The organism is Falsiphaeobacter marinintestinus (assembly GCF_007923355.1).
Lineage (GTDB): Bacteria > Pseudomonadota > Alphaproteobacteria > Rhodobacterales > Rhodobacteraceae > Phaeobacter_A > Phaeobacter_A marinintestinus.
In genome coordinates this window covers 1-55,345 of the sequence record NZ_VOGO01000002.1, presented here as the reverse complement: position 1 = coordinate 55,345, position 55,345 = coordinate 1, and the positions used below count along the sequence as shown (strand labels likewise).

Sequence of the window (55,345 nt, the reverse complement as noted above, 5' to 3'; positions counted from 1 at the left end):
TGCCGGTGCTGTTGGCCGTGTTTGTCATGTCGATGACAAGGCCAGCGGTCGCATTGCTGTACAGGATGCTGTTGCTGCCGGTGCCACCAAAATACTGGTCTGCGCCATCGCCGCCATAGAACAGATCGTTCCCGGCACCCCCATCAACAATATCATCGCCGGACCCGTCGTGAATGATGTCTGCGCCATCTTCGCCCAGGATGGTCTGCCCGCCGGACCAGATCTTTTCGCCGTCGGCATCGATAAAGCTGGCATCGATCAGATCGCTGCCCGAGGTGCCGTTGATCGTTGCCCCGGCGAAATCGAGGCTGGCAAATATGAAACTGCTGCTGGTCAGGCTGGCCACATCTGCCTGAACCAACCCATCGATGCGGACTTCGTTGCCGTTATAGGACACTTTGACAAAGCCTTGCCCAACGCCGCCGCCGTTGACGTGTTCGGCAATCACAAGGCCTGCTTCGCTGAGCGAGGTGACGCCCCACAGGGACAGGTCAAGCTGGTCAACGCCCAGTTCGAAATCCATGATGCGGTCTTGTGCGCCATCGCCGTCTATCAGCTGGAACACGTCGCCGCCGCTTCCACCGTACAGGCGCTGGGTGCCCGCGCCGTCGGTGATCACATCGTCGCCATCTTCGCCGTGGATGTTCGAGACGCCTGCCCCGGCGATAATGATGTCCGCGAAATCGGAGCCGTGCACCGCCTTGATGTCGGTATAGGCGTCGCCCGCTGCGATGCCGGTGCTGTTGGCAGTATCGGACAGGTCAATGGTCAGACCGATGGCTGACCCGGTATAAAGCACGCTGTCGCTGCCGGTGCCGCCAAAGTATTGGTCGGCCCCGCCGCCACTGAAAAACATGTCTGATCCGCTGCCGCCATGAACCTCGTCTGCGCCAGCGCCATCGTGAATGATGTCATTGCCGCCTTCGCCAAGAATGATCTGGCCCTTGTCGGTGATCATATCGCCATCGAGATCGACATAAGCCGCATCGATGACATCTGCGTTGCCGGACCCGTCGACAACCACTGGCGGCGTATCTGCGATCCAGTCGTCCAGATCGACGCCCCAAAGGATGGCATAGTCATCTTCGCCGTACTGGATGATGGTGTTCCCCAGAAACTCAAAAAGGAGGATCCCGGTATAGGGCGGATCGGGATTGACGATCACGCCGTCGATTTCGACAAAATCCTCATCGGACGCAAAGCCGAAAATCCAGGCGAGGCCGTCGCCATCCAAAAGTGAAAATGTGTCAGAGTTTTCGGTGCCGACAAAAATGGCCGGAAGGCCAGAGAACGAAAATGCCATTGTAATTCCCCCACGGAATAGCGGCAGCATTGCTGCCATTTATTTAAATTTTTCACGTCACCGAGTTAAAAATCGTCACTTGAATTGAGGCAGATCGTGTTACCAAAAATACGGCAAACGTAGTGTTAACTATTGGGTATGGATGCGCGTGAGTCCAGAATTAACGAAATATTAACCTTTCGTTCTGTTGCGGGCGGGCGCGTTTCTCTTGTCGGGGGTCGGTTTTATAGCCGATGTGTTGCCGTTCAGGGGTGGCACATGGGCAAGGAAAACGGTCAGCTGTCCTGGGTGCTATGCTAAGTCGTGCATCCTTGATCCAGCGGTTCCGGTGGTCCGGGACCGGACAGAGGAAAAGGCGGTAAGCTTTGGTGTTGTCGCAAGCTGACAACCCGCCCGAGGGCAAAAGAGGCCAAGTGGGTGCAGACCACCGGAACCGGTCAGGGATGGAACACGATTCTGAGGCTGTATGGCCCACTTGAGCCGTGGTTCGACAAGACATGGCACCTGGGTGAGATCACTTGGGTGTCTGGCCCTACGACCGTTCCACCATAATCAATCCCAGTTTGCGCGCGGCATCGACGGACAGGGTGCTGGAATCCAACCCCTGTTTTTTCTGATAGTCGCGGATGGCGGACTGGGTGGCTGAGGACATCTGCCCGCTGATCGGGCCCGAATAGTAACCCCGTGCCTTGAGCGCGCGCTGCACGCTCATGATGAAATCGGGTGTCATCACGTCCGGGCACGGGATTTCGAACCGGGTTTCCTGACGCTCTTGCACGATCTTCTGAATGGTCTGGGTTTCATGCGTGGCGGGGGTTTTCACCGTACCATCGGCATAAAGTTCGGCGGGCTTCACCATGACCTGTTCGGTCACGGTTTCGATGACGGCGGGGGTTATGGTCTTGTCCCAGCAGACGTCGGACACCGTGGCGTCCGTCTGTGCGGTCTCGTCCTCGGACAGATCCTCGGGGAGCAACACGGGTGGCTCACATGCGCCCAGGCCAACAACGGCCAACATGCACAAAACGGTGCGAAAAACTGACATCGGGGCGGACTGGGCCTTTTCAGGTGCGGGTCGCGCGTTGATAGCCGAGATCAGAGTACCCGCCTAGGGGGAAGCCGCAGCCGTTTGGCCCCCTGTTGCGCTGGCGAGTCAGTCAGTTGCGGATCTCTGCCGGTCCGGGCCGGTCTGGTGGCGTGTCCCCGGCCAGCAGCAGGTCAAGCATCGGCGAGATATCTTCGATCTGTTCTGCGATCACATGGGTGACGGAATGGGCGCGCTGCAGCCGCCCGGTGACCCGCAACAACCGGCCCGAGATCACCGCGCGGCGGAAGCGTTCATACATCTTGCGCCAGACAATCACATTGACCACGCCGGTCTCGTCCTCAAGCGTGACAAAGATCACGCCCTTGGCGGTGCCGGGGCGCTGGCGCAGGATCACCAGCCCCGCCACCGTGATCAATGCGCCCTCAGGCGGATCGCCCAGACAGGCGGCCGGCAGGCAGGACGGCGGGCGCGGCCAGTCGGGGCCCGAACGGGTGGGCGTGCGGATTGGGGTGCGGGCAGGAGCATCATGCATAAGAACAAAGATAGAACATATGCGATAGAAGTCCATCCCTGCCGAAATGGGCTGGAATCCCCCGCCCCCCTCGTCTAGGGAATCCCGGGACGTTTTCAGAGGAACCTGCGCGATGGCAAAGATCACCTATATCGAGCACAACGGCACCGAACATGTCGTGGAGGTCGCCAATGGGCTGACCGTCATGGAAGGCGCGCGTGACAACAACATTCCGGGCATCGAAGCCGATTGCGGCGGCGCCTGTGCCTGTTCGACCTGCCATGTCTATGTGGACCCTGCCTGGGTCGACAAGATCCCGGGTAAGGAAGACATGGAAGAAGACATGCTGGACTTTGCCTATGAGCCCGACCCCGACCGGTCGCGCCTGACCTGCCAGATCAAGGTGACTGACGATCTGAACGGTCTGGTTGTGCAACTGCCCGAAAAACAGATTTGATGGCGTCGGCGGCACCGCGCCGCCCGTTGCGCTTGTCCGCCGGGTTCGCCCGCGGCGCCGGGCTGGCGTTTGGTCTGTGGCTGGCCGGTGCCTGTGGCGTCGTCAGCGCAGCACAAACGGGTCAGATCAAAAACGCGCGTTTTGACGATCCGACGGATCGCTATGCCCATGGTGTTTTGGGCGATGAGATCGAATGGGGCCGGTTGATCATCGGTTCACAAGAGTCGGGTGGAAAACGGTGGACCACGGAAATCCCGCTCCCCACAGATCATGTCTTTGAAGATCTTGAGCCTCGTCTGATCGATCTGACACTGGACGGCCACCCGGATGCGGTCATGGTGGTTGAGACCGATATGGCCCGAGGGGCCGCGCTTGCGCTTTACAATGCATCCGGAAAGATCGCCGAGACGCCGCATATCGGGCAGTCGAACCGCTGGCTTGCGCCTTTGGGCGCGGCGGATCTGGATGGCGACGGATATGTCGAGCTGGCCTATATCGACCGTCCGCATCTGGCCAAGACCTTGCGGATCTGGCGGTATCGCGATGGTGAACTGACGCCGGTGGCCGACAAGGCGGGGCTGACCAATCATCGGATCGGACAGGATTTCATCTCGGGCGGGATTCGCGATTGCGGCGATGGGCCTGAAATCGTGACGGCAGATGCGCAGTGGCAGCGGATCATGGTGTCGACCCTTTCGGCGGGACAGATCGTGACCCGCGATATTGGCCCGTTCCGGGGGCGTCAAAGCCTCGCGGATGCGGTGGCCTGCCGGTAGAGGCTTTATTTCGGCGTCAGGGTCAGCGGTAGCCGGGCAAAGTTGCGCAGGTTCAGGTTGGGGCCGATGCCGAGATCGGTGTTCGCCAACCGGATATCGCTGAACGTCTGCAACAGTCGTGTGACGGTTTCCACTGCCTCAAGCCGTGCCAGTTGCAAGCCGGCACAGACATGCGGGCCGCTGCCGAAGGACAGGTGGTGGATTTTGCCCCGGTCGATCGAGAATGCATTCGGGTCGGTGAACAGATCAGGATCGCGCCCCGCAGCGCCGAGGAAGATCAGTACCAAATCCCCTTTTGCGATTGTCTGCCCGGCCAGATCTGTGGTCTGGGTCGCGATCCGTCCAAGGAACTGCACAGGCGGGCGGTGGCGCAGGCTTTCTTCGACGGCCTCAGCGATCAGGGTCGGGTCAGCCCGCAGCCGGGTTTGCACATCGGGTGACGTGGCCAGTTGATAGGCCAGATGGGTCAGCAACACGGTCGTGGTTTCGTTCCCGGCGTTCAACAGCAGGATGGTATTGGCGAGGAGTTCATCAAAGCTGAGCCGGTCGCCGTCTTCTTCTGCAGCCACCAGTGCCGATAGCAGGTCGTCGCGCGGGCTGTGCCGGCGGTCTTCGACGAGGTCAGCAAGATAGGCCCGGAAGGTGGTGATTGCCGTGAGCCCGTTGGTCAGCTGTTCATCGGTGATCCTGGCGTAGAAGTTCAGGGCCACGAAAGAGAACGCATCGCACCATGCCTTGACCTGTTCGCGATCTTTGGCCGGGATGCCGACGATTTCGGAGATCACGAGGACAGGAAGCGGTACGGCAAAATCGTGGAGAAATTCGATGTCACCGCTGTCCCGCGCCGAGGCGGTCAAAGCATCGATGCGATCACAGATCATGCCGGAATAGCTGGCGATGGCGGTTTTGCCGAAGGCCTTGGCCACCAGACGGCGCAGACGCGTGTGCTGAGGGTCGTCGCGCTGCAGCATCAAAAGTTCGACCATGTCGAAAAGCGGTGTCAATTCTGGCTGCGGAAACCGCGCCCGGCCAAGCGGGACACGATTGGAGGAAAACACCGTGGGCGTTTGAAAGACATGGCGCACATCATCGGCCCGGGTGACGATCCACGCGTTGAGCGGTTCGTTCCAGACGACGGGTGTTGCGGTGCGCAGCGTGTCGTAGACGGCATAGGGGTCAGTTAGATAATCCTGATCAAACAGGGGCTTGAACAGGGCTGGGAGTCTGTCCGGTAGGGTCATGGAAACTCCTTTAACTGTTGCTGACCACGTGATCGCCGCCGATGTCGCCGATGGATTGGAACAGGCCGGCCGTGTTGCTGACGCCGAACTTCTTCAGCAGCCGGGCGCGGTGGACTTCGACCGTGCGATAGCTGAGCTGCAGGATCCGGGCGATTTCCTTGCTGGTTTTGCCTTCGCCCAGCAGTGAGAACACTTCGCGTTCCCGCCGCGTCATGGCCTGATAGGGGCGCGTGTCGGCAAGGTCGGCAAAGCTCCAAACGGCGCGACGCAGCGGGTCATCGGGCGTGAAGGTGTGGCCGCGCACCCGGCACCAGAACAGATCGCCGTTCGAGCGCATCATCACCCGTTCATCCCAGTACTGTCCGCTGTCGCGCAGGGTGTTGACGCCCCGGTTGCGGATATTCACGTATTCTTCCTGGCTGGGATAGAGAATCGCAAAGGTCGCGTCCTGCAATTCTTCGCGGGTATAGCCGAACATCTGGGCAAAGGTCGGGTTGCAATCGCGAATCACGCGGCTTTCCGTCACCACCAGCCCGACAGGCGCGAAGGTAAAGGCCAGCTCGGACAGGGTGCGGGTTTCGAAACAGTCGTCAATGGACAAGGCCATGGAGCGGTGGATCCGTTGCTGCGTCGTTGACGCGCACCATAGAAAGCCCGCCGGAAAGAGGCAATTGCTTTGGGTGCGGTCTTAACCCCCGGCCAGACGGGTCAATATCGCGGGCAGGCTGGCGGGGTCGATGCGGGGCGGTTTGGCCCAGGGCGCGTTTGAAAGGATCAGTCCGGCACCGAAGAGGATCAGGAGGAGTGCGGGTATCGCAGCTTCGACAAGGCGGCCATTGGCGGATGCGCCCAGACCGATGCCAAGGCCGCCCAGCGCCGAGACGACGCCCATGGCGAAAATCGCGTGGCGCGCGGTGCCGCGTTCGCCGAAACCGATTTGCAGGTCTGGATTGCGGCGGGACAGATCATCGACAAGGGCCGAGGCGAGACTATGAAAGGCTGCGAAATCATCCGTCGTCGCTGCGCCGGTTACGGGCAGGTTGGCGTTGATGCGATGCCGGGTTTTGCCCTGCGTGAGGTCCAGCCGCCAGATCATTCGGCCATGGGCCCGATAGCTGGTGAACCCCAGATCGGTCAGATCGTCCAGCGTCAGATCCCAGTCCGGCCCCGACAGGTGCCCGTCCTGCAGAGTATACCTCTGTTCAGGGCGGACCGGCGCGGGGCGGAACCGGAAGGTGGTCATCTGACTATCATCCGCCGAGCGCGCGCCAGCCGATGTCGCGACGGCAGAACCCGTCGGGCCAGTCGATGGTGTCGATCATGGCATAGGCGCGGTCACGGGCCTCTTGCAAGGTGGCCCCGCGTGCGGTGGCGTTCAGAACCCTGCCGCCGGTAGCGATAACCTGACCGGTGCTTTCCGAGGTTCCGGCGTGAAAGCACATCTCGAAACTTGTCTCAGGAAGCGCCTCCAGCCCGTTGATCACGCTGCCTTTTTCGTATGATCCCGGATATCCTTTGGCCGCCATGACAACAGTAACTGCGTGATCATCGGCCCAATTCACCTGTGCGTCTGCCAAACGCCCTTCGGCGGCGGCGTGCATCAGATCCATTGCCTGCGCGCCCAGCCGCATCATCAGCACCTGACATTCAGGGTCGCCAAAGCGAACGTTGTATTCGACCAGCCGGGGCTGACCGTCCTTGATCATCAGACCGACATAGAGCACGCCCTGATAGGGTGTCCCCCGGCGGGCCATTTCGTCGACCGTGGGCTGCACGATCTGGTCCAGCGCGATCTGCGCGATCTCGTCGGTCAGAACCGGCGCGGGAGAATACGCGCCCATGCCGCCCGTGTTGGGGCCGGTATCGCCTTCGCCGACGCGCTTGTGGTCTTGTGCGGTGCCGATAGGCAGCACGGTTTCCCCATCACACAGCACGAAGAACGACGCCTCTTCGCCCTCCATGAATTCTTCGATAACCACCTCGGCCCCGGCCCCGCCAAACGCGCCGCCAAACATGTCGTCGATGGCGTCCAGCGCGGTCTGCTCGTCCATCGCCACGATCACGCCCTTGCCTGCCGCCAGTCCGTCGGCCTTGACCACGATCGGCGCGCCCTGTTCGCGAACATAAGCTTTAGCGGAATCGGCATCGGTGAAATGGCCATAGGCGGCTGTCGGGGCGTTGGCCGCATCACAGATTTCCTTGGTGAAGCTTTTGGACGCTTCCAGTTTTGCCGCCGCCGCAGAGGGGCCAAAGACCAGCATCCCTGCTTCGCGCAAGCGGTCTGCGACACCGGCGGCCAAAGGTGCTTCGGGGCCCACGATGATAAAATCGATCGAGTTGTCATGGGCGAAACTGACCACCGCGCCGCCGTTTTCGATATCAAGCGCTGCGCATTCGGCAATCTGGGCGATCCCGGCATTGCCCGGCGCCACGATCAGCTTGTCACATTTCGGGTTCTGCAGCACGGCCCAGGCCAGACTGTGTTCGCGTCCACCGCTGCCGAGGATGAGAATGTTCATAAGGTCCGCTCCGATCTGCTTGGCCTTGAGGTTGCGGCGTTCTAAGCTGGCAAGCGCAGCAGAACAAGGCCACCCAATGTCCGACCTGATCGATGATCCCATTCCGGGGCAAAATATGCCCGAATATACCGTCTCTGAAATCTCGGGCGAGGTGAAGAAAACGCTCGAAAGCCAGTTCGGGCGTATTCGGGTCAAGGGTGAGGTCGGGCGCGTGTTCACGGCGCGCTCAGGGCATCTGTATTATGACGTCAAGGATGATCGAAACGTGTTGGCCTGCACCACGTGGAAGGGGCAGGTTTCGGGGCTTTCGGTGGTGCCTGAAGAAGGGTTGGAAGTCGTCGTGACCGGGCGGCTGACCGCCTTTGGTGCGCAATCGAAATACAACATGAACGTCGATGAGGTCGCGGTTGCCGGGCAAGGCGCGCTGATGGCGTTGCTGGAAAAACGCAAGAAACTGCTGGCCGCCGAAGGCCTGTTTGATGCGTCGCGCAAACAGAAGCTGCCGTTCCTCCCACAGATCATCGGGGTCGTGACCTCGCCCTCGGGCGCTGTGATCAAGGACATCCTTCACCGGTTGCGCGACCGGTTCCCGCGCAAGGTTCTGATCTGGCCGGTGGCCGTGCAGGGGGCCAATTGTGCCCCCGAGGTGGCGCGCGCCATCGACGGGTTCAACCAGTTGACACCAGGCGGCGCCCTGCCCCGGCCCGACCTGATCATCGTGGCGCGCGGCGGCGGATCGGTCGAAGACCTCTGGGGCTTTAACGAAGAAATCGTCGCCCGCGCGACAGCGGCGTCACAGATCCCGCTGATTTCGGCGGTGGGTCATGAAACCGACACCACGCTGATCGATTTCGTCTCGGACATGCGCGCACCGACACCGACGGCCGCCGCCGAACTGGCCGTGCCCGTGCGGCTGGAGCTTTTGGCCTGGGCCGACAGCATGGGCGCCCGGCTCAGCCGCGCGGCCACGCAGGCGGTCACCCAGCGCCGCCAGCGCCTTGGCGATCTGGCCCGCGCCCTGCCCCGTGCCGACAGCCTGCTGGACAGCCCGCGCCAGCGGCTGGATCAGGCCACGGATCGTCTGCCAAACGCGCTGATCCGCGGTGTGCAGACCCGTCGCCTGCACCTGTCGGAAACCTCTGCTCCATTGCGCCCGGCGACGCTGGCCCGGCGGCTGACAAGTGAAACCAATGCGCTGGCCCGGACATCACGCCGCCTGACCCCGGCGCTGACCCGGCTGATCTCTGCCCGGCGCGAACGCTTTGAAAACCGGGCCGACCGCCTGTCACCGGATCGCCTGCAGGCCGACCTGAAACGCAAAAGCGCCGAACTTGACCGCCTTACACACCGGTTTGCAACCGCTGGCCGAACTCAGGTCGATCGCCTGAAAGCGCAGATTGCCGGACAAGACAGGCTGCTTGCCTCGCTTGGCTACGAAGCGACGCTGGAGCGTGGTTTTGCCGTGGTCCGGGCCGAAGGCGACGTTGTTACCACCAAGGCTGCGGCGTCAAAAGCCACCGCCCTGGAGATTCAGTTCCGTGATGGGCGCCTGACGGTGGGTGGCAAACCGGCACGCAAATCCGCGCCGGCGAAAGACGCGCCGGATCAGGGGTCACTGTTCTGATCCAAAGTCGGGTTCAGGGCCGGATGTAAGCGTACCCCTGCTCTTGCAGTTCGATCAGGCGCACGACGCCTGAGGGCACCATGTCGGCCTCTGACACAAGGGTGATTTCTTTCCCGGCCTTTTCGCTCATCTTGCGATGGGTGTTGCCACAGGCCGAGAAAGACAGGTTCTCCATTTCCAGCGACATTGTGGAAATCCGATCCTCGACCGGACTTTTTCCGGGGATGAACATGTTCAGCCCGGGACCATAGGCCACAAGCTCGATCATTACGCTATCGCCTTGGGAGGTATAATATTTCTCAACATTTGCGGCGTTGTTCAGCGCCATGTTCATGACCTTGGGATCATTCTCGTCCACATGAATCGCAACGTGGTGCATCGCGCCTTCTGCAACGGCGCAAAGTGGCATCGTGGCCAGCATGGCGGCCATCAAACTCTGTTTCAGCATGGTGTCTCCTCCCCGAGTACATCGCCATGCTATTCACAAATCAGAATTTGTACAGGCCATTCCTCGGGGCCATGGGTCATCGCAATCCGGCAACGGCTCCCGACCCTGCTTCTTTCTTGTTTCAAATACCCAAATTCCGACGGCCTGCCCGAACCGCAAAGATCACCGATCACACGCCAACGTCCGGCCCATAACAAATCATCTCTTCGTCGATATCTTCGGCTTCGTACAGTTGAGTTGCTTCGGGATCATCCTCGAACCGAGCTGTAAGGCCCCCCGGTCCTTCGCTGAATCGCCAGCATTGTGGGTCTGGCCGGTCATCATAGACGAAACAGATCAGCCCGCTGTCTTCGTACCAGGTGCCGTATTTGCAGTCGCCATCCAGAAAAGACCAAATCACCCGCCGGTTCTTCAGATACCGCTCAACCCCATAGGCAACGCCGTCAAAGCCGTAGAACAGCGTCTTGCCCCGGGTATAGGCGTCAAATGCTTCGGCTGACATCTGGGTATCCGCCATGACAGAGGTGGCAACAAGGCTCAGGGGAATCAAAAAGCGGCGGATCATACGATCAGTCTGCCAGATCAGGGCGCATCTTGCCACTCACGCTGGCGCCATCGGGCTGCACGCGGATCCATGATCTGTCGCCACAGCGGCGGGATCAGCGCGATCATGCACATGACCGGCATCGAACGCGGCAAAACCGGCATGGTGTCGCCGTCCAGCTTCAGCGCCGGAAAACAGCGCCCGGGATGCAGATGGTGATCAGAATGGCGTGGCGCGTTCAGCAACATCGCGGATGAATACCACTGCGGCGCATTCCACGAATGCTGCGGCCCAACCGGTTCGACCCGCCCGTCTGCACGTCGCGCACGCCGCAGCCCGTAATGCTGCACATAATCGGCCAGCAGCAGTTGCATCTGTGCATAGGCTGCCACCAACACAAAAACCACGACCCCGCGCACCCCCGCCAGCATCGCCGCAATCGCCAAAGCGCCAGCCGCCCCACAGCAATATCCGACATAGGGGTGTTGCCAGCCTGCCCGCCCTGCCCGAACCCGTGTTTCAGCCGCCAGCCCGGCCCGAAACGACCCGATCCAGGCCCGTGGCCAGAACCGGTAGAACCCTTCGCCCGGCCGGGGAGAGTTCGGATCCTGCTGTGTCGCCACATGCACGTGATGCACCCTCAGATGCGCCGAGGCATGATGCCCGAACAACATCGAGGTATAAATCGCGCGCCCCAACATCCGCAGCCGCCGCCCGGGGCGGTGGATCAGCTCATGCGCATTGGGATGCGAGATCTGGCCCAGGAACAACCCCAGCGCCAGGGCCAAGGCAATCGCCTGGGGCAGCGTCAACAGGGGTGAGGCTGCAATGGCCCACACCCCCAGCGGCAGAATGATGAAATGCGCGCCCCCCAGCGCCACCGAAAGGCGCGTGCCGGAAACCTCGGCGCGGGCCTCATCCAGTTCGGGCACGTCCACATCGGTCCAGCGATCCAGCACCATAACAACCAGCGTGACCATGGCCAGCGCGGCATAGGACAACAGACCGCCCCAAAGGCTCGCCCCCGCGATCAACAAAGCCGGGGACAGGGTCGCGATTGCAAACCAGAACATCGCGCGAAATCCTCCTTTGGCGTTACGTCACGCGGATGAGCGGACCCTGTGCTGCTGGCGCGACGGTGTCAAATACGCAATGCTGCAGTTCCGCGCGGTTATGCGCCAAATCAAGGGGGCCCTGATGTTGCAAACCGTTCTGCCAATTGCCGCAGGTCTTTGCGCGCTGGCCTATCTGCCCTTGTCGCCGCGCACGGAAACCCTGATCCGCTCGGCGATCAAGACAGCGTCTGTCGCACTGCTGGCGTTGGCAGCGGGCCTTGCTCAGGCACCGATCCTCCTGACCCTTGCTCTGGCCCTGTGTGCACTGGGGGACTGGCTGTTGTCGCGCCCCGGTGACCGGGCATTCATGGCCGGGATCGGCGCCTTTGCTGCGGGTCATCTGGCCTATGTCGCCCTGTTCCTGACCCGCCCCGACATGGATCCATCGCATCTGTCCGCAAACCCGCAGCTTTGGATTGCGCTGGCACTGGTTGTGCTGGGCGTGATCATGGCAAGCCGAATTGCCCCGCGCGCCAAAGATCTGCGCGGCGCGGTGCTGGCCTATATCCCGATCATCCTGTCGATGGGGTTTGTCGCGCTCACCCTGCCGCTGGGCACACTTGTGCTGCCTGCGGCGCTGGCCTTCGTTGCATCCGACACAGTTCTGGCCACGGAAAAGTTCCTGCTGGCCGATGATCATCCCGCCCGGCGCTGGACGCCCTATGCAGTCTGGCCGCTCTACTGGCTTGCACAGGCAGGGTTCTGGATGGCGTTCAGCTGATGCGCGCCACCTCGCCCTTTGCAACCCGGGCCAATCCACATTAGGTGGAAGGGACCCTTTGGCGGAGATCTCAATGGCGTTTTTCACAAAACTCAAAGACCGGCTGTTCAAATCCTCATCGAAACTCGAAGAGGGGCTGGATGCGATCATCGAGGATGGCGGCGAAGAAGAGGCGGTAACAGCGGCCCCGCCCCCCGATCCCGAACCCGTTCCACAGCCCGAGCCCGAACCTCAGCCCATTCCCGAACCGGCCCCGATCCCGGCCCCGGCTGATCCGACACCTGTCGCACCGCCGCCCGAAGAGCCCGCACCACCCAGCGAAGTGCCGCCCGTCAATCCCGGCCTGATCGGACGCCTGTTCCGACGCGGCAATGGCGAAACCGTCCTGCGCCGCACTCTGGACGATGACATGCTCGAACAGCTTGAAGAACTGTTGATTTCGGCCGACATGGGCGTTGACACCGCGCTGCGTGTCACCGCGAACATGGCCGAGGGCCGCTTTGGCAAGAAACTGTCCACCGGCGAAATCAAGCAATTACTTGCCTCGGAAATCGCCCGCGTGATGGACCCTGTCGCCCGCCCGCTGCCGATCTATCCCAAACGCCCGCAAGTGGTCCTGGTCGTGGGCGTCAACGGCTCGGGCAAGACCACGACCATCGGCAAGCTGGCCAGCCAGTTCAAAGCGGCGGGTAAAAAAGTGGTCATCGCCGCCGGCGACACGTTCCGCGCCGCCGCTGTCGAACAGCTGCAGGTCTGGGGTGACCGCGCCGGCGTGCCGGTGCTGACCGCCCCCGAAGGATCGGACCCGGCCAGCCTTGCCTATGACGCCATGACCCGTGCCCAGGAAGACGGCGCAGATCTGCTGCTGATCGACACCGCAGGCCGTTTGCAAAATCGCGCCGACCTGATGGAGGAACTGGCCAAGATCGTCCGCGTGATCCGCAAAAAGGATGAAACCGCGCCGCATAACACGCTGCTGGTGCTTGATGCCACAACCGGGCAAAACGCGCTCAGCCAGGTTGAAACCTTCCGCAAGATCTCCGACGTTTCAGGTCTGATCATGACCAAGCTTGACGGCACAGCCAAAGGTGGCGTGCTGGTGGCTCTGGCCGATAAATTCGGCCTGCCGATCCACGCCATTGGGGTTGGCGAACAGATCGACGACTTGTCCCCGTTTGACCCCGAGGAATTCGCCGCCGCCCTGACCGGGCTCGAGGCGGCCTGATCGCCTTGCCCCCTTCCAGCTTCTTTCTTGTGAAAAGTACCCTCGGGGGGGCTGCCGCAGGCAGTGGGGGGCAGACGCCCCCCCGCTCCGCGTGCATTACAGGATGAGCGCCTGGCTGGTTTCGCTGGAAGGCACTGCTGACGGCCATTCGCTGGCACTGGTTCTGGCGCTTATGGCCGCCTTCCTGCATGCGGTGTTCGGGGCCCTGCAAAAGGGCCGGTATGATCCCTGGCTGACCCGGGGCGCGATTGATGCGTCTTATGCCACCATGGCCCTGCCCTTTGCGCTGTTCGTCGTGCCCTGGCCCGAACCGCATATGTGGCCGATCTTCGCCGGCGCCTGGGTCATTCACGTCGCGTATAAAGTGCTGCAGGCGATGGCGTATACCAAGGGCGCCTATACCGTGGTGTATCCGGTGGTGCGCGGCACCGGGCCGCTGTTTGCCGTCGTTGGCGCCTATCTGCTGTTCAACGAGACCTTTACGCTTGTGCAGTGGGTGGGCGTCGGGGTGTTGCTGGCGGGGATATTTGGCCTCGCGCTGTATAACCTGGCCTATCTGGAAACCGAGCGGGACACACTGGCCGTCGCGCTTGGGCTTGCCGTGGTAACCGGCTTGTTCGTTGCGCTGTACACAACCTATGACGCATACGGGATCCGCGCCACGGCTGATCCATTCACCTTTCTGGCGTGGTTCTTTCTGATCGACGGCCTGGCGATTCCGCCCTTTGCATATCTGCGCTGGCGCTCCATGATTGACCGTCCCCGTCCCGGCCCGCTGATGGTGCGCGGCGTGATCGGCGGGGTCATCGCCTTTCTCAGCTTTGGCGCGATCATGCTGGCAACCCGGCTGGACAAGGTCGGCGAGGCCGCAGTTCTGCGCGAGACATCAACGGTGTTTGCCGCCCTGATTGGCTGGCTGGTGTTGAAAGAAACGGTTGGACCGCGCCGAATTGCACTTATGTCCTTGATCGCGCTTGGCGCAGTGATAGTTGAATTGGGCGGCTGAACAGGAAGGCAAGACAAGACACCATGACAGAGCAGAACGCTGAGCATAAAACCGTCAACCCGATCCTGCGGCAGGTTCTTGAACTGGGCCCGCCAATCGCGTTTTTCGTGATGTACCTGAAGCTGCGCGATCAGACATTCGACTGGGGTGGCACCGAGTACTCGGGATTTATCGTTTCAACCATTCTGTTCGTTCCGATCATGCTGGCTGCGATGGCGATCCTGTGGCACCTGACCGGCAAGCTCAGCCGCATGCAGATCTTCACCGCATTCATGGTGATTTTCTTTGGCGGCCTGACCGCGTGGTTCAATGACGAGCGGTTCTTCAAAATGAAAACGACGCTGGTCTATGGCACCTTCGCGACGATCCTTGGCATCGGGTTGCTGCAGGGCCGGTCTTATCTGGCCTATGTCATGGCCGAGATGTTGCCGATGGAAGACGAGGGCTGGATGATCCTGACCCGCCGCCTGTGTCTGGGTTTTGCAGTTCTGGGCATAGCAAATGAATTCGTCTGGCGCACCATGTCGACCGACCTCTGGGTCAAGATCGAAACCTTTGCCTTTCCCATCGTGCTGTTCCTGTATCTGTGGTGGCAGGTTGTGAGCCTGCAGAAATATCTGATCGACCCCGAATAGGGACTTTAAGCCACAGCAGCTATGCGGAAGGCTTTGCTTTTGTTACTATCTGCACAATTGCGGGAGTGAGAAAAAGTGGCCAAGACCCCATTGCCTGACAAGGGCTTCCTGTCGGATGCGTCCGACAAGCTCAAAGAGATGCTGGCCGATCAGGCCAGTGAAATCGTGTTGAAACCCGGCGAGATTCTGTTCGAACAGGGGGACGAGGGCGATGCGCTATATGCCATCCTGTCGGGATCTCTGGAGTTTTCGATCCTGTCGGTCAGCGGGCGCAAACTGTCGCTGGATATGATGGGTCCGGGCGCGGTTTTTGGTGAGATCGCATTGTTTGATCCCGGCTGTCGCACTGCAACCGTGATCGCTCTGCGCGAAAGCCGCCTGTTGCGGGTGCGCAATTCGGACGTTCTGCAACGGGTTCAGAGTCAGCCAGAGATGGCCAATGACCTGATCCGCCTGGCGGGCAAGCGCATGCGCTGGATGGGCAGTCAAACGAACGAACAGGTGTTCCTGCCGATGCCGACCCGGTTGGCGCGCAAGCTGCTGTATCTGGCCAATGCCAGCGGCCAAAACCCCGAATCGCTGTCCCTGTCGCAAGCGGAACTGGCCGAACACGTGGGCGCAACGCGCGAAGCCGTGTCAAAAACCCTGTCCAGCTGGAAAAAGGCCGGAGTGATCGAAGCCACCCGCAAGGGTCTGACAATTATAGATGTTTCCGGACTGGAAGCTTTGGCCGAACCGGACGAGATCTGACTTTGATCTGACCGGCGGCCCCCCGTTTCAAAAAACTTTTCCAAAATTCTGATCGACTGTGAAGCAGGTCACAGATCGAAAAGCGAGTCGTGGGCATATTGGATGCACGACGAGTGACAAGTAGCAGACAAGGAAATCGAAACTCAAAGCAAACGGAACCAGCTCCCATGACCTATATTCAATCCATTCATAACCGCGCCGTGACCTACGCTCCCACCCCCAAGACCAACTCGATCATCGCAACTGTGCTGCATTGGGTCGCTGTCAGCGACCGGCAATTTCGCCAGGCACAAAAGCGGGTCGATGCCACGGCGGACCATTTTTAAATAAGCCAGTCTCCCCAAGGTCGGTCCAATCCCATCCCGCAACCGTCCCGGACCGACCGCCCTAAGGGCCATGTGCTGTCCCGCACATGGCCCTTAATTTATGCCAGGGTTCCAATGGCTTGTTGCGCTTTAGCTATCGGGTATCATTTACCATATGGCTCTCGGCCTCAAACATCTGCTATCGTTTAGCGAGGTCAAAAAAGGAGGCAGACTCCTAATGGTACTTCCCAAGCCGCCCCTGACGGGGGCTTGCCTGTGTGGATCTGTGCAGGTCACCGTGACAACACCGCCGCTTCTGACTTTTGCATGCCATTGTCGCGACTGTCAGAAGTTCACTGCAAGCGCCTATTCCCTGACCACAATGGTCGCAAGTGACGGGTTTTCCTATACGGGGGACCTGATCAAAGGCGGTCTCGGGTCAGAGGAGCGGACGCACTACTTTTGCAAATCATGCCTGAACTTCGTCTTTTCTCAGGTTGCAGGAGCAGATCACCGGATTAACCTGCGCACATCGCTTCTCAGCGACGCGGCTTCGTTTGAACCGTTTATTGAATTGATGACGGACGAGAAAATGCCTTGGGCACGTGTTCCTGCCGTTCACAGTTATGCCCGACATCCGGAGTCTCTCGAAGAACTGCAGATGCTTATGGATGAGTATTCGAAGCTTTGACCCAAATCTTGCGGTTTGAACGCTGAGAATCAGCCACCTCCCACCATTTCAAATACTGCCATCCAGATACCTCGCAGCATCGTTCAAAACAGGCGCCTTGCGTGTCGCAGGTCTGGGTATCAAAAACAGCCGTTTCCCCGGCAACGAAAAAGGCCGGGACAAACCCGGCCTTTTCCTGATTCTACTTGGTCGGAAGGCTTATTTGTCTTCCAGGCTCAGCGCCACAAAGCGGGGTTCACCGCCACGACGGATCAGCAAGAGCAGCGACTTGCGGCCTGCCTCTTTAGCCTCTTCGATGCGGTCATCCAGGTCAGACAGCGATGCTACCTTTTGCTGACCCGCTTCGGTGATAAAGTCACCGGCGCGCAGGCCCTTTTCAAAGGCTTCGCTGGCTTCGTCGACGTTGACCACAACCAGACCGGTCATGTCTTCGGCCAAACCCAGTTCAGACAGCATCTCGGGTGTGGGCAGGGTCAGAGTCAGACCAAGGATCTCTTTCTCGCTGACATCCGGGGTATCTTCGCCCGGCATGGCAGTCTGAATCGGACGCTCGGCATCTTCGCGACGGCCAAGGGTGACCAGAAGGGTCTTCGTACCACCTTCGCGGTACACAACGACACGGACAGCTTTGCCGACGGTGGTGTTGCCTACCTGACGGACCAGCGCGCGGGTGTCTTCGACCTCGACCCCATCAAAGCTGGTGATCACATCGCCAGCCAGTAATCCGGCCTCTTTTGCAGGTCCCTCTGGCACGTCAGTGATCAGTGCGCCTTTTGCGTCTTCAAGGCCAATCGCTTCGGCCACATCATCGGTGACGTCCTGAATGCGCACACCCAGCCAGCCGCGACGGGTTTCGCCGAATTCCTTCAACTGGTCGACGACTTTGCTGACCACGTTCGATGCCATCGAGAACCCGATGCCGATCGACCCGCCATTGGGCGACAGGATCGCGGTGTTCACGCCAACCACGTCGCCATCCATGTTGAACAGCGGACCACCCGAGTTGCCACGGTTGATGGCAGCGTCGGTCTGGATGTAATCGTCATAGCTGCCTGACAGGGCGCGGTTGCGGGCGGACACGATGCCGACCGAGGCTGAAAAGCCCTGACCCAGCGGGTTACCCATGGCAAGCACCCAGTCACCGACCCGGGACATGTCGCTGTCGCCGAAGGTCACGAAAACCAGCGGTTCATCGGTTTCGACCTTCAACAGGGCAATGTCGGTCTTGGGGTCGGTGCCAATCAGCTTCGCGGGCAGCTCTTCGCCCGAGAAGAATTCGATCATGATTTCGTCAGCGCCGTCGATCACATGGTTGTTTGTGACCACAAAGCCGTCTTCAGAAATCACAAAACCCGAGCCAAGCGCCGAGGACCGGCGGGGACGGTTCTGGTTCTGGTCCTGATTGCGGTCCTGGAAATCGCGGAAGAAATCCTCGAACGGGGATCCTTCGGGGACGATACCCTGTGGGCCGGTGCGGCCTTCGACGATGGTGGATGTGGTGATGTTGACCACGGCGGGGCTGATTTTTTCGGCCAGAGGGGCCAGGCTTTCAGGGCGGGCCTGCGCCATGACGGCCTGAGCCAGCAACAGGATCGTGGCCAGAATGGCCAGCCCGGTGATGCGGGCGCGTGTGGCCATGCCGTGTTCCGGGGGGGCAAAACGTACAAGTGGCTGCAATGGAGATCTCCTTGTCAAAGCCTGTAATGATCGGACCAACCGACAGAATGAAGGGGTCCGGGAAACTGCGCTCAATGTAAGCGCTGGGGCAGCGCCTGCAACGAGTGTTGCATGAAATCAACGCGATGTGAAAGAGGTGTGAAGTGTCTTGACGTAAGGCAAAACACTGTTTCCCGAAGCGTTGGCAAGGTTTCGCCGGACGGTCGCATCAGGCGCCAAACTGATGCGCGATCCAAAGCAGGATCAACCCCGTGACAACCGCCAGTGCGCCCACTTGACGGCGGGCGGAGTGCGGTAAATCCCGCAACATTTCAAGCAGTTGCTCAAGTAAAGAAGGGGCCAGCACCCAGACCAGCCCCTCCACAATCAATACCAGCCCGAGGGCCAGAAAGATGGTCGCCATCAGTTGGGCACACCGTCAGCCGATTTCAGATAGTTGAAGAATTCGGAGTCGGGCGACATGACCATGGACGAATTGCCTTCCTGCAGGGCGCGGGAATAGGCGGTCAGCGAGCGATAGAATTCAAAGAACTCAGGGTCAGCTCCAAAGGCTTCGGCGAAGATCCCGTTCCGTTTGGCGTCAGATTCACCCCGGATCACTTCGGCCTCGCGTTTGGCTTCAGACACCAGTTCGACCACAGTCCGTTCGGCCTGAGCCCGAACCCGCTGCGCGGCCTCTTTACCACGGGCGATTTCGTCAGCAGCTTCCCGTTCCCGCTCGGCCCGCATTCTTGCGAATGTGGCTTCAAGGTTGGCTTGCGGCAGATCGGTGCGCATCAGCCGCACGTCAATGACCTCAAGACCCAGCGCGTTTGCTTCGTTGCGCGCAGCCTCGCGGATGCGCAGCATCAGAGCGGCCCGATCAGAGCTGAGGATGTCGTTGGAACTGACCGAGCCCAACACTTCACGTGTTTGGGCACGCAGGATGGAATCAAGTCGCGCTTCCGCAGTGGTCACACCGCCGGCACCAACGGCCTGACGGAACTGACGCACATCAACGATGCGATAGCGGGCGAAAGCGTCAACCACCAGCCGGCGATCATCCAGAGGCGTGATTTCCAGCGGGCCAACCTCGCGGCTGAGAATCCGGTCGTCATAATACACAACGTCCTGGATCAGCGGGATCTTGACCGCCAGACCCGGGTTTTCTTTGACGTCGACGACACGGCCGAATTGCAGCACGAGCGCCTTTTCGCGTTCATCGACGATGAACACAGACGACAGCACGGCAGCGACCGCCACGACCACTAAGGGCAGGATGAAAGTTGTTTTCCGCATTTACTGATCTCCCCCGGAACGGCGCAGTTCGTTGAGCGGCAGGTAGGGAACGATCCCCTGCCCGTCACCTGACGTGGAAGGATCGATGATGATCTTGTCGACCCGTCCCAGAACCTCTTCCATGGTTTCCAGGTACAGACGCTTGCGCGTCACTTCAGGTGCCTTCAGGTATTCTTCCAGAACCGCACTAAAGCGGCTGGCTTCACCTTCGGCTTCGTTGACGACACGGGCACGATAACCTTCGGCTTCTTCCAGTGTCTGGGCGGCCTCACCACGGGCGCCGGCCAAAACCTGGTTGGCGTACGCATCGGCCTGTTTCTGCAGACGGTCACGTTCCTGACCGGCGGACTGCACCTCGCGGAACGAGTCCTTAACCGATTCCGGCGGATCGGCACCGTCAAAGTTCACCCGGATGATTTGCACACCCGAAGAATAGCTGTCGAGCGTCAGCTGGATCAGTTCTTCGAGCCGTTGGGCAATGATGCCCCGGTCCCGGTTCAGGATCGGTGCCAGTTCGGACTGGGCGATGATTTCACGCATCGCCGATTCAGATACCGCCTGAATGGTCTGGCGCGGATCGCGCAGGTTGAACAGGTAATCTGCCGGGTTCGAGATGTTCCAGACCACCTGGAAGTCGATGTCGACGATGTTTTCGTCGCCCGTCAGCATCAGACCCGCGTCCTGACCCCGGCCCGTGCCGATGTCTTCGCGCTGTTCTGTCGTGACCGGGATAACTTCGGCAGTGACCAGCGGCCAGGGTGCGAAATTCAGGCCCGGATTGCCGATCGAGGAAAACTCGCCCAGGAACAGTTCAACCGACTGTTCTTCGGGTTTGACGGTGTAAAAGCTGGCCATGCCCCACAGTACGACTGCGGCGACAACGCCCAGACCGATGGTGCCTTTGGTGAAGATCGGCGATCCGCCACCCGAGCCGCCAGAACCGCCGCGACCACCATCGCCGCCGTTGCCGCCACGACCGCCCATCAGGACGCGCAGCTGTTCCTGGCCTTTCTTGACCAGCTCATCGATCTCGGGGATCTGCGGGCCGTCGTCATCCGGCCGACGGCCACCGCCGCCTCCACCGTTGTTTTCGCCCCGGTTATCTCCGCCACCAGAAGAGCCTCCGCCCCCCCAGGGACCGCCGCTGTTACCCGCCATACGTCCTTTTCCCCTTTTTAACCGCTTTTCAGCGGCACCAGTCATAACTTGTGTGCGCGTGAGCGCAAATCAAGCCGTTCGGACCGGTGCTTTCATTGTCACCATTTCTTCGGACATGGTCGGATGCACCGCCACGGTCCGGTCGAAGTCTTCTTTGGTCGCGCCCATTTTCACTGCGATGCCCGCCAATTGGATCATTTCACCCGCGCCGGGTGCAACGATGTGGCAGCCCAGAACCTTGCGGGTTTTCTGGCTGACCACAAGCTTCATCAGCACCCGGGCCGCGCGCCCCGCGAAACTTTGCTGCATCGGCTTGAACGATGTCGCATAAACCTCGATCGGCTCTTGTTCGGCGGCGTCTTCTTCGGACAGACCCACGGTGCCCATTTCAGGCTGGGTGAAGATCGCTGTCGGAATCAAGTCGTGATCCGGAGCGGTCGGGTTGCCCTTAAACACGGTTTCGACAAAAGCCATGCCTTCTCGGATCGCGACCGGCGTCAGGTTGACCCGATCCGTCACGTCGCCAATCGCATAGACTGATGGCACGCCGGTCTGGCTGTATTGGTCAACCACGATTTCACCTTTGCGGCCACGTGCGATTTCAAGCGCTTCCAGCCCCATATCGTCAGCGTTGGGCACGCGTCCGGTGGCGAACATCACCTGATCAAACAGGCGTTCGTCGCCATTGGTGGCCTTGACCCAGATCTTGTCGCCCTCTTTGCGCATCTCAAGCACGTTGGTGCCCAGATGCACATCGACGCCGTTCTGGCACATCTCTTCGCAGACCAGCCCGCGCGCTTCGTCGTCAAAGCCACGCAGGATCTGTGCGCCGCGATAGAATTGGGTGGTCTGAACGCCCAGCCCGTTCAGGATGCCGGCAAATTCGCTGGCAATATAGCCGCCGCCGACGATCAGGATGCTGTCGGGCAGCGTATCGAGATGGAAAATGTCGTTCGAGGTGATACCAAGCTCGGCGCCCGGAATTTCAGGCTTCACAGGGCGTCCGCCAGTGGCGATCAGGATATGTTTGGCCGTTTTGCGAGTGCCGTCGGCCAGTTCCACGGTATGCGGGTCGACCAGTCTGGCACGCTGATCAAAGCTTTCGACGCCGGAATTTTTCAGCAGGTTGCGATAGATCCCTTCCAGCCGGTCAAGTTCGTCCTCAAGCTTGGTGCGGAAGGTCGGCCAGTTGAAGGCCCCGGGCTGAATGTCCCAGCCATAGGCCTGCGCATCATCGACCATGTCGGCGTATTCACTGGCAAAAACCATCAGTTTCTTGGGCACACAGCCCCGGATTACGCAGGTGCCGCCATAGCGGTCTTCTTCGGCCAGGGCGACCTTGGCACCGGTTTCTCCGGCAGCCACTCGCGCGGCGCGTACACCACCGGAGCCGCCACCGATGACAAACAGATCATAGTCGAAGTCGCTCATCGGAGCCCCCTTGCCAGTGTGCAAGGGGATATGTCATGTCACTTGCGAAAAAACCAGAGGTTGGGCCATAAAAAGCCACCAGACACTTGCCCGATGGCTAGAGTCTTCAAAAGCTGTCATCGCCCGTTAATTGAAAGTCGAGAACCGCGCTTTCGAACATCATTAGGCCGTGGTCCTCTGCCGGGGTATCGCGCAAGTCTGTTTTGCGGTCAGAGTCTTCGCCCCGTGACGCGCCTGTGGCGATCCTCAGGTCGTCATCCTCGGATCGAGATCCGACGCCACCTGTGGGCTCGGCTGTCTTGAAAATGAATGATTCTTCGCTTTCGGCGGAACCGCCCACATCGAAGGATGTAATGAATACGTTGTGCAATTTCGGTCGCATGGTTCTAACCCCTTATCAAAACAAAATTCTTTCGAATTCTAAGTTGACCTTAGGAACCGCGCTGTATCCCGTCTGTGACGTTGATCACGTCTTTTGAAACTCTCTGAGCGAAGCTCAGTCCGACAGACCCGCGAACAGGTTGCCGCTTTCGAAAAAGCCCAACTTATCGAGGGTTTTCTTGACCAGAGCTACCTTTGCGCCAGTCTCGCCAGCGGCCACCGACGACTAACAGATCATTGTCGAAGCTTGTCTATTCTGCCTTTTCTTATGCCCGGAGAAGTGTGACCTATCCCGCGCCACTATCCAGCTGCCGCCGGTTCACCTGATCCTGCCATGGGTCGTCCAGATCGGGCCTATAGTGGCGCATCGTATCAATGAAACGATCAGATAGACCCTGGGGCATTGCCTCGAAAGGCATCTGAGCGTTCGCTTTTTCGTGATCCGGAGAGAGATAACTGACATATGGCATAGACCTGAGGGATCGGGTCTGGGCGTCCCAACGATCAACGTAACGGACGTTTTTCCAATCAATCCCCAACAAGCCACAAGCCGTGCTGCGTATCGTCATACCCTGCGCGTCAACGCGGCATATAAGAGCGGGCAGATCGCGTATCGTGGCCGACTTCTTAATGACCCAAATGCAGATCCATACAAAGCTATAGAACGCTAGAAGGATAGTGAGTATGGGAAACGTTTCTTCGCTCTCAAACAGTCCATTCATTTCGAATACGATGAGAAAGATGAAGAATGCGACCGATCCAGCTAGTGCAAACTGCGCTGGTCCCAACATCCGTTTTCTGAATGCTCTGGGATCTTCCCGAAACTCGATCTCCGGCTGGGTCGCCATAGCTCAGTCCGCGAGATCCGTGAACAGGTTGTCGCTTTCGACAAAGTCCAGCTTGTCGTGTTCGACCGTCCCTTCGTTGATGTCGCGCAGTTCGACGCGACCGTCGCCATAGCCCAGAATGACCATGTCACAGATGTCGATGAACAACCCGTTTTCCACAACACCGGGCATCTGGTTCAGCACCATCGCCATCTGGCGCGGGTTGCCGATGCGGCCCAGATGCAGATCAAGGATATGATTGCCTTCATCCGTGATGAACGGCACCTCGCCATTCATCCGCATGGTCGAATTGCGGCCCAGAACATCCATCGAGATCAGGGTTTCTTCGATCAGCGCCTGCGTGGTCTGCCAGCCAAAGGGAATCACCTCGACCGGCAATGGGAAAGTGCCGAGGCTTTCGACCTCTTTGCCCACATCGGCGATGACGATCATCTGGTCGCTGGCGGTCGCGACGATCTTTTCCTGCAGCAGTGCCCCGCCGCCGCCCTTGATCAGGTTCAGATCGGAGTCAAATTCATCAGCCCCGTCAATGGTCAGATCAAGCCATTTCGCTTCATCCAGCGACACCACTTGAATACCGACATCGCGGGCCAGTTCGGCCGTCCGGGTCGAGGTCGGCACGCCGCGAAACTTAAGCCCCTCGTCGCGCACCATTTCACCCAGACAGCGCACCAGCCAGGCCGCCGTGCTGCCCGTGCCCAGACCAACCCGCATCCCGTCTTCGACGAAATCGGCAGCCCGCTTGGCGGCAACAAATTTGGCCTTATCGATGGGTGACAGGTCTCCGGTCATGGCAGTGACTCCTTGGGTGTTTTGGGGCCTTATAAGCCGAAGCCGCGACAACTGCGAGAGTCTTGTGGCGTGCCCTTTTGGAAAGGGTTGGAAAATGTGGCTGGCAGTACGGGGCGCCGCGCTTTTCCAGTCCATTTGGTCGCTTTGGGGCCACCCTGCCCGGTGGCGGCTGGTACAAGGCGATCATGAACCCGACGTATCGCCTGTACTATGCTCCTGACAATGCCTCGCTGATCGTTCGGCTGGTGCTGGAAGAGATGGCGCTGCACTATGACACCTGTCTGGTGGATCGCAGCGTTGGCGCACAAGGGTCGGCGGCCTATCTGGCGCTGAACCCGGCCGGGCATATCCCGACGTTGATAACGCCGGACGGGCCTGTTTCGGAAACGGCCGCGATCCTGTTGTGGTTGGCCGACCGTCACGGACAGATGGCCCCATCAGTCAACGCGCCCGGTCGTGGCGTGTTTCTGAAGTGGCTGTTCTTTGCATCGAACACGTTGCAGGTTGGCCTGCGGCTGAACTTTTATCCTGAGAAGTATGTCGGGGCCGAGGCCAATCATCAGGCGGCGTTGCGGGCGCAGATGCAGACGGTTTTACCCACGCATCTGACGCTGTTGGAACAGTTGGCGAACGAAGGCCATGACTGGTTCGGCAGCGTGGAGCCTTCGGTTCTGGATTACCATATTGCCTGCTGCCTGCGCTGGTCTGCGTTGTATCCTGATACCGGCCCGGGCTGGTTCCAACTGAGCGATTATCCAAACCTCGCCGCTCTTGCCTTGCAACTGGAGCAGCGCCCCGCCGTCGCCACGGCGCAATTGGCCGAGGGGCTTGGCCCGACCCCATTCACCGCCCCACAACTCTGTACCCCCCCGGAAGGGAGCGCATTCTAATCATGTTTTTGTCTGTATTCGACATGTTCAAAGTTGGCGTTGGGCCGTCTTCATCGCATACGATGGGTCCAATGGTGGCAGCCGCCCGGTTCCTGGATCTGATGCGCGCCTCGCCTTTTGAATTTGACGGGGTGAAGGCCAGCCTGCACGGGTCTCTGGCCTTTACCGGGGTCGGGCACGCCACCGACCGGGCTACGATCCTGGGCCTCGCGGGGTTTCGCCCGGACACCTATGACGCGGCAAAGGCCGAAGCTGCGCTGACGCTGATCCACGAGGCCGGTCTGGTTCAGCCGCACGGGTTTGATAGCCTGCGTTTCGATCCCAAGGCCGACCTGATCTTCGACTATGACCGCGCCCTGCCCGGCCATGCCAATGGCATGATCTTGATGGCCACGGATGCGCAGGGCGACGTGATCCTGCAGCAGGTATATTATTCGATTGGCGGCGGCTTCGTGTTGACCGAGGAAGAACTGGACAGCGGCAAGGCCACGGATGAAGGCGCGCCGGTGCCTTTTCCGTTCAAATCCGCCGCCGAGATGCTGGAGATGGCAAAGGCCAGCGGCAAGACCATTGCAGAGATGAAACTGGACAATGAAGTGTCCCGTCATGGACACGTTGATTTTCGCAAAGGCACCGCGCGGATCTGGGAGGTCATGAACGACTGCATCAACAACGGGCTGGCCGTGGATGGCATCCTGCCCGGCGGTCTGAACGTCCGGCGCCGCGCCCATCGCATCCACCAGGCGTTGTTGGCAGAACAGGGTTTGAACCTGACGCCGCCGCATACAATCAACGACTGGATCAGTGTTTATGCCATGGCTGTAAACGAAGAGAACGCCGCCGGTGGTCAGGTGGTCACCGCCCCGACCAATGGCGCGGCGGGCGTTCTGCCCGCGACTTTGCGGTACTATCTGGACCATGTGCCGGGCGCCTCCACGACCCGCATCGAAGAGTTCCTGCTGACCGCTGCCGCCATCGGCGGGTTGGTCAAATTCAACGCCTCGATCAGTGGAGCCGAGGCCGGGTGTCAGGCCGAGGTCGGCAGCGCCAGCGCGATGGCTGCCGCCGGTCTGTGCGCTGTGTTGGGCGGCACCCCGGAACAAGTTGAAAACGCAGCTGAAATCGCGCTGGAGCACCATCTGGGCATGACCTGTGATCCGGTCAAAGGGCTGGTGCAGGTTCCATGTATCGAACGTAACGGGCTGGGCGCAATCAAGGCGGTTTCGGCGGCGTCACTGGCCTTGCGCGGCGACGGAGATCATTTTGTTCCACTGGACGCCTGTATCGAAACCATGCGCCAGACCGGGGTGGATATGAGCGAGAAATACAAGGAAACGTCACTGGGCGGATTGGCGGTAAATGTTCCGAATTGTTGACCGTTTGAGGGATAATTTACCTTAGGTCATGCAAAACCGCCGCTTGCATCCGGTAACTGGCTCGCTCTAGCGTCACCCCATGTCAATGGATAGGCCAGTTCTGGGCATCAGTCTGATGTTGGGTTTTTGCATCGTTGCCCCGATGGGGGATGCGGTCGCAAAACTGCTTGGGCCATTGATTCCACTCGCACAACTGCTGTTCGTGCGCTTTGCTGTTCAGGCGATCATCCTGATTCCGCTGGTCATCGCCACACGGCGGCATTGGCGGATGCGTGGGCGGGTGTTGTGGCTGGCGGCGATCCGCACGGGCCTGCACATCGCCGGGATTGGCGCGATGTTTTCCGCGCTGAAGTTCCTGCCGCTGGCCGATGCCGTCGCCATCGCCTTTGTGATGCCATTCCTGATGCTGCTGCTGGGCAAATACGTGCTGGGCGAAGAAGTCGGGATCCGGCGCATTCTGGCTTGCGTTGTGGGGTTCATCGGCACGCTGCTGGTCATCCAGCCCAGCTTTGCCGAAGTCGGTTGGCCCGCCCTGCTGCCGTTGATCGTTGCGGTGGTGTTTTCACTGTTCATGCTAGTCACCCGCCAGATCGCCAAGGAAACCGACCCGATCGGCCTGCAGGCCGTGAGTGGTGTGATGGCTTGCGTTGTGCTGGTGCCTGTTCTGCTGATCGGCGGTATGGCCGAGGTTCCGGTTCTGCAAATCGTAGTTCCGAACCAACAAGAGTGGGGCCTGCTGCTGGCCATTGGCGTTTTGGGAACGCTGGCACATTTGCTGATGACATGGTCGCTGCGCTATGCGCCGTCGGCGACGCTGGCCCCGATGCAATATCTGGAGATCCCGGTGGCGACCTTGTTGGGGTGGCTGATCTTCCGCGATCTGCCCAACACTCTGGCCTCGGTCGGGATCTGTATAACGATCAGTGCGGGTTTGTATATTGTGATCCGCGAACAGACCGTGGCGCGGCAGATGGCCCGGGCGAACCGGGAAAAGGCGCGATCGCCTGCATAGCGGCGCGCAACGCCGTACGCGGCAGGATCAGCAACATCCCATGACCGTCAACATCTAGCGTGATCGGCCCAACCGCGCGGTTCGAGGTGCCGACGCGCCCGTCCGGGGCGAGCTTCAGCCCGTCAATCGGCCATTTCAGCCCGGTCGACCGCCCCGTCACCAGGCGCATCGGAAACAGAGATACCACGTCTCCGGGCTGCAGATCCAGAGACAGTTTGGCAGGCACATGCAACAGGATCTCATGCTGTCCCAACAGGATGCAGGGCGTGTCGGCCCGGCGCACCAACGCACTCAGCGCAGCAAGCTGATGATCGATCCGGGCGCCCAGAAAGCCGAGTGCCAGGATTAACGGTGCCTTGATATTCCTTAACGCCTTGTCAAAATCCGTGCTATCCTGCTCATCGATCTGGTGCAGCCGCGCTTGCGGAATACGGGTTCGGGCAGCATCACTGAGTGAATCAAAGTCGCCGATGACGGCATCGGGCATATGGCCATGCGCCAGTACCGCGTCCGCCCCGCCGTCGGCAGCCACAAGCAAAGGGGCGAGGCCCAAAGCTTCGTTCAGGTCGGTCAGGGCCAGGTCGCCGCCGCCAACAAGCGTCACTGGATCGGATGTTTGAACAATCGCTGAATTCATGGTCGTATTAATGGCCGTTTTGGAAACAGACCACAATGTCGCCACAAAATGATACGCTGAGCGGCACAGAATCGGGCCGAAAATGACGATCCGTCCATGGTAAACACTGGTCAATAATAGTTGAGAGGACGAGCATCCTATGGTTAACAACAACAAAGTATTGACCGTATCATACGGCACGTTTTCCTGTACCCTTGAAGGGTTCGAAGACTCATTTGATACAATGAAAGCGATTGCAGAGTACTTCCGCGATCTGGCGTCGGATGATCGGTATTTCGGAGCCGAACCGCCGCAACCTGACGCGGACATGCTGGCGCGCATTGCCCAGCGCGAAATCACCCGCAAGGTCGAAGCCCACCACGACGAATCGGGAATTGTGCTGCGTGCATCGGAAGGTGTGTCATCGGAGCGCGCGCCGGTCGCCTCTGCTCCGGTTGCTGCAGCTGCCGTTTCTCTTGCCGTGCCAGCATCCCAGATCGCGGCCGAACCGGTCATCGCCGAAACCGCAGTGGATACCGCAGCTGTTGAAGAAGCCGTCGAGATGGACGATGCCCCGACAGATGAACCGGTTGAGGTGGAAGACGTCATCGATGAACACACGTCGACGAATGCTGCCATCGAAAACGCGGTCGAAGATGTAGCCACTGATCCGGTTGTAGAAAGCGATTCCGACGCAACAGAAGAGACACTTGAAGTGGCCCCGCAAGAGGCTGCCGTCGCCGAAGAAGAGCCCTCTGTTGCGGATATCGCTGAAGACATTGCTGAAGACTTCGACCTTGCGACCATGGTGGAAGCAGCCATCGAGAACGCTGAATCTGAAGTCGAGGTTGAAACGGTTGCCGATGCCGAGATTATCGATGCACCCGTTCAAGCTGACCCGGTGTCAGACGTGCAGCCATCGGTCGACAGCATCGCGGCCAAGTTGCAGCGCATCCGTGCCGTTGTGGCCCGCAACGAAACGCTGACCGACGATGAAGAGTTCACCGAAGACCTGCAAACAGAGGCCTTCGTTGCCAGCGCAGCAGCTGATATCAGCGACGTTCTGGATGTTGAAGACCACGGCCATGACGACGAGGATGGAGAAGATGGCGACGCGATCAGCGCCATTCTGGGCCAGTTGGATACTGCCGTCGACGTGTCTGAAGACGACGTAGAGGACGAGGCTGACGTCGTTGAGGTTGCCGAAGTCGAGGTTGCCGAAGCTGAAGTTGCTGAGGTTGAGGTTGCCGAAGCCGAGGTTGCTGAGGTTGACGTTGCCGAAGTCGACGTGGCTGAGATCGACGGTGCCGAAGCTGAAGTTGTCGAGACCGAAGTTGCCGAAGACGCCAGCCTGTTTGCCGGTCTGGAAACGGCCCCCGAGGCCATTGCAGTAGCAGATCAGGATGAGGCTGAGGTTGCCAACATCCTCGACGCGGTGTCGTCCGAACCGGACGTGTCGGTTGAAGACCCCAAGCCCGCCCGCAAGATCCGCCGTGTGCGCGTCAAAGCGATCAAGCGTGCTGACTTGGAACGGGCCATTGCCTCGGGTGAGATCGAATCGGTCACCGCGCCGACAACCACCCCGGCGCCCGAAGCCCCCGAAGCCGCTCCCGAAGTCTCTGCGGAGCGCAAAAGCTCATTGACGGCTGAAGCCGAAGCCGACCTGATGCGCGAGCTGGCAGAAGTCGAAGCTGAATTTTCGACCCCGACCGAAACGGCTGACACCGTTGCCGAGGTCAATCTGGATGAAGACGTCGATGACGATATCGATTTCGACATTTTTGAAGATGACGACGTTGATACCGATGACGCATTTGAAGAAGACGATGACGACCACGGCACTTCCAATCTGTTGGCCGAGGCCGATCAGGACGGGGATCTGACGCGCCTGATGGCTGCCGCCGAGGAAAAGCTGGACGATCCCGAAACGACGTCAAAAGCCGAAGCCTTTCAGAACCTGCGCGCCGCCGTTGCCGCGACTCAGGCTGACCGCGACACCGGCGGTGATCCGGGCGCTACAACCAAGGACAATGAATATCGCGCCGACCTGGCACAAGTGGTCAAGCCGCGCCGCCCGTCGGCCAGCACCACGGCTTCGCCGCGGCCGCGCACAGAGGTCAGCAAACCTGCGCCGCTGAAACTAGTGGCCGAACAGCGCGTCGATGACATTGGTGACGCCAAGCCAGCCTCGCCCGTCCGTCCACGTCGGATTGCAACGCCGCTGGAAACTGCGGAAAGCATCGAGAACGAGACCGAGTTTTCGGCCTTTATCGAAGAAATGGATGTCCACAGCCTGGCCGAGCTACTGGAAGCCACAGCGTCTTACATGAGCTTTGCCGAAGGCCGTGAGCAGTTTTCGCGCCCGCAGCTGATGAGCAAGGTGCGGCTTGTCCATAACGACGATTTCAATCGCGAAGACGGGCTGCGCGCGTTTGGCCAGTTGCTTCGCGAAGGCAAGATCGAAAAGGCTGGCGGTGGCCGCTTTGCCGCTTCGGGCGACATTGGATATCAGCCACAGGCCCGCGCCGCAGGTTAACGGCCCGCGCAACAGGAATACGAAAAACGGCAGCCTTTGTGGCTGCCGTTCTTTTTTTGTTCAGAGACAGGAAGCCAGTGATCAACTCACTTTGCGTCCTGATCCGGATCAGCCTGTCCGACGCCCCGAAACACGTATTTGAACGGGAAGGCCCACAGGATACCCAGACCGACATATACTGCCAGCTCCAAAAGAATCGGTGGCCGCCCGAACTTGACCCCAAGCCAGTTCACCACAGTCACCGCGACCACCACATACAGCGGCAGGCCAACCAGCAGGATCACCAGCGACCAGCGGCGGCGGGCTTTGTGCGACAGCGCCATCAGTCAGCAAACGGGTCGGTGACAAGGATGGTATCCTCGCGCTCGGGGCTGGTGGACAGCATCGCGACCGGACAGTCGATCAGTTCTTCGACCCGGCGCACGTATTTGATCGCGTTTGCAGGCAGGTCAGCCCAGCTGCGTGCGCCCTCGGTCGATTCGCTCCACCCCGGAACCTCTTCGTAGATCGGCACACAGCGCGCCTGCTGGTCGGCGGCTGTCGGCAGATAGTCCAGCCGGTCTCCATCCAGGTCATAGCCAACACAGATCTTCAGCGTCTCGAATCCGTCCAGAACGTCAAGCTTGGTCAGGGCAATGCCACTGACACCGGATGTCGCGCAGGTCTGACGCAGCAGGGCTGCATCAAACCAACCACAGCGTCGTTTGCGCCCGGTGGTGGTGCCGAATTCATGACCACGCTCGCCCAAACGCTGACCGTCTGCATCGTCCAGCTCGGTTGGGAACGGACCTTCGCCAACACGGGTGGTATAGGCCTTGACGATGCCCAGTACGAAATCGATCGAATTCGGGCCGATACCGACCCCCGTGGCCGCTTGTCCCGAGATCACGTTGGACGATGTCACGAAGGGATACGTGCCAAAATCGATGTCCAGCAACGCGCCTTGCGCCCCTTCGAACAGGATACGTTTGCCCGACTTGCGCTTTTCGTTCAGCACCTTCCAGACCGGCGCCGCGAAGGGCAGGATCTGCGGCGCGATCTCTTTCAGTTGCGCGATCAGGGCATCGCGGTCGACCGGATCAAAGCCCAAACCCTTGCGCAGAGGGTCATGGTGCTGCAGCGCGCGGTCAACGCGGGCGATCAGCGTTGCCTCATCCGCCAGATCTGCAACACGGATCGAACGGCGGCCCACCTTGTCTTCATAGGCCGGGCCGATACCGCGACCTGTGGTGCCGATCTTAGTGCCTTTCGAGGCCGCTTCTTCGCGGGCGCGATCCAGCTCTCCGTGAATCGGCAGGATCAGCGGGGTGTTTTCGGCGATCATCAGAGTTTCGGGCGAAATCTCGACCCCTTGCTCGCGCACGGTGGCGATTTCGTTCAGCAGGTGCCACGGGTCCAGCACCACACCGTTGCCGATGACAGACAGCTTGCCGCCACGCACAACACCCGAAGGCAGCGCATGCAATTTATAGACTTTGCCGTCGATCACCAGCGTATGCCCGGCGTTGTGCCCCCCCTGAAAGCGGGCGATTACATCTGCCCGCTCACTGAGCCAGTCCACGATCTTGCCTTTTCCTTCGTCGCCCCATTGGGCGCCGACCACGACGACATTGGCCATTTCAGGTCCTTTTGCATCAGAGATATGTCAAACCGGACCTCATATACCGATGCCGCTGCAACAGTGAAACCGGAATTTCGACGCAGCCCTGGTGAAGGGGTGGACAGCGCCCCGGAAAATGCGCGATTCTGTGCTGCAAAAGGCACGAGGCGGAAATTTCAAGATGGGTGTTTTCCTGCGGTGGCTGTTTGCATTCCTGCTGCTGATGCTGACCTACAACCCGACGGACTGGAACTATGTTCGCTGGGCGCTGGAGAACTATGAGCAGTTTCTGTCTATGACGGTGCTGCTGGGGCTGGTTCTGATCATCGGCTATATCATCTACCTGCGCGCCACGATCCGTTCGATCGGGGCGTTCGGCATGTTGCTGGTGCTGGCAGTGATCGGCGCGTTGCTGTGGGTGCTGTATGATCTGGGGCTGCTGGATCTTGAGAACACCGATATCAACGTCTGGCTGGGCATCTTTGCGATGTCCGTGGTTCTGGGCATCGGGCTAAGCTGGAGCCATGTACGCCGCGCCCTGTCAGGCCAGTCGGATGTGGACAACGTCGACGAATAGCCGTCGCCTTTTTAGGTTTTCAGGTGCACCGGGTCGCCATGCGGCGTGGTCAGATAAGCCGATTCCCAAGCCGCCCGCATCTGTTCGACGTCAGCCGGGGCAGCCTGCCCGAGATCGGCCAGCAGCGTTTCAAGAGTTTCAAGCCAGGCCGTGAAATAATCGTCGCCACCATCCAGTTCTTTCGCAAGGCCATGCGTCGCAAGGGTTTGCGAGAATCGCGTGGCCCAGTCAGGCCAGGCAAAATATCCGGCTTCGTTCAGATGCACGGTCAGGGCAAAAACCTGCCCATGCCAGGGGTGGGTGAAAACCGGTTCAGGGGCGGTCATGCGGGCCTCAGATACGATTGCCAGAGGTCCAGAGTGACCTCGTCTCGCGGATGTTCGGGATTGGCCCACAGCTCTTCCGCTTTGAACACGACAGTATAAAGCGGCTCGGGTGCTTCGCCCAGCGTGTGCGCATTGCTGTCGGGCAGGACGTGCGCACCGTGATGGCGCAGGATCCGGCCTGTGGCCCCAGCGGCATAGGCTGGCAGGCGCGTGTGACCGCCATCGGTCAGCCTGTTGTCAGCCGGGCGTCGGGTGCGGACGGTTTGTCCGGGTTGGAAAAGAGGCTGTTCACTATAAGGTCGGTCGGCAGGTCCGCCTTTGGCGATGATGCCCGCCACGGCCTCGGGCTTCATCGAGCGGGTCGCCAAGGGGTGTGGCATGTCATCGCCCTGCCCCGCCAGATCGGCTTTGGTGAGAACTCCGTTCCCGACCAGCAGATCGGCCAGACCGGCCATCCACTTTTCATAATACGAAAACCGGGTGTAATCCTTGGGCGACAGGCATTCACGGGCGTGGCGCGACATGTCGAGGTTCCATTGGCCCAGCGATCCGCAGGCCAGCGTCACCGCAAGGGCGCGCGCGTGCCAGTCTTGTGCGAAAACCGGATCGTCTGGCCCTCCGGGATCAACCGGCCCGTCGCCATATCGCCCGCCCATGTCATGCACGCGGGTCATGACGGTGCCTTTGCCAGGCCGGTGCCGATCATGCTGTCGCGGGTAACCAGCGCAGCCAGCGCATCGACATCCATACCGTCCGTGCCTGTGGGCCGTTGCGGGATCACCAAATAGCGCACCTCGGCCGTCGAATCCCAGACACGTACCGAGGATTCGGGGGGCAAATTGACCCCGAAGTTGGCCAGAACCTTACGCGGTTCGCGCACCGCGCGGGCGCGATAGGCGTCGGATTTGTACCACCCCGGCGGAATCCCCAACAGCGGCCACGGATAGCAACTGCACAAGGTGCAGACGACCATGTTGTGAGTCTCGTCGGTGTTTTCGACGGCAATGATGTGTTCGCCCTGGCGGCCAAAGAACCCCAGATCGGCCACAACTTCGGTCGCGTCTTTCATCAGCGCGGCGTGAAACGCCGGGTCAGACCATGCGCGGGCCACCACCATGGCCCCGTTTCGCGGGCCAATGCGATTCTGATAGGCGTCGATGATTTCATCCAACGCAGCCGGGTCAATCAGGCCCTTTTTCGTCAGGATGGTTTCCAAAGCCTTGACCCTGAGCGCGGGCTCGGGCGGCAAAAGGGCGTGCGGGTCGTCGTGATCGTGGTGGTCATGTGGCATAAGTGAACTCTGGGCGGTCAGGGGCCGGTTTGTCCAGTCGCAAAGTCATGTCTTGCCCACCGGCGCAAACTTCCCTACATACCGCGCGGTACACGCCAAACGTCGCAGGGTTCCATGGAAAACGTCATTCTCATCGTCCACCTTCTTCTGGCTCTTGGCCTGATCGCTATCGTTCTGATGCAGCGGTCTGAAGGCGGCGGCCTGGGTATGGGCGGCGGCGGTGGCGGGGCCATGACGGGCCGCGCAGCTGCGACGGCGCTTGGAAAAGTGACATGGGTGTTGGCTGCGGCCTTTATCTGCACTTCGATCGCGCTGACCATCGTAACCGCTCAGAAGTCGGCCGGAACCTCGGTCATCGACCGTCTTGGCGTTCCGACGCAGGAAGAAACCGACACCGGCGCACCGGCGTTGCCCACGGGTGAGGGCCTGTTGCCTCCGTCTGCGGATGACAACGCGCCGCTGGTGCCGCGCGCCGACTAATCCACTAGACCTTGGATGACAAAAAAGAACCGCAACAGCATCTTGCGGTTCTCTTGCGCTGAGCGCGCGAATCCTTTATGTGTGAAGTCCCGTGATGCTGCGGTTTTTTAACCGTTCTGGGCACCATCAATACTTGTGACTCACGGGGGCTGCCGAACACTCATGGCGCGTTTTATTTTCATTACCGGCGGCGTTGTTTCGTCTTTGGGCAAAGGCCTTGCATCGGCCGCTTTGGGCGCTTTGCTGCAGGCACGGGGCTATTCAGTCCGACTGCGAAAATTGGATCCGTATCTGAACGTCGACCCCGGCACGATGAGCCCGTTTGAGCACGGCGAAGTGTTTGTCACCGATGACGGCGCCGAAACCGATCTGGACCTTGGCCATTATGAACGGTTCACCGGTGTCCCAGCCTGCAAGACAGACTCGGTCAGTTCGGGGCGGATCTATTCCGACGTGCTCGAAAAAGAACGGCGCGGCGACTATCTGGGCAAGACGATTCAGGTGATCCCCCACGTCACCAACCAGATCAAGGATTTCATCCGGATTGGCGAAGACGACGTCGATTTCATGCTGTGTGAAATTGGCGGCACAGTTGGCGACATCGAGGGTCTTCCGTTCTTCGAAGCCATTCGCCAGTTCGGGCAGGACAAACCCCGTGGCCAGTGCCTGTACATGCACCTGACCCTGCTGCCGTTCATCAAAGCCAGTGGTGAGTTGAAGACCAAGCCGACCCAGCACAGTGTGAAAGAAATGCGCTCGATCGGTCTGGCGCCAGATATTCTTGTCTGCCGCTCCGAAGGGCCGATCCCGGAAAAGGAACGTGCCAAGCTGGCCCTGTTCTGCAACGTGCGCCCCGAGTCGGTGATTGCCGCGCAGGATCTGTCATCTATCTATGACGCACCGCTGGCCTATCACCGTGAAGGTCTGGATCAGGCCGTCCTGGACGCCTTTCAGATCAGCCCGGCCCCCCGCCCCGATCTGACAAAGTGGGAAGACGTATCCGACCGCGTGCATAATCCCGAGGGTGACGTGAAAATCGCCATCGTGGGCAAGTACACGCAGTTGGAAGATGCTTACAAGTCAATCGCCGAGGCGCTGACCCATGGCGGTATGGCCAACCGGGTCAAGGTCAAGGTTGAGTGGGTCGATGCCGAGATTTTCGACACCGAAGACCCTGCCCCCTATCTGGAAGGCTTTAACGCGATCCTGGTGCCCGGTGGCTTTGGCGAACGCGGGACTGAAGGCAAGATCAAGGCGGCGCAATTCGCCCGGGAACGCAAGGTGCCCTATCTGGGGATCTGCCTGGGCATGCAGATGGCCGTGATCGAAGCCGCGCGCAATGTCGCCGGGGTCAAAACGGCCGGATCAGAAGAATTCGACCACGAGGCTGGCAAGAAACGCTTTGAACCGGTTGTCTATCACCTGAAAGAGTGGGTGCAGGGCAATTACAAGGTCAAGCGCGGTGTGGGCGACGACAAAGGCGGCACCATGCGCCTTGGAGCCTATGACGCGATGCTGACCGAAGGGTCGAAAGTGGCTGATGTCTATGGCAGCAGGCAAATCGAAGAACGTCACCGCCACAGGTATGAGGTCGACATCAAGTACCGCGAACAGTTGGAAGATTGTGGGCTGCGATTCTCGGGCATGTCGCCCGATGGCCGTTTGCCCGAAATCGTAGAATGGACCGATCATCCCTGGTTTATCGGGGTCCAGTTCCATCCCGAACTGAAATCGAAACCCTTTGCCCCGCACCCGCTGTTCAAGGATTTCGTCCGCGCCGCGAAAGAAACATCGCGGTTGGTGTGACAGATATCAAATCGTCATGTCGAAGGCAGCTCATTTTGAGCTGCCTTTTTCTTTTGGCACACCAAAATTGACATCAAGGCATCGCACCGGCTCTTTAGATGACGTGGATGCCCCTCCCGACATCGTTTTGGTCTGAAGGTCGGGCGTCTGTCAGAGCCGCCCTTTGCCGGATCCTAAATCAGACCTGCTGACATTTCGACCAGTTCCGGTCGCAGCCGTTCTTCGACGAAGGACACCGGGATCGTGTCGACTGTGACGATGCCACGGATTGTCAGGACGGGCACGTTTTCATCGGCATGCAAAATCGTGTTGCGGATACGGTCGCGTTCGGAAAACCGTGCGCGTACGTAGGGCGGCAGCAGGATGCTGAACGTTTCGCGGTTTTGCATCGTGCCTTCCAGCGCCTTGCCGAACGGGGTGTCGGTGGTTTCCAACAACACCCGGGCATGTTCCGGCAGACGGTCGGGGATGTACCAGTTGTCCGCATTGTGCAACGGCACGTCCCCGCGCATCAGGGTGATGGCGCGGTGGCGAATGGTTTCGCCGTCTTTCGGCAACAGCATGTTCACGCCCAACGGCGGCAGTTCTAACTGGCCCGATGTATCGTGAAGATCGGCGTAGAGGTCGCCATGACCCAATCCGCGCATCTCGCACCAGACCTGCAGCGCGGCTGTCACACTGAACGTTGTCAGAAGAGTTTCGCTGAGATGTAAAATGACGGGTTCGTATTTAGAATCCATGAATTTGGAATCCCTTGTTTTGAAATCGCTCCCGGTTACAATCTTGCAACCCCGGAACAAGTGCAATTGTTTTGAGCAGTTTACGGTGTAACGCGCCAAAAGTCGCCTTCGAATCGATCACTGCAGTCGCCCGCCAGTCAAGTGAACTTGCGAAACAACCGAGTCCGGTCGAATGCCGTTTCAAGTTCGTCCGTGCGGGCCTTGACGGTTTCCCACTGCGCCTCTTGCGTGGCCGCGATGACGCTTTCGACCAGCAGCAGCAGGCCCAGCATCGAATCCCACGCTGACGGGACCGTGATGCGCGCCGCGAAGGTGTGTTTGGCAACCCGCTGCACCGGAGAGCGCCACTGATCGGTGAACAAAATGACCTCGGCGCCCTTTTCATGCGCCATCTCGGCCAGCAACAACGTGGCATTTTCATAGCGTCGAATATCGAACAGGATCAGCGTGTCGCGCGGGCCAAGGTCCAGCACGTAATGCGGCCATGACGCCTGCTGGGGAATCAGGAACACATCGGGCCGGATCATCTGTAGGTGCAGGTACAGGGTTTGCGCCAATGTTCCGCTAAGCCGCCCACCCGCAATCTGAATCCGGCGGTCGGGGTCGACGATTTGCTGGCACAACGCATCAAAATCCGCCGGATCGATCCGATCAAGCGTGGCGCGCATGTTGTCGGCTGCGGCCTGGGCATAGCGGTTCAGCATGTGTTCAGCCGGCAAATCGGGAACCTGATGAGGGTGCTTGTCGACCGGGCTTGAGATAATCTCGCTCAGTTCATCGCGCAGGGCGGCCTGAAACTCGGGATATCCCGAGAACCCGATCTTTTGCACCATGCGCGCCACAGTGGGCGACGACACGCCAGCCATTTCGGCCAGTTCGGTAATACTGCCCAATCCGGGGATCGGATAATTGTCGAGGATCGCGCTGGCCAACTGCCGCTCTGCCCGGGTCATGTCGGTATCACGGGCTTTCAGGATCTCGGCAATTGTGGCCATGGGCAAACGGTCCGATCAGTTTCTGAACAAATCATTACACAGCGATGACGCCTGACGAAAGTCTTACAGAAAAATTATTGACGGGCCGTGCTCTTCGGTAGAAATGTTTTCACATGATGGGGATGCCAAAAGATTCGACGTTTGGTCAGGCTGTTCAGGTGACGGAAGCGTCACCGGATGCCCGGACTCTGATCGTTTGCGAGCACGCGTCGTGCCGCATTCCGGCAAGTTTGGGTGATCTCGGATTGCCCTCGGACGTTCTGTGCAGCCATATCGCGTGGGATCCGGGCGCTTTGGGTGTGGCTTTTGAACTGGCAAAAATCATGGATGCCCCATTGGTGCATGGCCAGATCTCGCGTCTGGTCTATGACTGCAACCGCCCTCCTGAGGCCCATGATTCGATCCCGGCCCGCAGCGAAGTTCACGATATACCGGGGAATGCCGATCTGTCTGATGCGGAACGGCAGGCCCGTATCGATCAGGTGTACGTCCCGTTTCGCGACCATTTGTCTGGCGAAATCACCGCCCGTCGCGGGCATCTGGATCTGATGGTGACCGTTCATAGTTTTACACCCGTTTACCACGGGGCTCCGCGCCCGGTGGAACTGGGCATTCTGCACGGGCGAGACGACCGGTTTGCGCAGGCCATGTTGGCGGCCAAGCCTGCAGAGTTTGAATATGACGTCCGGTTGAATGAACCCTATGCCGCATCGGACGGAGTCGCGCATACTCTGGACATACAGGGTGTGAACAACGGGCTTCTGAACGTGATGCTGGAAATCCGCAACGATCTAATCACGACGGCCGATGACCAAACCGCATGGGCTACGGTGTTGGCTCCATGGCTGCATGCGACGCTGGCCGGGTTCGCTGAAGGGGACATGGAATGATCGGCGCGATGGCCCTCTATGTCCGGATTGTCGACGGTATGAACCGGCGCATCGGACTGGTGATGATGTGGGGCCTGTTTGTCATGATGGGGATCCTGCTGTGGTCCTCGATCTCGAAGACGTTTTTGCTGCCATCGATGTGGACGCTGGAAATGGCTCAATTCGCCATGGTGACCTATTACATTCTGGGCGGGCCGTATTCGATCCAGCTGGGGTCGAACGTGCGGATGGATCTGTTTTATCACGCGTGGAGCGACCGGCGGAAAGCCTGGTTCGATGCCTTCACCGTCCTGTTCCTGATCTTCTATCTTGGCATTCTGCTGTATGGCGGGCTGGGCTCAAGCGCCTATTCCCTGGGCTATTGGGGCACCGACCCAATCGCCTATTTCACCGGGCTTTTGACCGGCAGCGAGGAAGTCGGACGGCTTGAGCGGTCTTCAACCGCGTGGCGTCCGTTCATCTGGCCCATCAAGTCGATCATGGTGCTGGGCTTTTTCCTGATGCTGCTGCAAGCGATTTCGGAATTGCTGAAGGATATCGCCCGGATAAACGGGCACGAGATCGAAATACCCCTTCCAGAGGATGCGCGGGCATGAGCCAAGAATACATCGCCATCTTCATGTTTGCGTCCATGATGCTGATGCTGCTGACCGGTCAGCGCGTTTTTGGCGCCATCGGCGCTGTCGGGGCCATTGCGGCTTTGGCACTGTGGGGCACGGGTGGGTATGACATCCCGTTTGCCGCTGCCATGAAGCTGATGAAATGGTATCCGCTGCTGACACTGCCGATGTTCATCTTCATGGGCTACGTGCTAAGCGAAAGCCGGCTGGCAGACGACCTGTACCGGATGTTCCATGTCTGGATGGGGTCGCTGAATGGTGGTTTGGCTATCGGCACCATCGGATTGATGGTTCTGGTATCAGCAATGAACGGGCTGTCGGTGGCCGGAATGGCCATTGGCGCCACCATCGCCCTGCCCGAGCTTTTGCGCCGCGGCTATGACAAGATCATGGTGACGGGGGTAATTCAGGCCGGATCCAGTCTGGGTATCCTTGTACCGCCTTCGGTCGTGCTGGTGCTTTATGCAATGATCGCGCGCCAGCCGGTCGGGCAATTATGGCTGGCGGGGGTTGTTCCTGGGCTAATGATGGCCGGGCTGTTCATTCTCTACATCTGGCTGCGGTGCCGCATCCAGCCGGAACTTGGGCCGGCAATGGAAGACGCACATGAGGTCAGCCGATCCGAAAAGCTGCGCCTGCTGGGCGCAGGTCTGCTGCCGCTGGCGATCTTTGCCGCGATGATGGTGCCCTTCGTCAACGGCTGGACGTCGCTTGTCGAAAGCTCGGCCATCGGAGCGCTTGCCGCTTTGGTGGCGTCTGTCCTGAAACGGCGAATGACGTGGAAAGTCTTCAAAATCTGCACGCGGCAGACGATGGCGATTTCATGCATGTTCATGTGGATCATTCTGGCCGCCCTTGGTTTTGGTGCCGTGTTCGATGGGCTGGGTGCGGTGCGTGCTATCGACAATCTGTTCACCGAAAAAATGGGGTTGGATCCGTGGACGATCCTGATCCTGATGCAGCTCAGCTTTATCCTGATGGGCACGTTTCTGGATGACACCGCCATGCTGGTCATTGTTGCGCCGCTGTATGTACCGCTGGTCAAGGTGCTGGGATTTGATCTGATCTGGTATGGTGTGCTGTACACGATCACCACCCAGATCGCCTATATGACGCCGCCCTTTGGCTATAACCTGTTTCTGATGCGCGCCATGGCCCCGCCCGAGATCGGGTTGATGGATATCTATCGGTCGATCGTACCGTTTGTAATCATCATGGTTGTGGCGCTGGGCATCATCATGATGTTCCCGCAGATCGCCCTGTGGTTGCCACAGTACGTATATGGAAATTAACGAGAATGCCCGCAAAGGGCACGTGACTTGAACCCCGACAGAGAGGAAAGAAAAATGACAACAAGACGTTCATTCCTGACCACCACCGCGCTTGGCGCGGCGGCCGCACCGCTGGCGACTCCGGCACTGGCGCAATCCACTATCAAGTGGCGGATGCAGACCTATGCCGGTGCTGCCCTGGCCGAGCATGTCATTGATCCGGCGATCAAGATGTTCAACATGATCGCTGGCGACCGGATGCAGATCGAACTGTTCTATGCTGATCAGCTGGTCCCGACGGGGGAGCTGTTTCGCGCCATGCAACGCGGCACAATCGACGCTGTCCAATCGGACGATGACTCGATGGCGTCGCCTACGGACGTCACCGTGTTCGGCGGCTATTTCCCATTTGCGTCGCGCTATTCTCTGGACGTGCCGGTGTTGTTCAACCAGTACGGCCTGAACGAGATCTGGGACGAAGAGTATTCCAAAGTCGGCGTGAAACACATCAGCGCTGGTGCCTGGGATCCGTGCCATTTCGCAACCAAAGATCCGATCCGCTCGCTTGAAGACCTCAAAGGCAAGCGAGTCTTCACCTTCCCGACGGCTGGTCGCTTCCTGGCGCAGTTCGGCGTGGTGCCGGTGACGTTGCCTTGGGAAGACATCGAAGTGGCCGTGCAGACCGGCGAACTTGACGGGATCGCCTGGTCGGGCATCACCGAAGATTACACCGTGGGTTGGGCCGACGTGACCAACTATTTCCTGACCAACAACATCTCGGGTGCATGGGCCGGGTCGTTCTTTGCCAACATGGATCGTTGGAACGAACTGCCGGAAGACCTGCAGGCCCTGTTCCGCGTCTGCTGTGATCAGTCACATTACTATCGTCAGTGGTGGTACTGGGGTGGCGAAGCCGCATTGCGGGTCAATGGCCCCAAGATGGAGCTGACCACAATCCCCGATGCCGAATGGGCCGTCGTCGAAGATGCCGCAGTCAAGTTCTGGGACGAAATCGCTGCGGAGTCGGAAACCAAGGCGAAGGTTGTCGAGATCTTCAAGCGCTACAACGCCGACATGGTCAAGGCCGGTCGGCCCTATCGCTACGGCTGACGAGAACAGGATTTGGCCCGCAATTGAGCGCGGGCCAAATTTTTCGACGAAAAATTTTGGGCGCTGAACGCGGAGGTAGCGCATGCTGTCATATGAGACCCTTAAGACACAGATCGCGGACGGATCGGTGGATACGATTCTGGTCTGCATGATCGACATGCAGGGCCGCCTGATGGGCAAACGGTTTCATGCCGAAGCCTTCCTGGATATCGCCGAGGGCGAAACCCATTGCTGCAACTACCTGCTGGCGACAGATCTGGATATGGCGACACCGGATGGCTATGCCTCGACCAGTTGGGAACGCGGCTATGGTGATTATGTCATGCGTCCCGACCTGTCCACCCTACGGCCTGTACCGTGGCTGGAAGGCACCGCGATGGTGTTGTGCGATGTGCTGGATCACCACACCCATGAACCGGTGCCACATGCCCCACGCGAAATCCTGAAGCGTCAGATTGCCCGTGCCGAAGCAATGGGGCTGACTCCGATCATGGCGACGGAGCTTGAGTTCTTTCTGTTCACAGGCACCCATGACGACATCGCCCGGTGCGGGTTCCGCGATCTGCAGCCGATTTCGACCTACAACGAAGATTACCACATCTTCCAGACGTCGAAGGAAGAACCGGTCATGCGCCCGATCCGCAACCATCTGCGGTCCATGGGCATCCCGGTGGAAGGCTCCAAGGGCGAAGCCGAAGCCGGTCAGGAAGAGCTGAATGTTCGCTATGCCGAAGCACTGGCCACAGCAGATCACCACACGCTGGCCAAGCACGGCATCAAGGAAATCGCGCACCAGCAAGGCTATGCCGCGACCTTTTTGCCGAAATGGCACCATGACCGCGTGGGTTCCGCGGCGCATGTGCATCAGTCCTTGTGGAAGGACGGCAAAAACGCTTTCTTTGACCCGCATCGACCGTTGGGCAAATCGGCATTGATGGATCACTACATGGCTGGGTTGCTGACCTATGCCTCGGAGTACACCTGCTTTCTGGCGCCCTACATAAACAGTTACAAACGGTTTGCGCGGGGCAGTTTCGCCCCGACCCAGACCGTGTGGTCGGTCGACAACCGCACCGCTGCCTTCCGGTTGTGCGGCGACGGAACCAAGGCCGTGCGGGTTGAGTGCCGCACGCCTGGGTCCGACATGAACCCCTATCTGGCCTGCGCCGCGATGTTGGCCGCCGGGCTGAAAGGTATCGAGGAGAAATTGGTGTTGCCCGATCCTTATGCCGGTGACGCCTATTCTGACGATGCGACGCATCATATCCCGCGTACCCTGCGCGATGCGCGCGACGCTTTGCTGGGATCAGAGATGCTTCGCGAGGCTTTCGGAGAAGAGGTCGTGGTGCACTATGCCCGCGCCGCCGCATGGGAAATCGAAGAGTTCAACCGTGTCGTGACGGATTACGAAATCGCCCGGGGGTTTGAAAAAGCCTGAAGGCACGAAACGAGGGGCGCCGCCCCTCGCGCTCCCCGGGGTATTGGAAACAAGAAAGAAGCAGGACTGCGGCGACGTAGTCCGAGAATGGAAGGAATGGGATGGGTCAGATCCTGACATGTGTCTCGCCGATTGACGGGTCGGTGTTTGCCGAGCGCGAAGCGGTGTCGCAAGCTGTAGCGTTTGAGTCAGTTGCCCGGGCGTGCGCCGCGCAGGCCGAATGGGCCGCGCGCCCTCTGGCAGAACGGGTTGCCTTGGTGCAGGCCGGTGTCGCCGCCGTGGGCGAGATGAATGACGATATTGTGCCCGAGCTTGCGGGCATGATGGGACGCCCGGTGCGCTATGGCGGTGAATTTGGCGGGTTCAACGAACGCGCCAGCCATATGGCCGGAATTGCGGAAACCGCATTGGCCGACATCGCAGTAGGCGAGGATGAGACGTTTCGGCGCTATATCAGACGGGTACCGTTGGGCGTGGTTCTGGTGGTCGCGCCCTGGAATTATCCTTACATGACCGCGATCAATACTGTGGCTCCTGCGCTGATCGCGGGCAACACAGTGGTTTTGAAACACGCCACTCAGACGTTGCTGGTGGGCGAGCGGATGGCGCGGGCGTTTCAGTCTGTGGGCATTCCGGCAGATGTGTTCCAGAACCTGTTTCTGGATCATGACACCACCAGCGCTCTGATCGCGGGCAATGCGTTTGATTTCGTGAACTTCACGGGCTCGGTCAGTGGCGGGCAAGCGATGGAACGCGCCGCAGCCGGGACGTTTACCGGGGTGGGCACCGAGTTGGGCGGCAAGGACCCCGGTTATGTCATGGAGGACGCGGATCTGGATGCCGCGGTTGAGACGCTGATCGACGGGGCGATGTTCAATTCGGGTCAGTGCTGCTGCGGCATTGAGCGGATCTATGTGCATGAAAGCCTGTTTGAGGCCTTCGTGGCAAAAGCGGTTGCCATTGTGAAGGGATACAAGCTGGGCAATCCACTGGATCCGGACACCACTCTGGGACCGATGGCGAGTTTGCGGTTCGCTGATATGGTCCGGATGCAAGTCGCCGAAGCCCTGGCCGACGGTGCCGTCGCTCATATCGAGACCTTTGCCGAAGACGATGGCGGGACGTATCTGACACCGCAGATCCTGACCAATGTCAGCCACGACATGCGGGTGATGCGCGAAGAAAGCTTTGGCCCCGTGGTCGGCATCATGCCGGTCAAGGATGATGATGAGGCGATCCGGCTGATGAATGACAGTGATTTCGGTTTGACTGCGAGCCTGTGGACCCGCGACATCGACCGGGCGGCGGCTGTCGGCGACCGTATCGAAACCGGCACCGTGTTCATGAACCGCGCCGATTATCTGGATCCGGGCCTGTGCTGGACCGGATGCAAACAAACTGGTCGCGGCGGCGGGTTGTCGGTGATCGGATACCACAACCTGACCCGCCCCAAATCCTACCATCTGAAAAAGGTGACGACATGAGCCCAACTGCAAACTGGTCCTACCCCACCGCCATCCGCTTTGGCGCCGGACGTATCACGGAAATCTCCGAGGCTTGCGCCGCCGCCGGGATCAAGAACCCCCTGTTGGTGACTGATCGTGGGTTGGCTGGACTGCCTATCACCACTGGCACGCTTGATCTGCTGGAAGCCGCCGGGCTAGGCCGCGCGCTGTTTTCCGACGTCGACCCGAACCCCAACGAGCAGAACCTGACGGCGGGGGTCGCGGCCTTCAAGGCTGGCAACCATGACGGTGTCATCGCCTTTGGCGGCGGATCGGGGCTGGACCTGGGCAAGATGGTGGCCTTTATGGCGGGTCAGACCCGCCCGGTCTGGGATTTTGAGGATGTTGGCGACTGGTGGACCCGCGCCGATGCCGAGGCGATCTTTCCCAACATCGCGGTGCCCACCACGGCTGGCACCGGATCAGAGGTCGGCCGGGCCAGCGTGCTGACCAATTCTCAGACCCATGAGAAAAAGATCATCTTCCATCCCAAGGTATTGCCATCGGTGGTGATCGCCGACCCGGAACTGACCGTGGGTATGCCCGCCGCAATCACGGCAGGCACCGGAATGGACGCCTTTGCCCATTGCCTTGAGGCGTTCTGTTCGCCGAATTATCATCCCATGAGTCAGGGGATCGCGCTGGAAGGTCTGCGCCTGGTCAAAGAAAACCTGCCTGTCGCTTACACCACGCCAACAGATCTGGATGCGCGCTCGCATATGATGTCGGCGGCAATGATGGGCGCGACGGCGTTTCAAAAAGGGTTGGGTGCGATCCATGCCGTGTCCCACCCGATCGGCGCGATCTATAACACGCATCACGGCACAACGAATGCGGTGGTGATGCAGGCCGTGCTCAGGTTCAATCGCGCGGCCATCGAAGACCGGCTGAACATGGCAGCCAACTATCTGGGCATCGAAGGTGGGTTCGACGGGTTCTATGACTTTGTCGGTCAACTCAATACGCAGTTGAATATCCCCGAAAGCCTTGCCGCCCTTGGCGTGACAGACCCTGACGCCGAAGCCATACTGCAAGGCGCGCTGAAGGATCCATCCTGTGGCGGCAACCCGATCGAGTTGACCGCAGCCAACACACGGGCGTTGATTGCGTCGCTTATCTGAAACGGACTGCCCGGCGATGATCAGTAGCTGATCGTCGGGCGATCCAGAATGCTGCGGCCGAAAAGGCTGGCCGTCAGATCGACCATCAGTCGGGCAGTGCGGCCCCGATCGTCCAGAAACGGGTTCAGTTCGACCAGATCAAGCGAGGTGACAAGACCCGCATCATGCAGGATCTCCATGATCAGATGCGCCTCGCGAAACGTCGCGCCGCCGGGCACAGTTGTGCCGACGGCAGGCGCGATATCGGGTTCGATGAAATCGACGTCGAGGCTGACATGCAGCATTCCATTTTCCCGGGCGACCTCTTCGACGAAGGGCATCAGAAGCTTCTGCACTCCGGTTTCGTCGATGGCGCGCATATCGAAGGCCCGCGCCCCTGATTTCGCCAGCAAGGCGCGCTCCTGCGCATCTACAGATCGCAAGCCCATGATGCACAGATTGGTCGGATCGAGTGTGTGTTCGAGTGGTTGCCCCAACATTTCGGGAAACCCGTCCAGACCGCAGGCATAAGCCAAGGGCGTTCCGTGCAGATTTCCGCTTGGGGATGTCGCAGGTGTGTTAAAATCGGAATGCGCGTCCAGCCAAAGCACATATTGTTTCCGCCCCTGCGCAGCCGCCGCAGCAACGTGCCCGGTAACGGTTCCCAAAGACAGCGCGTGATCACCGCCCATGTAAATTGGCAACGTAGGTTCCTGTGCAAGGCGCGCTGCGTGACGATGCAGGCTCCGCGTCCAACCGGCCACTTTTGGCAGGTGTTTCAAATGGTCATGCTGCGTCTCGACAGTGTCAACGGCATCAGGACGAGCATCGCCAAGGTCCCGCACAGTGTGGCCAAGCGCCTTAAGCTCATCCTCCAACCCTGCCGTTCGATACGCAGCGGGCCCCATAACGCAGCCACGGCGCCCGGCCCCTTCTTCCATCGGTATGCCAAGAAGTGAAATATCCATGGTGATCTGTCCTTCTGTTGGGCTTGGGTGCACACATTGAGCCGAGGCCGAATCCACCGCAGTAGACCCTTGATCTGACCCAATGATAGACGACTTCACGGATGGGTTGGTATAACATTGGGCTTTAGGACGGAGGGCGTCACGTCACCCATCAAATCCCAGGAAACGAGCCGTATTTGCAGTGGGACGCCGACGGGAGACCACCGAGTTCGCAACAAAGTTGTCATCCGGCCAGCCCAGCGCGACACAGGTCAAGATCACCTGATCATCGGGAATGTTCGCGACCTCACGGACCACCGGGCTTTGCATGATTCCCTGCCCGTTTATCACGGCCCCAAGGCCGCGGCTCCAGGCGGCCAGCACCAATCCATAGGTCATCGCCCCGGTATCGAAATGGGCAATCGTATTGGTCAGAAGGGATCGGTCGAAACAGACGACAACCGAGACCGGCGCATCAAACTGGCGAAAGCCCCGCATGACCCAATCCTGTCGGCGCTCTTTGTCATGACGCTCTATGCCCATGGCTTCGAACAGTTGAACGGCAATTTCGATCTGCCGGTCGCGATGTTCGCCTTCATAAGCTGCATAGTCTTCGATCTCACGACTGGGCGGCACGCCGCCAAGCATGCGTTCCGTATTGCCACGCCGCACCTGTTCAAGCGGCTCGCCTGTCAGGACATGCAGGTGCCAGGGCTGGGTGTTCATCGAAGATGGTGCCCGGTTGGCCAGTTCAATGATCTCTTCCAGCAGTTCCTGCGAAACAGGTTCATCAGTGAACCCGCGAATGGAGCGGCGGTCTTTTATGGCCTGATCAATGTTCATCGGTAACCCTTTTTAAGTTCGTCAATCAGACTCAGGCTATCTGTATGAACGGAAGCCCAAATCCTTTGGCGCAGCCCCACACACAGTCCGGCCTGAACCGTCGAGTTTCACCTGCGCAGAACATGGATCGACCAGCCCGTTGTCAATACGGTTTGACAGGCTTTTTGTGCAAACAGGCTTTGTGGATGGCGTGGATGCCCCCACCCTGCCGGCATCGTGATGCGCCAATGTGATGTAACTCTATCACTCGTCCTCGTGGGGATCTGAGAAGATGCCGTATTGCGTCCACAGGGCTTCCACATAAGGTGCAATGTCAGCCGGAGTTGAGCCAGAGCGCGCCTTAAAGACATCCTGCACATCAACAAAGTACTGCTCCAATCCCGCCGGAGCAAAAATGTATAGCATTCGGGCACGACTGGACGTGCAGTTGCGCCAGGTAAAGGTAGCATTCTCCGGGATATGAAGAACCGTTCCTGTGGCGACATCGACCGTGCGGTCCTTGAACTCGAAACGAAGTTCGCCTTCCAATAGATAGATGGTTTGCGACTCTTTGGTATGGCCATGCGGTACTTGCGGTGGCACGAAGTTGGGAGCGACATCATATTCCAGAAGGGCAAAGCGTTCACCGGTCGTCGCAGCGTCGAGCTTGATGGTCAGGTTGCTGGTTCCCAACGGGATCGTAACGCCCTCGTTTGGATGTACGATCAACGGCTCAGTGGTCATGAGGGGGGTCCTTTAACCGTCATTCCCCGAATGGAACACCGCACTGATAATGGTGACGCAAGTTCGCACACCGATCAAGCTTGGTGGGCACACAGTGCCAGTGTCTGATCGGTCGACGCGCGGCTTGATTGCGATTTCTGGAGCTCACGCGTGGTGTGTCAGTTTTGTTGGTTGATATTGGAAGGTGGCGCAGACCATCTGTCTGACGGCTGACAACCATAACCAGTCATTTTCCGGGCGTTCAGGACTTGTCTCGCCTCGCTCACTCCAACAATGATGCCCCATGACAGTGTTTCTAATCTTTTTAATCGTCGTGGTCGTTGCCGCAGGTTGGTTTGGTTTTCGAAACTGGTCGAAAAGGCAGGTCCGCAAGAGCCTTCTCGTGACAGAGTTGTCAGATCGTCAGCGCGCCATCGTTGCGCAGCAAGTGCCCCTGACGAAGAAGCTGCCAGAAAAGTTTCGCGCCAAGCTTGAGGGCAAGATCAACGTCTTTCTGAACCAAGTCGAGTTCATCGGGTGCAACGGGTTGGAGGTTAACGAGGAGATGCAGCTTTCCATTGCCGCGCAAGCCTGCCTTCTTATTGTAAACAGCGACACGTGGTACAATCGCCTTACTACAATTCTCATCTATCCGGGTGCCTTCAAATCGCGGCAGTCAGAGCACAACGGTTATGTCATAACCGACCGAGAAATTGTGCGCACAGGCGAGAGTTGGTCGCGAGGTCCGGTTGTACTGTCCTGGGCGCACGCCAAACAGGGCGCCATCGACGAAAGTGACGGCCACAATGTCGTGTTTCACGAATTCGCCCACCAGATCGACGACCTGTCCGGACGCACCAACGGCATCCCCATCCTTAACAAAAGCCAGAGTTTCGCAGAATGGGGGCAGGTGTTCGTCAAGGCATATGAAAGCCACGTCCAAAACGTTCACGCCGGACGCAAGACCGTAATTGATGCCTACGGCGCGGAAGGGCTTGAAGAGTTTTTCGCGGTGGCGGTCGAGGTCTTTTTTGAACGGCCGGTGGCCCTCAAACACAATGAACCAGCGCTTTATGAACAGTTGGGGCTGCTTTTTCAGTTGGAGCCGTCAGAATGGTGATCGTCTAATCACTGACCAGCAAATACCACCGGTTAGGGTCGGACAAATCCGCGCCTCTCCGTCACCGTTCAGCCCAGCAATCTGGAATGGATTGCCGAGAAGCCTCGGCTTGGCGACATGCCTTGCATACCGGGGTGCCAGTATCGATCCTGACTGGGCTGGGTGAGCGGAGTAACAGTGAGAAAGAGTTCTTTGAGCATTTCAAATGGCGGCACACGTCATTTGGGAGGAAACCGGAGCGAAGATGACGAAGAACGAGCAAATCGAACTGGTACAGCGTTACTTCGCGGCGGTGGACTGCGAAGACCTCAAGGGCGTTCTTTCAACACTGACCCAAGATTGCGTCTTTTCTGTTGAAACCCATAACGTTCGGCTTGAAGGGCACGGCGAAGTTACAGGCATGTTTCAAAGGCTTTGGGCCAATCATGCAGCAGTGCGCCATTTCGAGTTCGTCTTTGTGTCTGATCCAGAAACGGATAGAATTGCTGCCCGCTTCAAGGTCGAGAACACCGAGCATGACCAGAGCGTCATCAGGAAATCCAACTGCAATTTCTTTGAGATCCGGGATGACCGGTTCTCTAGGGTTGCGGTCTACATGGCCGGGCCAAATACACTGGACTAGACCATGTTGACAAAACACAATTGTCGGAACGATCCCAATTGGCGAATGGTCAACACGCCACTCTAGAGTTGTGAATTTCTTATCCGCCCGAGCGCAGCTTCAAGGACTCCTTCAGCACTTTTCAACTCATCGGCATCCATTTTTGACGGGTCGAGTTCGAGGGTCAGACCGATATTTTGATGTCGCATATGGCCGCCTGATTGCTCTTCTTTTTCTCGAAGGCCATGCACCCGAAACGTCCTGACAGGACGTTGAAATCCTTTGACGTTGATCTGCGCTGCTTCGTCACCCAGCACCAAATCTTTGACCAGAGAATAGGTTTCGTTTGCAAGGAGAATGCTGCCAGCATCCGCAGCTCTCTCCAGTCGTGCCGCCAGATTAACCGGGGAGCCAATGATTGTATAATCCATCCGCTGCTCGGATCCGAAGTTGCCGACAGTGCAATAGCCAGTGTTGATCCCGACACGCAGTTCAAAACCGCGTTCCAGACCCACGTCCAGCCATTCCTTGTGAAGTTGGCGTGCCCGCCGTTGCATCGTTAACGCCATGCGCACGCATTGTTCGGCATCCTCTTTTGCTCCGCGGCTCTCTGGATCTCCGAAGTAGACAACAATCGCGTCCCCAATAAATTTGTCGATCGTGCCGCCATGGGCCATTGCTATACTGGACATCTCGGTCAGATAACTGTTGAGCAGCGTCGTAAGCTCTTCAGATTCCATTTGCTCGGTTATCTCGGAAAACCCAACAATATCGCTAAAAAACACGGTCAATTTGCGCCGTCGAGACGATATCACAGCCAGTTCATTCCCGCGAATAATCGACTGAACCAGTTGAGGTGAAAGGAATTTACCAAGCTGGGCGGATAGGTTTTCCATCACCTTGGACCTCTTCGCTTCAGTCTCAAGGGTTTGCAGAGAAACCTGTACTTCGGAAATGGTATTGCGCCAGCCTTGCAAGGCCAGATACCCCAATCCAACAACTATCCCCACCATTATGATTGTGAGAGGCAGACCCGGTAAAACATGATGCGCATACGCCATGAAAAACGTCGGTACCAGAATGATGGTGCTGTAGCTGATCGAGACCTTTGGCAGCGAAGCTGACATTGCGACAGCTGCAGTGCAGGTGAAGATCATAGCCCAAAATAGGACGATCGCGTCTGCTTGCCCAAGCACGGGCATCAACAAAAGGGCAACGCCCGCCCAGATCACCGCCATAATCACCGCTTGAACTTCGACAAGCCGGATATGCCGCTGATCGACAGACTGGGGTCTTGGGCGCTTCCTGAGCCGAAGATGCGCGCGCAGGATTGGCACGGTGAAAAGCAACTTTGCGGCCAGAAGGAATTTTACAGGACCGGACATGATTTCCTCGGTCCCTATGGTAAAAATGAGAAGTACCATTGCCACGTTGCCGAAAACCGACCCCAACTGATATTGCCGGTTCTGCACGGATTGAACGATCCGCAGGCGAGCCTGTAGGTTTGCCGGGAGTTTGTAGAGCTGTTCGAACATCGCCAGGTTTTTGACTTGTTTGTCATCGTCCATAGCAAACTCCGAAGACTCTGTTGGAGGGCTGATTTTTTAACATGAATGCATGGGCAGACGGCTTTGGCAACTTTTCGGCTACATCCCCCACTACCCTTTGACTGGCGCTTCTCTGGTTCCGCCTCAAAGAAACAGCCCGCCTTCAGCAGAATGTCAGAGATGACTCTGCCAGTGGCCGAGCAAGATACACCCTATAAGGCCGAAGCAGGATGTTAACGGCCTTGATCCGCACTCAGATCGTTTCGATTTCGAATGCGTTTTGTTCAGGCGGTGTTTAAAAACCCGCTGCCCGTCAATGAATAACTGAATACTGTCGTGCCAGTTTCTGATCGATACGTTGAGGGCGCCTATGACTGCCTCACTGCCAGACCTTTCCCTCCAGTCGTCAGACCGCGCGCTTTCGGTCCAAGCTCTTGAGCGCCGCGGTCACCGGACTTGCAAAAGAGTTTTGCTAGAGCAAGCTCACTTTTCCGGTGGCTATGTCATAAACTCCACCGACCGAGCTGATTTTCCCCGAGGCATGCATTTCGGATAGGATCGGATCTGCCGTGGCCGCTCTTTCAGCATTGAGCACGGCATTCCTTGCGGTCGCTGCGGCCAGCAGATCGGTGGGGTTGCCGTCCATGACGTCATAGACAGCAGGCCGGATCGCGTTAACCAGATGCGGAAGGTGCCCGGGCGGAAGGGCCTTGTCCTGTATCGATTTGATCGTTGCGTCAACCGCTCCGCACGACGTGTGGCCAAGAACGATGATTGTTTTGACGCCAAGAACAGCGGCCCCAAACTCAAGGCTGGCCAGCCCATCATCGTTGATAAAGTTTCCCGCAACCCGAACAACAAAAAGATCGCCAGGGCCCTGATCAAAGATCAACTCAGGCACCACTCTCGAGTCGGCGCATGCAACGATGGCAGCGAATGGTTGCTGCCCCAGTGCGCGGGCAGACCGGGCGACGGAATGATCCGTGTTGATCGGTGCATTTGCCACGTAACGCGCATTGCCCGCGATCAGGCGTTCCAGCGCGTCAGCGGGTGTGGCCGGTGGCGCATCATTTGATTGGGCAAATGCTTGGGGCGCAGATGCCCCGGCCAAGGTCAAAGCCAGACCACCGGCAAAAAGCCCCCGGCGACTGATCGTTTCATTCGAATTGTCAGTACACATGATGGTATATCCTTGCTGTAATTCTTTTAAGGTTGTCGCGGAATTAAACGAATGACTGGGAAGCGATATTGCCGGTGCGGTTGACCATTTAACGACCGTAAACCGTGTAAAGATGTTCCAGAACTTTGCCCGCCGCCACATTGGCGTCGGTTCCGGGAAAGTTTGTGGCAACGACGACGGCGAGATCCTGCGCAGGGTCTATGACGATCCGCGCCATGTTCATCGAATTCGAACCGTTGTGCGTCAGCAGTGGGCCGTCGGCCCAATCAAAGCTCACGATACCCCAGCCCAACCCATAGCCACCTGTGCTAGGCGTTCCTGGTGGCGGATTGTCTCGGACGGGCGTGTCGACTTTTGTAGATTGGATGTACTGCAGCGTCTCAGGTGAAACGATCGCCGGCGCTCGCATGCCTTTTCCAGCATTCCAGCTCGCCCATTTTGAATAGTCCAAAATGGACATATGCGCGTTGCCAGCCGGAGCGATCACTTGTGGCACATCCGCTGCCGCCCCCCAGAGCATTGGCGTTGCGGTGCCGTCAGCCTCAAGTCGGTGCCCAACAGGTGCATCGATCAATCCATAGGTTGCCTGCACACCAAGCCCGGCTGTTTTCATTTCCAGAGGTGTAAAGATATGTTCGTAAATGACCTGTTCCCATGCCAGCCCCGTAACCTTTTCAATCATCATCCCTGCAATGACATATCCAAGGTTAGAGTATTGAAACGGCGAGCCTTCAGGCAAGGAAACCTCGTTTTCCTTCCACTGGTTAAGAAGGTTCAGGCGTAAGTCCGTCAGGTTGTAGTCAAAAGCATCAACGCTGAAATAAAGGTCGAGAATAGTTTCATCGTCACTTGGAATCCCGCTTGAGTGGGAAAGAAGTTGCTCCAGGGTGGCAGCGGCAAGACTTGCGCTCATTCCGGCAACCTCGTCCTCAAGAACCTCGCCGACACGTGAGTCCCACCTCAGTTTGCCTTCTTCCACTAACATCCCGGCCAGGGTCGCGGTCATGGATTTTGTGTTCGACCCGATGTGAAAACGGTCGTCGATCGTGACAGGAATGTTTTTGCCCAAAACACGGCTGCCAACCGCTGCGGCGGAAATAATGTGGCCATCCTTAACGACCGCCGCTGCAAGCGCGGGTAAGCCGTAGTCGTTTCGAATCTCGGTCAAGTAACTGTCAAGATCTAGCGCACGTGCCGATGACGGCGCAAAAAGGACCATCGCAACAAATAGACCTGGCAAAGCAATTATGAAGCCGAAAAACGTGTGTGAATATGCGCGCGCGCTTAGGTGAGTCAACGTTTCAGCCCTTCCGACGTGACCCGCCTGCGGAATGGCGGTTGTTGTTATTTCGGGCCGGGACGAGCCGATACACAGCCCCGGCCTGCGGGGTGTGCGGTCACGGTAGCGACTGCAACTAATTCAGGCAATCCGCTTTCCGCAAAACAAAAATGTCTGAGGTCAGCGCTTATGGAGCCCAATAAGGCAATTTGATAAGCGGGTGTTCTTGGCTCATCAATAACCAAGGAAGAGTGGCCTGTAAGGGGGACTCAGGCCTTATTGGCGCGCTTTTGGCGTTCTCTGCTTCACAGCCAGCGCGCCGAATAATCTAACCCACGAGATGAGCCAGAGTGAACCGCGCCGGGTTCGCCGGAGGTTCCGACTCCTTGAGCCTCCCCCTTTGAAGTGGTCCGCCCCTATGATTAGGAAAGCGGAGGATCAGAGATGGCCATTAAAAGACCCA

58 protein-coding genes (1 of these 58 cut by a window edge) are annotated in these 55,345 nt (G+C 58.9%); 26 read left to right on the top strand and 32 right to left on the bottom strand.

Annotation, left to right across the window (positions count from 1 at the left end; genetic code table 11):
- The 3 genes from FOY56_RS04545 to FOY56_RS04535 all read right to left on the bottom strand — a co-directional run.
- Positions 1-1,303, bottom strand: partial view of a calcium-binding protein gene (locus FOY56_RS04545; protein ID WP_146344643.1) — the 5' portion only. The gene continues 425 nt to the left of window position 1, outside the view; only the first 1,303 of its 1,728 coding nucleotides appear in the window; it begins with the start codon at positions 1,301-1,303; the stop codon falls past the left edge of the window.
- 532 nt (positions 1,304-1,835) lie between these two features.
- Entirely contained in the window at positions 1,836-2,282 is a 447-nt protein-coding gene (locus tag FOY56_RS04540) for a peptidoglycan-binding domain-containing protein (protein WP_246139414.1), read from the bottom strand.
- 178 nt (positions 2,283-2,460) lie between these two features.
- Complete coding sequence (locus FOY56_RS04535) at positions 2,461-2,883, bottom strand: OB-fold nucleic acid binding domain-containing protein (RefSeq protein WP_146344641.1); 423 nt, start codon at positions 2,881-2,883, stop codon at positions 2,461-2,463.
- A 112-nt stretch (positions 2,884-2,995) separates the two neighbouring features.
- Between FOY56_RS04535 and FOY56_RS04530 the strand changes: the two genes are divergently transcribed.
- Positions 2,996-3,319: a 2Fe-2S iron-sulfur cluster-binding protein gene (locus FOY56_RS04530; protein ID WP_146344640.1), complete on the top strand. Its 324-nt coding sequence runs from the start codon at positions 2,996-2,998 to the stop codon at positions 3,317-3,319.
- Complete coding sequence (locus FOY56_RS04525; protein WP_246139413.1) at positions 3,319-4,095, top strand: FG-GAP repeat domain-containing protein; 777 nt, start codon at positions 3,319-3,321, stop codon at positions 4,093-4,095. The genes FOY56_RS04530 and FOY56_RS04525 overlap by 1 nt, the downstream gene beginning before the upstream one ends.
- Positions 4,096-4,100: 5 nt before the next feature.
- On the opposite strand, the gene FOY56_RS04520 is transcribed toward FOY56_RS04525, so the two are convergent.
- From FOY56_RS04520 to purD, 4 genes are all read right to left on the bottom strand, one after another.
- The gene (locus tag FOY56_RS04520) at positions 4,101-5,336 is read right to left on the bottom strand and encodes a cytochrome P450 (protein WP_146344639.1); all 1,236 of its coding nucleotides are present in this window, start codon (positions 5,334-5,336) and stop codon (positions 4,101-4,103) included.
- Between the two features lie 10 nt (positions 5,337-5,346).
- Positions 5,347-5,943 carry a LuxR family transcriptional regulator gene (locus tag FOY56_RS04515; protein ID WP_146344638.1) on the bottom strand — a complete coding sequence of 199 codons (597 nt, stop codon included), beginning with the start codon at positions 5,941-5,943 and terminating at the stop codon, positions 5,347-5,349.
- Between the two features lie 81 nt (positions 5,944-6,024).
- Positions 6,025-6,579 (bottom strand): hypothetical protein, encoded by a 555-nt coding sequence (locus FOY56_RS04510; RefSeq protein WP_146344637.1) that lies wholly within the window; start codon positions 6,577-6,579, stop codon positions 6,025-6,027.
- 7 nt (positions 6,580-6,586) lie between these two features.
- Positions 6,587-7,855, bottom strand: a complete 1,269-nt coding sequence (gene purD / locus FOY56_RS04505; RefSeq protein WP_146344636.1) for a phosphoribosylamine--glycine ligase — start codon at positions 7,853-7,855, stop codon at positions 6,587-6,589.
- Between the two features lie 76 nt (positions 7,856-7,931).
- Between purD and xseA the strand changes: the two genes are divergently transcribed.
- Entirely contained in the window at positions 7,932-9,479 is a 1,548-nt protein-coding gene (gene xseA / locus FOY56_RS04500) for an exodeoxyribonuclease VII large subunit (RefSeq protein ID WP_146344635.1), read from the top strand.
- A 13-nt stretch (positions 9,480-9,492) separates the two neighbouring features.
- Here xseA and FOY56_RS04495 read toward each other — a convergent pair whose 3' ends face one another.
- The 3 genes from FOY56_RS04495 to FOY56_RS04485 all read right to left on the bottom strand — a co-directional run bounded on the left by FOY56_RS04495 (position 9,493) and on the right by FOY56_RS04485 (position 11,544).
- Positions 9,493-9,927: a DsrE family protein gene (locus FOY56_RS04495; protein WP_146344634.1), complete on the bottom strand. Its 435-nt coding sequence runs from the start codon at positions 9,925-9,927 to the stop codon at positions 9,493-9,495.
- Between the two features lie 169 nt (positions 9,928-10,096).
- Positions 10,097-10,444, bottom strand: coding sequence for a hypothetical protein (locus tag FOY56_RS04490; RefSeq protein WP_425468358.1), 348 nt, complete (start codon positions 10,442-10,444; stop codon positions 10,097-10,099).
- 65 nt (positions 10,445-10,509) lie between these two features.
- Positions 10,510-11,544 (bottom strand): alkane 1-monooxygenase, encoded by a 1,035-nt coding sequence (locus FOY56_RS04485; protein WP_146344632.1) that lies wholly within the window; start codon positions 11,542-11,544, stop codon positions 10,510-10,512.
- A 124-nt stretch (positions 11,545-11,668) separates the two neighbouring features.
- Here FOY56_RS04485 and FOY56_RS04480 point away from each other — a divergent pair, with 124 nt between their 5' ends.
- From FOY56_RS04480 to FOY56_RS04455, 7 genes are all read left to right on the top strand, one after another.
- Entirely contained in the window at positions 11,669-12,307 is a 639-nt protein-coding gene (locus FOY56_RS04480) for a lysoplasmalogenase (RefSeq protein ID WP_246139412.1), read from the top strand.
- Positions 12,308-12,380: 73 nt separating this feature from the next.
- The gene (gene ftsY / locus FOY56_RS04475; RefSeq protein ID WP_146344631.1) at positions 12,381-13,532 is read left to right on the top strand and encodes a signal recognition particle-docking protein FtsY; all 1,152 of its coding nucleotides are present in this window, start codon (positions 12,381-12,383) and stop codon (positions 13,530-13,532) included.
- Between the two features lie 103 nt (positions 13,533-13,635).
- Positions 13,636-14,538 (top strand): EamA family transporter, encoded by a 903-nt coding sequence (locus tag FOY56_RS04470; protein WP_146344630.1) that lies wholly within the window; start codon positions 13,636-13,638, stop codon positions 14,536-14,538.
- Between the two features lie 23 nt (positions 14,539-14,561).
- Positions 14,562-15,173, top strand: a complete 612-nt coding sequence (locus FOY56_RS04465; protein WP_146344629.1) for an inner membrane-spanning protein YciB — start codon at positions 14,562-14,564, stop codon at positions 15,171-15,173.
- 75 nt (positions 15,174-15,248) lie between these two features.
- The gene (locus tag FOY56_RS04460; protein ID WP_146344628.1) at positions 15,249-15,923 is read left to right on the top strand and encodes a Crp/Fnr family transcriptional regulator; all 675 of its coding nucleotides are present in this window, start codon (positions 15,249-15,251) and stop codon (positions 15,921-15,923) included.
- Between the two features lie 167 nt (positions 15,924-16,090).
- Positions 16,091-16,249 (top strand): hypothetical protein, encoded by a 159-nt coding sequence (locus FOY56_RS23465; protein ID WP_186766235.1) that lies wholly within the window; start codon positions 16,091-16,093, stop codon positions 16,247-16,249.
- A 217-nt stretch (positions 16,250-16,466) separates the two neighbouring features.
- Positions 16,467-16,919 carry a GFA family protein gene (locus tag FOY56_RS04455; RefSeq protein ID WP_146344627.1) on the top strand — a complete coding sequence of 151 codons (453 nt, stop codon included), beginning with the start codon at positions 16,467-16,469 and terminating at the stop codon, positions 16,917-16,919.
- 198 nt (positions 16,920-17,117) lie between these two features.
- Here FOY56_RS04455 and FOY56_RS04450 read toward each other — a convergent pair whose 3' ends face one another.
- From FOY56_RS04450 to rpiA, 8 genes are all read right to left on the bottom strand, one after another.
- A complete protein-coding gene (locus tag FOY56_RS04450) occupies positions 17,118-18,557 on the bottom strand; it encodes a Do family serine endopeptidase (protein ID WP_146345130.1) in 1,440 nt (479 codons plus the stop codon).
- Between the two features lie 247 nt (positions 18,558-18,804).
- Positions 18,805-18,999, bottom strand: a complete 195-nt coding sequence (locus tag FOY56_RS04445) for a DUF2065 domain-containing protein (RefSeq protein WP_146344626.1) — start codon at positions 18,997-18,999, stop codon at positions 18,805-18,807.
- On the bottom strand, positions 18,999-19,874 hold the full coding sequence (gene hflC, locus FOY56_RS04440) for a protease modulator HflC (protein ID WP_146344625.1): 876 nt from the start codon (positions 19,872-19,874) through the stop codon (positions 18,999-19,001). The genes FOY56_RS04445 and hflC overlap by 1 nt, the downstream gene beginning before the upstream one ends.
- Complete coding sequence (gene hflK / locus FOY56_RS04435) at positions 19,875-21,032, bottom strand: FtsH protease activity modulator HflK (protein WP_146344624.1); 1,158 nt, start codon at positions 21,030-21,032, stop codon at positions 19,875-19,877.
- A gap of 69 nt (positions 21,033-21,101) precedes the next feature.
- The gene (gene gor, locus FOY56_RS04430) at positions 21,102-22,463 is read right to left on the bottom strand and encodes a glutathione-disulfide reductase (RefSeq protein ID WP_146344623.1); all 1,362 of its coding nucleotides are present in this window, start codon (positions 22,461-22,463) and stop codon (positions 21,102-21,104) included.
- 106 nt (positions 22,464-22,569) lie between these two features.
- Complete coding sequence (locus FOY56_RS04425) at positions 22,570-22,845, bottom strand: hypothetical protein (protein ID WP_146344622.1); 276 nt, start codon at positions 22,843-22,845, stop codon at positions 22,570-22,572.
- A gap of 286 nt (positions 22,846-23,131) precedes the next feature.
- Entirely contained in the window at positions 23,132-23,692 is a 561-nt protein-coding gene (locus FOY56_RS04420) for a hypothetical protein (RefSeq protein ID WP_146344621.1), read from the bottom strand.
- Positions 23,693-23,695: 3 nt separating this feature from the next.
- The gene (rpiA, locus tag FOY56_RS04415) at positions 23,696-24,484 is read right to left on the bottom strand and encodes a ribose-5-phosphate isomerase RpiA (RefSeq protein ID WP_146344620.1); all 789 of its coding nucleotides are present in this window, start codon (positions 24,482-24,484) and stop codon (positions 23,696-23,698) included.
- Between the two features lie 77 nt (positions 24,485-24,561).
- Here rpiA and FOY56_RS04410 point away from each other — a divergent pair, with 77 nt between their 5' ends.
- The 3 genes from FOY56_RS04410 to FOY56_RS04400 all read left to right on the top strand — a co-directional run bounded on the left by FOY56_RS04410 (position 24,562) and on the right by FOY56_RS04400 (position 27,762).
- Positions 24,562-25,374, top strand: coding sequence for a glutathione S-transferase family protein (locus tag FOY56_RS04410; protein ID WP_342779772.1), 813 nt, complete (start codon positions 24,562-24,564; stop codon positions 25,372-25,374).
- Positions 25,375-25,376: 2 nt separating this feature from the next.
- Positions 25,377-26,750 carry an L-serine ammonia-lyase gene (locus tag FOY56_RS04405; protein WP_146344619.1) on the top strand — a complete coding sequence of 458 codons (1,374 nt, stop codon included), beginning with the start codon at positions 25,377-25,379 and terminating at the stop codon, positions 26,748-26,750.
- A 79-nt stretch (positions 26,751-26,829) separates the two neighbouring features.
- Positions 26,830-27,762 (top strand): DMT family transporter, encoded by a 933-nt coding sequence (locus FOY56_RS04400; protein WP_146344618.1) that lies wholly within the window; start codon positions 26,830-26,832, stop codon positions 27,760-27,762.
- On the opposite strand, the gene FOY56_RS04395 is transcribed toward FOY56_RS04400, so the two are convergent.
- Positions 27,671-28,399 (bottom strand): thiamine diphosphokinase, encoded by a 729-nt coding sequence (locus FOY56_RS04395; RefSeq protein ID WP_146344617.1) that lies wholly within the window; start codon positions 28,397-28,399, stop codon positions 27,671-27,673. The genes FOY56_RS04400 and FOY56_RS04395 overlap by 92 nt on opposite strands.
- 139 nt (positions 28,400-28,538) lie before the next feature.
- Between FOY56_RS04395 and FOY56_RS04390 the strand changes: the two genes are divergently transcribed.
- Complete coding sequence (locus FOY56_RS04390; protein ID WP_146344616.1) at positions 28,539-30,914, top strand: chemotaxis protein CheA; 2,376 nt, start codon at positions 28,539-28,541, stop codon at positions 30,912-30,914.
- Between the two features lie 86 nt (positions 30,915-31,000).
- Here the strand turns inward: FOY56_RS04390 and FOY56_RS04385 are convergent, their stop codons facing one another.
- Together FOY56_RS04385 and FOY56_RS04380 are read right to left on the bottom strand one after the other, a co-directional pair.
- Positions 31,001-31,237 carry a DUF2842 domain-containing protein gene (locus tag FOY56_RS04385; RefSeq protein ID WP_146344615.1) on the bottom strand — a complete coding sequence of 79 codons (237 nt, stop codon included), beginning with the start codon at positions 31,235-31,237 and terminating at the stop codon, positions 31,001-31,003.
- Entirely contained in the window at positions 31,237-32,532 is a 1,296-nt protein-coding gene (locus FOY56_RS04380) for an adenylosuccinate synthase (protein WP_146344614.1), read from the bottom strand. The genes FOY56_RS04385 and FOY56_RS04380 overlap by 1 nt, the downstream gene beginning before the upstream one ends.
- Positions 32,533-32,695: 163 nt before the next feature.
- Between FOY56_RS04380 and FOY56_RS04375 the strand changes: the two genes are divergently transcribed.
- Complete coding sequence (locus tag FOY56_RS04375) at positions 32,696-33,091, top strand: DUF6524 family protein (RefSeq protein WP_146344613.1); 396 nt, start codon at positions 32,696-32,698, stop codon at positions 33,089-33,091.
- An 11-nt stretch (positions 33,092-33,102) separates the two neighbouring features.
- On the opposite strand, the gene FOY56_RS04370 is transcribed toward FOY56_RS04375, so the two are convergent.
- The 3 genes from FOY56_RS04370 to nthA are packed head-to-tail and all read right to left on the bottom strand — an operon-like array spanning position 33,103 to position 34,708.
- Positions 33,103-33,417: a nitrile hydratase accessory protein gene (locus FOY56_RS04370; protein ID WP_146344612.1), complete on the bottom strand. Its 315-nt coding sequence runs from the start codon at positions 33,415-33,417 to the stop codon at positions 33,103-33,105.
- Positions 33,414-34,091 carry a nitrile hydratase subunit beta gene (gene nthB, locus FOY56_RS04365; protein ID WP_146344611.1) on the bottom strand — a complete coding sequence of 226 codons (678 nt, stop codon included), beginning with the start codon at positions 34,089-34,091 and terminating at the stop codon, positions 33,414-33,416. The genes FOY56_RS04370 and nthB overlap by 4 nt, the downstream gene beginning before the upstream one ends.
- Positions 34,088-34,708 carry a nitrile hydratase subunit alpha gene (nthA, locus tag FOY56_RS04360; RefSeq protein ID WP_146344610.1) on the bottom strand — a complete coding sequence of 207 codons (621 nt, stop codon included), beginning with the start codon at positions 34,706-34,708 and terminating at the stop codon, positions 34,088-34,090. The genes nthB and nthA overlap by 4 nt, the downstream gene beginning before the upstream one ends.
- A 114-nt stretch (positions 34,709-34,822) precedes the next feature.
- On the opposite strand from nthA, the gene secG reads away from it, so the two are divergent.
- Both secG and pyrG read left to right on the top strand, forming a co-directional pair.
- On the top strand, positions 34,823-35,188 hold the full coding sequence (gene secG, locus FOY56_RS04355) for a preprotein translocase subunit SecG (protein WP_146344609.1): 366 nt from the start codon (positions 34,823-34,825) through the stop codon (positions 35,186-35,188).
- A gap of 162 nt (positions 35,189-35,350) precedes the next feature.
- Positions 35,351-36,994 carry a CTP synthase gene (gene pyrG, locus FOY56_RS04350; protein WP_146344608.1) on the top strand — a complete coding sequence of 548 codons (1,644 nt, stop codon included), beginning with the start codon at positions 35,351-35,353 and terminating at the stop codon, positions 36,992-36,994.
- A 173-nt stretch (positions 36,995-37,167) separates the two neighbouring features.
- On the opposite strand, the gene FOY56_RS04345 is transcribed toward pyrG, so the two are convergent.
- Positions 37,168-37,734, bottom strand: coding sequence for a hypothetical protein (locus FOY56_RS04345; protein WP_146344607.1), 567 nt, complete (start codon positions 37,732-37,734; stop codon positions 37,168-37,170).
- A 137-nt stretch (positions 37,735-37,871) separates the two neighbouring features.
- Positions 37,872-38,729 (bottom strand): MurR/RpiR family transcriptional regulator, encoded by an 858-nt coding sequence (locus tag FOY56_RS04340; protein ID WP_146344606.1) that lies wholly within the window; start codon positions 38,727-38,729, stop codon positions 37,872-37,874.
- 122 nt (positions 38,730-38,851) lie between these two features.
- On the opposite strand from FOY56_RS04340, the gene FOY56_RS04335 reads away from it, so the two are divergent.
- From FOY56_RS04335 to FOY56_RS04305, 7 genes are all read left to right on the top strand, one after another.
- Positions 38,852-39,619 (top strand): N-formylglutamate amidohydrolase, encoded by a 768-nt coding sequence (locus FOY56_RS04335; RefSeq protein ID WP_246139411.1) that lies wholly within the window; start codon positions 38,852-38,854, stop codon positions 39,617-39,619.
- Positions 39,616-40,215: a TRAP transporter small permease subunit gene (locus FOY56_RS04330; RefSeq protein ID WP_146344604.1), complete on the top strand. Its 600-nt coding sequence runs from the start codon at positions 39,616-39,618 to the stop codon at positions 40,213-40,215. Before FOY56_RS04335 ends, FOY56_RS04330 begins: the two co-directional genes overlap by 4 nt.
- On the top strand, positions 40,212-41,531 hold the full coding sequence (locus tag FOY56_RS04325) for a TRAP transporter large permease (RefSeq protein ID WP_146344603.1): 1,320 nt from the start codon (positions 40,212-40,214) through the stop codon (positions 41,529-41,531). Before FOY56_RS04330 ends, FOY56_RS04325 begins: the two co-directional genes overlap by 4 nt.
- Before the next feature lie 54 nt (positions 41,532-41,585).
- Positions 41,586-42,620, top strand: coding sequence for a TRAP transporter substrate-binding protein (locus FOY56_RS04320; protein ID WP_146344602.1), 1,035 nt, complete (start codon positions 41,586-41,588; stop codon positions 42,618-42,620).
- 82 nt (positions 42,621-42,702) lie between these two features.
- Positions 42,703-44,058, top strand: coding sequence for a glutamine synthetase family protein (locus tag FOY56_RS04315; RefSeq protein WP_146344601.1), 1,356 nt, complete (start codon positions 42,703-42,705; stop codon positions 44,056-44,058).
- A 101-nt stretch (positions 44,059-44,159) separates the two neighbouring features.
- A complete protein-coding gene (locus FOY56_RS04310) occupies positions 44,160-45,542 on the top strand; it encodes an aldehyde dehydrogenase family protein (protein ID WP_146344600.1) in 1,383 nt (460 codons plus the stop codon).
- Entirely contained in the window at positions 45,539-46,684 is a 1,146-nt protein-coding gene (locus FOY56_RS04305; RefSeq protein ID WP_146344599.1) for an iron-containing alcohol dehydrogenase, read from the top strand. Before FOY56_RS04310 ends, FOY56_RS04305 begins: the two co-directional genes overlap by 4 nt.
- 20 nt (positions 46,685-46,704) lie before the next feature.
- Here FOY56_RS04305 and rocF read toward each other — a convergent pair whose 3' ends face one another.
- From rocF to FOY56_RS04290, 3 genes are all read right to left on the bottom strand, one after another.
- A complete protein-coding gene (gene rocF / locus FOY56_RS04300) occupies positions 46,705-47,631 on the bottom strand; it encodes an arginase (protein WP_146344598.1) in 927 nt (308 codons plus the stop codon).
- A gap of 144 nt (positions 47,632-47,775) precedes the next feature.
- Positions 47,776-48,453 carry a nitroreductase gene (locus FOY56_RS04295; protein ID WP_146344597.1) on the bottom strand — a complete coding sequence of 226 codons (678 nt, stop codon included), beginning with the start codon at positions 48,451-48,453 and terminating at the stop codon, positions 47,776-47,778.
- A 243-nt stretch (positions 48,454-48,696) separates the two neighbouring features.
- Complete coding sequence (locus FOY56_RS04290) at positions 48,697-49,176, bottom strand: cupin domain-containing protein (protein ID WP_146344596.1); 480 nt, start codon at positions 49,174-49,176, stop codon at positions 48,697-48,699.
- A 283-nt stretch (positions 49,177-49,459) separates the two neighbouring features.
- On the opposite strand from FOY56_RS04290, the gene FOY56_RS04285 reads away from it, so the two are divergent.
- Both FOY56_RS04285 and FOY56_RS04280 read left to right on the top strand, forming a co-directional pair.
- On the top strand, positions 49,460-50,275 hold the full coding sequence (locus FOY56_RS04285) for a M90 family metallopeptidase (protein WP_146344595.1): 816 nt from the start codon (positions 49,460-49,462) through the stop codon (positions 50,273-50,275).
- Between the two features lie 205 nt (positions 50,276-50,480).
- On the top strand, positions 50,481-50,897 hold the full coding sequence (locus FOY56_RS04280) for a nuclear transport factor 2 family protein (protein ID WP_146344594.1): 417 nt from the start codon (positions 50,481-50,483) through the stop codon (positions 50,895-50,897).
- A gap of 62 nt (positions 50,898-50,959) precedes the next feature.
- Here FOY56_RS04280 and FOY56_RS04275 read toward each other — a convergent pair whose 3' ends face one another.
- The 3 genes from FOY56_RS04275 to FOY56_RS04265 all read right to left on the bottom strand — a co-directional run bounded on the left by FOY56_RS04275 (position 50,960) and on the right by FOY56_RS04265 (position 54,771).
- Positions 50,960-52,444: an adenylate/guanylate cyclase domain-containing protein gene (locus FOY56_RS04275; RefSeq protein ID WP_146344593.1), complete on the bottom strand. Its 1,485-nt coding sequence runs from the start codon at positions 52,442-52,444 to the stop codon at positions 50,960-50,962.
- A gap of 451 nt (positions 52,445-52,895) precedes the next feature.
- Positions 52,896-53,603, bottom strand: a complete 708-nt coding sequence (locus tag FOY56_RS04270) for a carbonic anhydrase (protein ID WP_146344592.1) — start codon at positions 53,601-53,603, stop codon at positions 52,896-52,898.
- 88 nt (positions 53,604-53,691) lie between these two features.
- The gene (locus tag FOY56_RS04265) at positions 53,692-54,771 is read right to left on the bottom strand and encodes a serine hydrolase domain-containing protein (protein WP_222434959.1); all 1,080 of its coding nucleotides are present in this window, start codon (positions 54,769-54,771) and stop codon (positions 53,692-53,694) included.
- Between the last annotated feature and the right edge of the window lie 574 nt (positions 54,772-55,345).

What these genes read in the sequence shown, in the direction of transcription:
- FOY56_RS04455 (WP_146344627.1), top strand. Translation starts at nt 16,467, where the DNA reads ATGGTACTTCCCAAGCCGCCCCTGACGGGGGCTTGCCTGTGTGGATCT.
- xseA (WP_146344635.1), top strand. Translation starts at nt 7,932, where the DNA reads ATGTCCGACCTGATCGATGATCCCATTCCGGGGCAAAATATGCCCGAA.
- FOY56_RS04400 (WP_146344618.1), top strand. Translation starts at nt 26,830, where the DNA reads ATGTCAATGGATAGGCCAGTTCTGGGCATCAGTCTGATGTTGGGTTTT.
- FOY56_RS04390 (WP_146344616.1), top strand. Translation starts at nt 28,539, where the DNA reads ATGGTTAACAACAACAAAGTATTGACCGTATCATACGGCACGTTTTCC.
- FOY56_RS04385 (WP_146344615.1), bottom strand. Translation starts at nt 31,237, where the DNA reads ATGGCGCTGTCGCACAAAGCCCGCCGCCGCTGGTCGCTGGTGATCCTG.
- FOY56_RS04305 (WP_146344599.1), top strand. Translation starts at nt 45,539, where the DNA reads ATGAGCCCAACTGCAAACTGGTCCTACCCCACCGCCATCCGCTTTGGC.
- FOY56_RS04480 (WP_246139412.1), top strand. Translation starts at nt 11,669, where the DNA reads ATGTTGCAAACCGTTCTGCCAATTGCCGCAGGTCTTTGCGCGCTGGCC.
- FOY56_RS04445 (WP_146344626.1), bottom strand. Translation starts at nt 18,999, where the DNA reads ATGGCGACCATCTTTCTGGCCCTCGGGCTGGTATTGATTGTGGAGGGG.
- FOY56_RS04370 (WP_146344612.1), bottom strand. Translation starts at nt 33,417, where the DNA reads ATGACCGCCCCTGAACCGGTTTTCACCCACCCCTGGCATGGGCAGGTT.
- FOY56_RS04450 (WP_146345130.1), bottom strand. Translation starts at nt 18,557, where the DNA reads ATGGCCACACGCGCCCGCATCACCGGGCTGGCCATTCTGGCCACGATC.
- FOY56_RS04335 (WP_246139411.1), top strand. Translation starts at nt 38,852, where the DNA reads ATGCCAAAAGATTCGACGTTTGGTCAGGCTGTTCAGGTGACGGAAGCG.
- FOY56_RS04375 (WP_146344613.1), top strand. Translation starts at nt 32,696, where the DNA reads ATGGGTGTTTTCCTGCGGTGGCTGTTTGCATTCCTGCTGCTGATGCTG.
- FOY56_RS04330 (WP_146344604.1), top strand. Translation starts at nt 39,616, where the DNA reads ATGATCGGCGCGATGGCCCTCTATGTCCGGATTGTCGACGGTATGAAC.
- FOY56_RS04495 (WP_146344634.1), bottom strand. Translation starts at nt 9,927, where the DNA reads ATGCTGAAACAGAGTTTGATGGCCGCCATGCTGGCCACGATGCCACTT.
- rpiA (WP_146344620.1), bottom strand. Translation starts at nt 24,484, where the DNA reads ATGACCGGAGACCTGTCACCCATCGATAAGGCCAAATTTGTTGCCGCC.
- FOY56_RS04470 (WP_146344630.1), top strand. Translation starts at nt 13,636, where the DNA reads ATGAGCGCCTGGCTGGTTTCGCTGGAAGGCACTGCTGACGGCCATTCG.
- FOY56_RS04295 (WP_146344597.1), bottom strand. Translation starts at nt 48,453, where the DNA reads ATGAACATTGATCAGGCCATAAAAGACCGCCGCTCCATTCGCGGGTTC.
- hflK (WP_146344624.1), bottom strand. Translation starts at nt 21,032, where the DNA reads ATGGCGGGTAACAGCGGCGGTCCCTGGGGGGGCGGAGGCTCTTCTGGT.
- nthA (WP_146344610.1), bottom strand. Translation starts at nt 34,708, where the DNA reads ATGCCACATGACCACCACGATCACGACGACCCGCACGCCCTTTTGCCG.
- rocF (WP_146344598.1), bottom strand. Translation starts at nt 47,631, where the DNA reads ATGGATATTTCACTTCTTGGCATACCGATGGAAGAAGGGGCCGGGCGC.
- FOY56_RS04285 (WP_146344595.1), top strand. Translation starts at nt 49,460, where the DNA reads ATGACAGTGTTTCTAATCTTTTTAATCGTCGTGGTCGTTGCCGCAGGT.
- FOY56_RS04275 (WP_146344593.1), bottom strand. Translation starts at nt 52,444, where the DNA reads ATGGACGATGACAAACAAGTCAAAAACCTGGCGATGTTCGAACAGCTC.
- gor (WP_146344623.1), bottom strand. Translation starts at nt 22,463, where the DNA reads ATGAGCGACTTCGACTATGATCTGTTTGTCATCGGTGGCGGCTCCGGT.
- hflC (WP_146344625.1), bottom strand. Translation starts at nt 19,874, where the DNA reads ATGCGGAAAACAACTTTCATCCTGCCCTTAGTGGTCGTGGCGGTCGCT.
- pyrG (WP_146344608.1), top strand. Translation starts at nt 35,351, where the DNA reads ATGGCGCGTTTTATTTTCATTACCGGCGGCGTTGTTTCGTCTTTGGGC.
- FOY56_RS04420 (WP_146344621.1), bottom strand. Translation starts at nt 23,692, where the DNA reads ATGGCGACCCAGCCGGAGATCGAGTTTCGGGAAGATCCCAGAGCATTC.
- FOY56_RS04315 (WP_146344601.1), top strand. Translation starts at nt 42,703, where the DNA reads ATGCTGTCATATGAGACCCTTAAGACACAGATCGCGGACGGATCGGTG.
- FOY56_RS04290 (WP_146344596.1), bottom strand. Translation starts at nt 49,176, where the DNA reads ATGACCACTGAGCCGTTGATCGTACATCCAAACGAGGGCGTTACGATC.
- FOY56_RS04340 (WP_146344606.1), bottom strand. Translation starts at nt 38,729, where the DNA reads ATGGCCACAATTGCCGAGATCCTGAAAGCCCGTGATACCGACATGACC.
- purD (WP_146344636.1), bottom strand. Translation starts at nt 7,855, where the DNA reads ATGAACATTCTCATCCTCGGCAGCGGTGGACGCGAACACAGTCTGGCC.
- FOY56_RS04405 (WP_146344619.1), top strand. Translation starts at nt 25,377, where the DNA reads ATGTTTTTGTCTGTATTCGACATGTTCAAAGTTGGCGTTGGGCCGTCT.
- FOY56_RS23465 (WP_186766235.1), top strand. Translation starts at nt 16,091, where the DNA reads ATGACCTATATTCAATCCATTCATAACCGCGCCGTGACCTACGCTCCC.
- FOY56_RS04345 (WP_146344607.1), bottom strand. Translation starts at nt 37,734, where the DNA reads ATGGATTCTAAATACGAACCCGTCATTTTACATCTCAGCGAAACTCTT.
- FOY56_RS04280 (WP_146344594.1), top strand. Translation starts at nt 50,481, where the DNA reads ATGGCGGCACACGTCATTTGGGAGGAAACCGGAGCGAAGATGACGAAG.
- FOY56_RS04465 (WP_146344629.1), top strand. Translation starts at nt 14,562, where the DNA reads ATGACAGAGCAGAACGCTGAGCATAAAACCGTCAACCCGATCCTGCGG.
- FOY56_RS04310 (WP_146344600.1), top strand. Translation starts at nt 44,160, where the DNA reads ATGGGTCAGATCCTGACATGTGTCTCGCCGATTGACGGGTCGGTGTTT.
- FOY56_RS04515 (WP_146344638.1), bottom strand. Translation starts at nt 5,943, where the DNA reads ATGGCCTTGTCCATTGACGACTGTTTCGAAACCCGCACCCTGTCCGAG.
- FOY56_RS04510 (WP_146344637.1), bottom strand. Translation starts at nt 6,579, where the DNA reads ATGACCACCTTCCGGTTCCGCCCCGCGCCGGTCCGCCCTGAACAGAGG.
- FOY56_RS04270 (WP_146344592.1), bottom strand. Translation starts at nt 53,603, where the DNA reads ATGTGTACTGACAATTCGAATGAAACGATCAGTCGCCGGGGGCTTTTT.
- secG (WP_146344609.1), top strand. Translation starts at nt 34,823, where the DNA reads ATGGAAAACGTCATTCTCATCGTCCACCTTCTTCTGGCTCTTGGCCTG.
- FOY56_RS04525 (WP_246139413.1), top strand. Translation starts at nt 3,319, where the DNA reads ATGGCGTCGGCGGCACCGCGCCGCCCGTTGCGCTTGTCCGCCGGGTTC.
- FOY56_RS04485 (WP_146344632.1), bottom strand. Translation starts at nt 11,544, where the DNA reads ATGTTCTGGTTTGCAATCGCGACCCTGTCCCCGGCTTTGTTGATCGCG.
- FOY56_RS04395 (WP_146344617.1), bottom strand. Translation starts at nt 28,399, where the DNA reads ATGAATTCAGCGATTGTTCAAACATCCGATCCAGTGACGCTTGTTGGC.
- FOY56_RS04380 (WP_146344614.1), bottom strand. Translation starts at nt 32,532, where the DNA reads ATGGCCAATGTCGTCGTGGTCGGCGCCCAATGGGGCGACGAAGGAAAA.
- FOY56_RS04535 (WP_146344641.1), bottom strand. Translation starts at nt 2,883, where the DNA reads ATGCATGATGCTCCTGCCCGCACCCCAATCCGCACGCCCACCCGTTCG.
- FOY56_RS04325 (WP_146344603.1), top strand. Translation starts at nt 40,212, where the DNA reads ATGAGCCAAGAATACATCGCCATCTTCATGTTTGCGTCCATGATGCTG.
- FOY56_RS04425 (WP_146344622.1), bottom strand. Translation starts at nt 22,845, where the DNA reads ATGCGACCGAAATTGCACAACGTATTCATTACATCCTTCGATGTGGGC.
- FOY56_RS04490 (WP_425468358.1), bottom strand. Translation starts at nt 10,444, where the DNA reads ATGGCGGATACCCAGATGTCAGCCGAAGCATTTGACGCCTATACCCGG.
- FOY56_RS04320 (WP_146344602.1), top strand. Translation starts at nt 41,586, where the DNA reads ATGACAACAAGACGTTCATTCCTGACCACCACCGCGCTTGGCGCGGCG.
- FOY56_RS04530 (WP_146344640.1), top strand. Translation starts at nt 2,996, where the DNA reads ATGGCAAAGATCACCTATATCGAGCACAACGGCACCGAACATGTCGTG.
- FOY56_RS04520 (WP_146344639.1), bottom strand. Translation starts at nt 5,336, where the DNA reads ATGACCCTACCGGACAGACTCCCAGCCCTGTTCAAGCCCCTGTTTGAT.
- nthB (WP_146344611.1), bottom strand. Translation starts at nt 34,091, where the DNA reads ATGACCCGCGTGCATGACATGGGCGGGCGATATGGCGACGGGCCGGTT.
- ftsY (WP_146344631.1), top strand. Translation starts at nt 12,381, where the DNA reads ATGGCGTTTTTCACAAAACTCAAAGACCGGCTGTTCAAATCCTCATCG.